Origin of the sequence: Oceanispirochaeta sp. M1 (assembly GCF_003346715.1) — a bacterium.
GTDB lineage: Bacteria > Spirochaetota > Spirochaetia > DSM-2461 > DSM-2461 > Oceanispirochaeta.
Window position 1 is genome coordinate 1 of sequence record NZ_QQPQ01000037.1, and the last position, 47816, is coordinate 47816.

Below are 47816 nucleotides of genomic sequence, written 5' to 3' on the forward strand. Positions count from 1 at the left end.
AACTATATGATTATGTAAATTGGTATAATAATAAAAGGATTCATGGGTCTCTGGGGTATTTAACACCAGTGGAATACAAAACTTTGATGTCCGAGAAAATAGTGTCCTAAAAGGGGTTGCCGATCCAGATCGAATCGATCTATGTGCTGGACCTGCTTAACACGACTCTGGATGAGAAGGCACTGGGCTGCCTCTTTCTCTTTGCCCCGCTCCTTTTGCTTTTCAACAAGTCCAGAGGAAAGAACTTCCTCACCCTTAACGCCTTTGTTCTGATCGTCTCCCGCCTTCTCCTACCCCAGGTGAGCCATTCCCTGCGCATCGTCGTTGCCGGGACGGGGGTATCGGCCTTCCTCCTCTATTTAATGGTTTTTCTGGAGAGAAACGGAACAGGGGAAGATTCTCAAGAGAATATCTCCACAGGCTCGGCGATCGCCCTGGCCCTCCTCCTCTCCATCTTCTTTCGTGCCCTGGGATCAACAAGGGATTATTCCCTCCATGGCTGGGGTCAGATCCACGGATGGATACTCGGAGGAATCTCCCTCTTTATCCTGGTTCAGAGCCGCGATGATGAGATCAACAGAAAGTCCGAACCCCGGGGGGAACTTTCCTCCATTCTGGGGATGATCGGCATCATCACATTTGTCTACTTTCTCTTTCAGAATCCCGGTATCATAAGCCGCTGGTCGGGGATCTCCTATCCCCTGGTGATGATCCTCTCATCCCTGGTGTTCACAAGCTATCTGCTGAGCGCCTCTTTCTGGAAAAAGACACTCATTCCATCGGAAAAGAAGCCCTGGCTGCTGATCACCGTGAATCTCCTTTTTCTCACGGCACTGATGAGAACGATTCTCTTAAACCGGGTCGCTTTTCCTATGACCCCCGCCTCAACGGCTGTCATAGTTACCCCTCTCTCCTGGTACGCTCATATCCCGACGGTTCTGATGATCCTCCTCTCGTCGGTTCTCTTTCTCAATGCCGATGTTTTTGCATCGAGAATTGCCGCAAAGAGTCTCTCTCCGGCTAAAGCGGCCCTCGCCTGGTGGACGGGGACATTCACCCTCCTCATTCTGATCTTTGTCCTGATCTTCACCAATATCTGGGCCTATGTTCCCCCCGTCAGCCTGATATTCCGCAACCAGTTCTACCTTCCCTTTCTCATCACCGGCCTTATGATGATTATCCCCCTGCTTCTGCAGAAAAAGGGACCTGAGTCTCCTGCTGATGATTCGGGCGAGAGAAAGCCTTTAATGGTTGTTTCCCTGATGATCTTCTTTCTCACCATTGCTGCAGTAATCTTTGTATCGGCCCGCCCCGAAGCTGTAGGCAAGGCTCCACAAGAGCTTATTGTGATGACCTATAACTGTCAGCAGGGAGTCGACAAGGATGGGAACCTGGCCCTGGATGAGCAGCTGGCTGTCATCCGCTCGATAAATCCTGATATCCTGGTCCTCCAGGAGAGCGATTCTCCCCGTATTTCCCGGGGCAATGTGGATGTTGTACGTTTCTTCCAGGATGGGCTGGACTACTACGCCTACTTCGGTCCCACCACCGTGTCGGGGACCTTCGGCACAGCGATTCTTTCACACTTTCCACTGGAAAATCAGAGATCGGTCTACACCTACAGCTCCGACGATGAAGTGGCAACCGCTGTGGCCGAGTTCTCTCTCGGTGAGAAGTCTGTGGGAATCATCTGCGTACACCCTTCGGGGAATGAGGATGTGAACAGGATCTTTACAGAAACCCTGATCGAGACGGCCTCTTCCTTTGATAATGTGATAGTTATGGGAGATTTCAACATGAGAGAGTACTCAGAAACCCTCCGGGCCATAGGCGATGTCTTAAATGACTCGTGGCGCGTTCTGAATCCCATCGGCCGGGTTTCCCTGGAGGAACTCGAAAGCCGATCTGAAGAGGAAGAGGGGGACTTTGCTCATGGCGCCCCTACTTTGAAAAGAAGAATCGATTACATCTTCCTCTCCGAATCCTTCGAGGTGCTAGATTCCGAGTACATCTCCAATGAGGCATCAATGACGGACCATCCGGCCCACTGGGCGAGAATCCGCCTGAAGTAAAGGAATCGCCCTTGATTTAAGCGGATAATGGGGTGCTTTCTTACTGAAAGCACCCTCTTGTTAATACAGTAAAATATTTACAGTGCACCACTTGTCGGCTTTAAAACTCGTAAATAACAAACAGGAGATTCTGGTGAGAGAAGAATATATCAATCAATTCCGTCATTTCTGGAGAATGTTTGAAAAAATAGTAAGTGATTTTGATGCACATACCTGGATTCATTCCGGCTTTGCTTTGACAACTCCCGCCCTGGTTGCTTTTCACATTCTTCAAAGTACTAAATATTACAGTGGTGATTCATCTCCGTTTGTATATGAGTCCGGGAGATCTATTGCAACAGATTCAGGTAAACTTGAGACTCGTGATCTGCCTTCAAAAGAAGACATCATTTATATGATGCAATCCGTAAAAAGTAACACTGAAAAATGGCTGCGGAATATAAAATTTGAAGCTGATAACAATGATTATAAATGGACTGGGTTGACCAGGCTGAGTGTGGTCCTTTTTTTAATCAGACATAGTCAATTTCATCTTGGTGAGATTAATGCATTACTCAATGAATATAAAAATGGCAAGGCAGAAGACCATTACGCCAATACAGTGTGAGATAATCATGGATAAAAAGACTCTACAGCCATATATATTAACCACTCAATCCTGAATACCAGCCACTCATTTTATAATAATTTCCAAAATCAACAACTATGGGCATAATATTTATATAAATGGCTGAGAAAGGAGTTCAAATGAATACTAACGAGAAGCGTGACACACTGGATATAAAAGTGAAGCTTTCAACTTTATGGATTGTTGTCATGTTTAATATGCTTTTTGCTGATGTCCTTGGATTTATGACTCCGGATTTCCTGGTAATACTGGAGACCGGAATGGCTGGGGAGGTTCGAATTACCCAGGGGATTTTATTGGTCTTTGCCGTAATTCTTGAGATTCCAATTATCATGATTATTCTATCCCGTGTATTAAAGTATAAATTAAATCGCCTTGCAAATATCATCGCATCTGTAATCACAATTCTGTTTGTGATAGGAGGCGGATCTCTGGATCTTCATTATATCTTTTTTGCATCTGTAGAAGTGCTGTGTATGCTGCTGATTATCTGGTACTCATGGAAATGGCCTGAGCAGGAATCTTAATTATGGAAAAAACCCGGATAATACTTTCAGGATTATGGATTTCTCTGATGATGACCTATTTTTTAGGAGATGTGATGCGAATCTTTGCCGGCGATTTTCAGCCGGGGAAGATTGGTGATATGGAGCCCTCTCAGGGGATGTGGCTGGGAATCGCAGCGGTAATGCTGATACCCATTATTATGGTTGTGTTGACTCTGTCATTGAATTATCCTGCCATTCGCTGGGTGAATATCTCCATTGCCATATTTTTTATTGTTTTTAATATCGCCGGCTTACCATATCCGGGCTGGTATGACAATTTTCTGATAATCGTGAGTTTTGTGTTTAATGCACTGACCATATGGTATGCCTGGAGATGGGCAATCTAAGAGAGCTTTACTCCTCGGTTTGGAGATAGAAGCCTCCTACTCCTGCACGGCCAGAAAATGACTGCGCAGAGTTTTGGGAGGCAGGCCCAGTATCTTTTTAAAAACCCGGGAAAAGTATAAGGGGTCCCGAAAACCGCAGCGGTATGCCGCCTCTGTGACACTGCAATCGCCCTGTAAAAGGAAATTGCAGGCCTGCAGTACCTTTTCCCTCTGAATACAATAGGTCGGGGAAAAACCCAGCTCCTTTTTAAACAGGGCGTTTACATACTCGGGAGCCAGGTTGAACTCATCTGCCAGATCCTTCCGGCTCAATGGACGTTGAATGTTTTCATTAATGAACTGAAGCATCCGCTCCATTCGGATCGAGAGGGGATCTGTACCATCCTGCCACCGGGAGGCACAGTAAAGCCAGATTTCACGGCAGACTGTACCCGCCAGTTCTTCATTATATGGGCCGTATCCTTCATACAAAGCAGTACAGCGGCGGAATAGCTCATCCATCAGAGCAAAATCAGAACTGACGTCGGTTATAGTCTGGGGGGTGGGAGAAATTGGACAGAAAAGAGCTACTCCTTTCGGCCCCGATAATGGCAGACAATGGATGCAGGAAATAGCTCCACCGGGGAGGCAGCTGTACAGGTAGTGTTCTATCCCGGGAAGGATGAGCAGAACCATCCCCTCTTCCAGATCCCGTGGATCAGCTCCCGACATTTCGTATCGAAACTTTCCCCGACGAATCAGAATCAGCTCGTAATCGGGTATCCTCCGCGGTCCCCAGACCGATTCAGCATCAAGGTTGAAATAATTGGCAAAATTCACAAGCGGGTGAATATCGGCTATCTGCATAATCTTACTATTGTCCATATACTCATTATCATTATCTATTTTTCACTGCCTGAAAAGGATTTAGAATAGATTCAGAGAAATATAAATCTAATATTTGTACATGACAACAAGGGGAACTTATGACATTTCGAAAAAATACCATGGCTATATTAAACTACGAATCATATGACCGCCTACCACTGGTACACTTTGGATTCTGGCCCGAAACACTGAAAAAATGGGCCGACCAGGGGCACCTGACTCCCAGGGAAGCCCGTTCCTGGGGAGACGGAAACAAGGCAGACCTGATCATCGGAGGGAAACTGGGATTCGATTTCAACTGGTCCATGCATCACGGAGTTCTCACTGGTCTTTTCCCTCCTTTCATTCCCAAGGTGATCAATCGTTTCGAAGATGGACGAATCCACAGCCTCAATGATGAGGGTGTAATAGTGGAAACAAAAAAAGGGGTCGTATCGATTCCCAGTGAGATCGACCATCTTCTGAAAAACCGAGGCGATTGGGAAAAACACTTTCGAAACCGTATGAAACCCCGATCCGCAGCACGGCTTTTTCTTTCCCTTGTCCCTTCGGGAAAGCGCATGGTCCCCTACTTCACGGGAGGAAGTATCCTGGCAAACAAAGCTCTGGAAAAACGTCAGTATCCCGCCAGTCTCTATGCCGGAAGTATAATCGGAACACTGCGCAATATAGTGGGAGTAGAGAACTTAAGCTATCTGACGGTCGACGATCCGGGCCTGCTGAAGGAGATGGTTGATGCCTTCGGTGCAGTGAGCTTTGGTCTGGTGAAAAAAGCTCTTGAGTCGTGTGCGAAGTATGACTTTCTCCATTTCTGGGAGGATATATGCTACAACCACGGGCCTCTCATCAATCCTACCCTGTTTACCGAACTGGCTGGACCTCACTATAAGAAAATCACTGATCTGGCACGAAAGCATGGTGTGCAATTCAGTTCAGTTGACTGCGACGGCAAAATCGACACTCTACTGCCAATCTGGCTTGAAAATGGTGTGAACATCATGTTCCCCATTGAAGTGGGAACATGGAAGGCCAGTATTGCACCATGGAGGGAAAGCTATGGCCGGGAATTGCGGGGCGTGGGCGGGATGGATAAAGTGGTCTTTTCAAAAGACAGAAAAGCCATAGATCAGGAGGTGGAACGCCTCAAGCCTCTGGTCGATCTGGGAGGTTACATTCCCTGTCCCGATCACCGCATTGCTCCCGATGCCGAGTGGGACAATGTACGCTACTACTGTGACAGGATGAACGAAGTATTCAACCGTTAGGTATAAGCCAATTAACACATTGATATCCGGTCATCCCCCTCCAACGGAGGGAAGGATTGGCTGCAATGAGCTTTCTTGTTTATTCTATAGAGGAATGATATTGTAATTACTTGTTAAAACAGATGGAAAAAAGAACGACAAAAGAACGCATATTAGAAGAAGCAGAGAAACAATTTATTGAATTGGGAATTGCCGGTACTCAGATGAAAGATATAGCACTGGCTGTAAATTTAAATCGCCGTACCCTCTATCGTTATTTTCCGACAAAAGATGAATTGGCTTTTGAAATTGAAATGATTGTCATGAAACAGATAGACGAATACCTCTCTCTCAAATTAAATGATATAAGCAATGAAACAGGTTATGAAAAAGTCGTAAGATATTTTGATAACGTGAGTTTTGACGATATTAAAGATTTATTAAAATTCACAGCAGAATTCGACCGGTATTTCCAGGACGAATATCCCACACCCCAGCTTGAAAAATCATTTGTGAGGTCATTAGACCCTCAAAAAGACCAGTTATATCAATATATCAGTGAAGGGATAGCTGATGGTTCCATACGGGATGATATAAGTGCAGATGACTTATTTCATTTTATCAGTCAGGACTTTTTCGCCTTATTCCAACGGCTCATCTTAAGAGAAAAACATCTGAAAAATGAATATTGTGATCAGGTGGACTTTCAGGAATTGTTTAAAAAAATTTTATTGAGCGGTATCAGAAAAAACTGAGCTGAAGATCATAAAAATCTATTTCATTTTTTTTATTTAACTCAAGTGGACTGATCAATAATTATGCTCCATTGATCTCAGGTCTCTGAGAGGGAGCTGGTGTCAGACTTATTCCATTCTCCATGTTAAAGTCACTGGTGAGACATGTGTCTTTTTTTAATATCCAGTCCTCATAAATCGCTTGTCAAATAGAAAATCGTCATCTATAGTAATCGAAGCCTCGCGTGTGGCTTCACCTAATCATCATAAAAGGAAATTATCCATGAAAGAACAAATAGAGAAAATGCCCCTGTGGAGAATTATAATGTATGCACTGGGGCAGTTCGGCTGGTCAATTCTCACAACCATGGCCGGTCTTGTTACATATTTTTACATCCCCCCTGAAACGGGACAGGCTAACTTTCCCGTATTGATTACCCGTGAAGCAATTTTCGGAATGACAGTAATCGGACTTAGCGGGTTCCTGGCACAGATTGCCGGACTATTTTTTGATCCCATGATAGGCGCTCTTTCCGACAGAAGTAAATCCAGGATTGGACGTAGACGATTATTCATGCTCATCAGTGCTCTTCCCGTTTCAGTAGTCGGTTATTTTATCTTCCATCCACCGACATCCGGTCCAAGCAGCCTGAATGCTCTATGGCTGGTAGGAGCTGTTGTACTCTTCAATCTTCTTATGTCAGTTTACAGGATGCCCTATGGAGCTCTGATACCGGAAATAGGACATACATCAAAGGATAGAATGTTCCTGTGTACAGTTACATCAGTCGCCTGGGCTTTCGGATTTCTCCTGGCAGGTCAGCTTATCTACCTTTTCAAGGACATGTTACAATCAGCCGGAATGTCTCCGGTCACAGCCTTCCGCACTCTAATGGCCGGTTTCAGTATTCTTGGATTTTTACTAATGATTCTACCTGTTATTTTTGTTGATGAAAAACGTTACTGTTTCGGTAAAGTATCAGAAGAGAAACCAATTGAATCTATAATAAAAGCCTTCCAGAACAAAGACTGGGTGATTTTCACTTTAAGCACGACAGTCTATTTCATGACAGATATTTTCCTGCAGCTGGGTATAGTTTATTACATAACCGTACTGATGGGACTTTCTGAATCGTGGGTTGCCATCATGGGAGCCGCCATGTTCGGAATGAGTTTCCTCTGGTATCCCTTTGTAAATATTATTGCGGAAAAAATCAGTAAAAAGAAAATGGTTATATTCTCTTTCATCCTTCAGACCATAGCCTTCGCTATGATTGCCGTCGCAGGTAAGGTTCCCGGAATTTCAACCATGGCCTGGGCTTGGATCATTATCTTTCTTGAAGGGATAATTGCATCAATTGCCGGCATTGTACCGGGAGCCATTGCTGCCGATATTATCCGTGCCGATGCCATAAGAACAGGAGTTCACAAAGAGGGTGCATATGCTGGAGCCGGAAGTTTCTTTATGAAAATTCCCATGTCTCTTCCCCCTCTGGTGATTCCGACACTTCTTCTGCTGGGAAGAAGTCCGGACAATGATCTGGGGGTTAGGCTATTGGCGGTTGTTGCCCTGGGATTAATGATAATTTCTTTAATTATCCTCTTATTTTATAATGAAAAAAGGACTGTCGAGACTCTTGCCAGTGAAAATATTGAATTCAAGAAAGCCTGATTCAGTGGAAATCTGCACCCGGGATGTACAGCCGCAGTCGCTCTTTTTTCAGAAAATGGAGACCCCTGTAAATTATGTAAACTGTGTAAAAGATCTGTAAACAATTAGTCTCTTTCCTTCCCAGGAGGTCATGATGATGTCATGGTCATATCTGAAGAACTATTTGGGAGGATCTGACATGGTGAATAAAGTACTGTTAATCGGAGCGGTTCTGCTGCTGGGATTGGTTGGAATGCTGACTGCACAGAGGGGAACGGGAGCTAAGGGTGGCGGTAGGAGCGGCCCTGATGGAGGGAAGGGACAGCAGGAGCAGAGATCATCCACCGAAATGCAGTCTCTCACAGGGATTCTGGAGAAATCCTCCCCCCTTTATGTTCTCCACAGTGATCAGGATTATTACTTGCTGGGAGTTCCGGATTTTCTGGAGGAGCTTCCATGGGAAACCGGCAGCATGGTAACTGTAGAGGGAAAGATCATCCAGGATACAACTCTACTGGGTGGTCCTTTGATGGATGTACTTCAGGAATTGGACTCCAACAATCGGCTTATAATAATGACATCCGTAATGATCGGTGATGAACTGTTTGAGGCTCCCATGGTTGGAAGGCAGGGATGAGTTTCAGAATATAATAATATTGCCCCCCGCTGCATTATTAAACAGAAGAAATATACCTTACAGTGAGCAAATAAAATTATAGTCGGTATGACCCCTGGATTGAAGGAATACTGACTAAAGAGGATCACATTCTTAAGGGTTCCGGTTTCCTGATATTAGAAAGTATCATAATTCGATTCCTTCCAATTTCAGCAGTGTTTTCTTTATCCGAAGACCTCCGGCATATCCTACAAGTTTGCCATTTTTCCCTATGACTCTGTGACAAGGGATTATAAGGGGGAGAGGATTCTTTGAATTGGCCATCCCTACGGCTCTTACCGCTTTATCATTTCCTATCTGACAGGCAATTTCAGAATAGGAGCGGTATTCACCATAGGGGATGGTGGAGAGTGTTCTCCATACTTTTTTCTGAAAATCAGTACCCTTTGGATCAAGTTTCAGATCGAAACTTTTTCTCTTATGGTCAATATATTGAATGATCTGTTCTTTTACATCTTCAAAAAAAAGATCATTTTTTATCCAGAGTGGATCAATTGTGCTATTTGTCTTGGCGTCTTTGTCTATGAAAATAAGAGAATTCAGTCCATTCTCATCTCCAACGGCAAGGAACGGGCAAATTGAGGTGTCCAGTATTGTGTAATACATCTAATGTTCTCCTTCTGAGTATTTTTTCCAAAGGCACATGGTGGCATAGGCTCTATAGGGCTTCCATGGTGATGCAGCCTCAATTATCTTTTTCAAATTAATCTTTTTCTCATCAAATCCCATCATTCTGACCACTGCCAGATCACTGGCTGGAAAACTATCAGCGAATCCCAATCCTCTCATAGCCACATAGTTTACGGTCCAGTCACCTATCCCCTTTATGGATATAAAATCCTTATAGAATTTGTCAAAAGGCTGACTCACCTGAAGTTTCAATAGTCCCCTATCTATAGAGGAGCAGACCAGTCTGATTGTCTCTTGCCTTCGTTTTGTAATTCCCAATGAAGAGAGGTCCAAATCCAGGATCTCCATATGATCGGGGAAAAAATGAGTCAACCCGGCAGGCCAGTGGTCCTCACTTTTCAGACAAGATTCCAATACAATTCTTTTAGCAAGGGTTGTAGCCCCTTTTATGGAGATCTGCTGCCCCAGAATAGCTCGGATAGTAAACTCAAAGGGATTAAAAACCATAGGCAGTCGGGGGACAACTTTATTTTCCATCCCCTGATCCAGTAGTGCGAACTGACCTAGATGTTCACTGATTTTCTCCACATTTGCATCAAGATCAAACATCTTTCTAACCTTGAAGAAAATATCTCTATAACAGCGTATATCGTTGCTATGGATCTGTATTTCCAGTGCGTGACGATCAGGTCTGTTTTTTACAGTAAAATAACCCGAACCTGTCTCAGTACGAAAGGTTCTGCTATAGCTGGAATCATTAATTAACTCTACACCGGCTATGCCTCGGTCTCTCATAAAATTTAGAGTGGGAACTATATCTATTTCCCCTTTGTATTCAATAAACAGTGAGCTCTTTTCGCATGATTTTCCAGGATTAGAAAATCTCATCTGCGAAGGAGTCTGAGAATAATACTTCTTAAATTGATCGTTAAATTGTCTGATTGACTGGAAACCGGAGGCAAAGGCTATATCTGTTATGGAACAGGAAGAATTCATAATAAGTATTTTTGAAAAGAGTAAATGTTGAAGAGTTATTACCTTTTTGGGACTGAGCCCTGTGTTTTCGATAAATAGATTTCTTAACTGCCTGTCTGATATATTTAAAGAATCTGCAAGTGAAGAAACTGTGAGTCCGTAAATTTTTCCTGATTGAATTATACATAGTGCACGGTCAATGATGAGTGAGCCGCTTTTGTTTTTTGCCGAATATTTGAAATCCAGATCCGGGCGACAGCGAAGACAGGGGCGAAAACCAGAATCCATCGCTTCACAAACCGATTCAAAATAGAGAACATTCTCCTCTTTTGCCACTGGGGATGGACAGGATGGGTGGCAGAAGATACTCGTTGTTTTTACGGCAAAAAGAAATGTCCCGTCAAAAGTACGATCCTTAGCAAGCCGAGCGTTTCTGTAAATACTACTCATAAAATACCCTCATCTGTTTATGAGTATGACAGAGGATTATGGGAGTGAACAAGCGGTTTTCGGAAATGACACTAAATCGTTTCTTCTCTAACCTAAATGAAGCCAAATACAAAACCTGTAATTGATGATATCCATATGATTCCCCCTATCTGTCCTGTAGAGGACTTTCACACCCAATTATGTACGCCCTGCCGGGCGCACATAATAATATAACCACGGTTCTGTCAGGAATATCTCAAACCGTTTACCGGAGGAATATCAATTTCTCTGTTAAATGGGGAAAGTCAAAGGAATTCACCTTTTCCAACAACTCCTTATGACCATCCGGAATAGAAGATGCCCCTTGGAGAGCACCGCAGATACCGCAGGCCATAGCACCTATCGTATCCGTATCCCCACCCACATTCGCTGAGTATTCGGCACTTTTGAGTACATCTCCCCCCGATAAAGCTACAATAGCCAGAGCCGTGGGTACTGATTCTGCTGCAGAGAATCCACAACCGACGATATTGTACAAACCATCCAATACGGCCTCTATACTGGTATATTCAGCTGTCAAAGACAGTGCTAGATCAATTCGATCAAGCACTGAAGGACCCACGGCATCAAATCCAATTTCAGCACCTCGTTTGGCTCCGGATCTGGCTGCCTCTATGACATCAATCAGCGAAGTCCCCTCAGACAGGGCACAAGAGACAGCAAAGGCGATAGCTGCCGCCCCAGCGATAGCAATGTTAGTATTATGAGTAGGTAGACAGACGAGACGTACTCGTTCAAGAAGAAGATCCTTATTTAACCAGTCAGAGATAATTCCAACAGGGATCATCTTCATTGCACCACCATTGGTAACACCACTTTTACCGGCTTCACTCATTGCCATACCATTTCTAATCTGTTCAAAAGCCAAACGTGTACTGGGTCCAAGTACATTCATATGAGTATTCTCATCAGCCCAATTCATTATCCGATTAAGAATATCATCAGGCTTTACTTCTCCCTGATTATCTATTAAGGATCGTGCAATTAACACCGTTGTCTGGGTGTCATCTGTTACTTCCCCCCTCTTTAAACCATGGGTAATCTTATTATCATCAGGTGCATCAAGGAATGTATCGACATAACCAAAGATCCGTTTTATCTTCTTTCTAGTATAAAACTCAACCGGCATCCCGAAAGCATCACCCATTGCAACACCATATAAAGCACCAAGACATTTATCATCTAACATCAACACAAAACTCCTTACATAATCTCAGTGTGTGTAATCAACAAAGTAGTCGGGAGTCCTTATAGGACTCCTACATGGAGAAAAAACCGCATGTAGATAATCCCCCCTAAAAAAAGAAACAATATAAAATTCAAGGCATGATCCCGTCCGCTATATCTGAGATCCCTCATGTGAGTCCAACTTCCGGCCAGGCCATATCCCCGATTCAACATGGCATAGGATAAATTATTGGACATCACTATAGAACTGATAAATAGAGGTACCATAATCGGCATGAAACTTTTTACTTTACCCAGAAGGCCCTTTGAACTTAGCGAGGCGCCCCGCGATAACTGGGCTTGAAATACAAGATCCTTTTTCTTCTCCATTGTGGGTATAAACCTTAAACCTATGATAATAACAAGGGAAAGTTCATAGGGAATATGGATGGAATCCAGAAAGAGTAGAAAATCATCGATGGTTATGGAAGAAGAAAGGATGGCTGTGGCAAGAATCATGGCCAGAATGCGAATGGTAAAAGTCATACCGATCATAAGGCCGCCGCGGGAACAGACCAATATTCCACCAGAACCAAAACGGAATAACTCGGTACTATTTATTGCCCGAGTAAAACCGGTTGATGAAAAAGTAAACCCCGCAAATACTATCATAAGAATAAATATAGGGATGAAAGATTTCACTAATTTCAGGGTTTTCCCATAATCGATCTTCGAAAAAGGTGATATGAGCAATAAAAATCCAAGTAACCCAAGATTAAATAAAGGATCGTTAAAAAAGAAGATTATCACCAGAATGGAAAAAAATCCCAGCATATTAGTGCGAACATCTAATTTCCCGATGAAATCCCATCTTTCCCTAGTATTCTGATCTGCATTATGTACTACTTTGCTTCGCTGTTTCATGATTTTTTCCGAAGAGATTGCTTCACTATTTTTCATATACTTCTCCGATATCCGACAATTGTTTCCGCCAGCTTCTCAGGAGACATGATACAGAGACCGTCAAGGACATCCTCCAGCCGTTCACAAAGCAAGGGAATTTGAGGGGCCGTAACACAGGCCTCCCTTAAAACTGTATTTTTTTTGAACACATCCTCTCCTGTACCATCTGCCCGAATCTCGCCCTGGGTCAATACCACAACCCGGTCGGCATACTCTGAGACAATATCCATGTCATGAGAAATCATAATAATTGTAGTACCCTTGGAATGCAGTCCCTTAATAAGGGTCATCATATTCTGAATTCCCTCCCAATCCTGCCCTGTCGTCGGTTCATCAATCACAAGGATTCGAGGCTTCATAGCTAAAATTGATGCCACCGCCACCATTTGGCGCTGGCCTTTTCCTAGTGAAAGAGGATGTTCCTGTAATGCAGGTTCAAGGCCTGTGATTTCTGCTATTTCATTTACCCGCTCAGTTATCTCCTCATCTGAAAGATCCATGTTCTGCAGCCCATACTGTATCTCCTGCTCTACCGTCACGGAGAAGATCTGATGGTCGGGATTTTGAAATACATATCCGATATCTTTGGCCAATTCATTAATGGGAGTTATCCTTGTGTTTTTACCTAGAACAAGAATATCGCCCTCCGAAGGCTGAAGCAAGCCGTTTAAATGTTTTGCCAGTGTTGTTTTACCGGCACCATTTTGTCCGATGAGAGCCACAAACTCACCCTCTCGGATGATCAGATCGACTCCCTTAAGAGCCTGGACTCCTCCTTTGTAAATATGGGTCAGTCCCTTTATCTCAAGAAGTATCTTTCCTGACGCTGAGATCTTCAGCGGCTCTTCCCTGAACAATGCACTTGCTTGATAATCCGGATCGGCTTTCATTCGTTTCGAAATGATCTGTCTCACCAATTTTTCGGCTTCATCCAGACTCAATGGAATATCATGAATATCGGCTAATCCCGCCTGAGCCAGAGAAAGTCCCAACAGGCTTACAGGTATTGGTTTTATTCCCAGAGCCCGGGATTTTTCAATATCACGTAGCAGAGCGGAAGGTACCCCCTGCCAGACAATCTTTCCCAGGCGCATCACCACGAGATGATCAGCAAAATCTATAATATCCTGGGTGGCATGTTCGACTCCGACAATGGTCATATTTTCCCTTTGCCGTAAATCCTGGATCGTCTTGTAAATTTCAGATCGTCCCAGGGGATCTAACTCGGAAGTCGGTTCATCAAGGACTATCATTTTGGGCTTCATGGCCAGAATACCGGCAATAGCGAGACGCTGTTTTTCTCCTCCAGAGAGTTGATCACTCTGTCGTTTATGAAAATGATCGAGTCTGACCATGGAAAGAGATTTATCAACTCGTTCTCGAATGTCCTCTCTGGAAAGCATCATATTCCGGGGGCCGAATTCGGTGTCCTCTTCCACTGTTCTTCCAAAAATCTGTGTTTCAGGATCCTGCATAACCACACCAATACTGCCCAGCAGATCCTGTACCCTGGTTTTTCTTACATTCTTATCAAAGACCTGTATTTTTCCTGCAATCCGCCCTTCGGTCAGTTCCGGAACAATGCCATTCATACTGAAGACCAAGGTGGTTTTTCCAGCCCCTGTAGGTCCGGTGATAATAGTAAAAGCACCCTCTGGAATCTGCAGGTCTACTCCGTCCAGGGTGGGTGAATCATTCTTCGGATAACTGTAACGCAGACCTGTTATTTCAATGGCATTACTCATGAGTATTTATTCCTCTTTCTTTTTGTAGAATATTTCTGTTCCTGCCCGGGGACAAACAGGCAAAGCCTCAGAATCTGATCTTCCCGGATGAGTCAGTTCAGTACTGCTCTAAAAAAACGATCCCTTAAGAAGATAAGAAACGTAATACGGCGGCTGATAAAACCGCCGTATTAAAAATGGGTTAGTTATTACAACAGTTTTGAACTCTTTACAGCCTTAAATGCGATGGCTGATAAAATAACATTCACGGCGGAAGCCACCAAAAGGAAGGGCACTGTTCCTATATATAAGCCCCAACCACCCAATAAAAGAAGGAGAAGACCTGAGACAAATCCATTGAGCAATACTGTTACAACAATAGCTAATATTATATTGAGTTTACTCAACAACCTGTAGAGAAAGGCCCAAACTGCCATGGTAATGGCAATAGCAAGATGAATAGGTAGGGTAAGTGGAAACCCAACAAACGCAGCTGAAAGGATATGACCGATACTTATGACAATAGCCCCTTCAATTCCACCGAAAGCCAGTGCACAAAAGAATCCTGGAACAGAATCCAAACCGACTGATCCGATAGGACTGGGGATCTTAATCATCGCACCTACTGCACTCAAGGCAATAAATATTGCCACATAAGAAACTCTTTTTACCGACCAGAAACCCCTTTTCACTTCTGTTTCTTCAGTTACATCATCAACTTTTACTGTTTCACTCATCCCTGACTCCCTTATATAAATCTTCTATGTAATTAAGGTTTGTGAACCACAAACCATTAGCTGCTATTATTTAATGCTCCTCTTCAGTGAGTTGACTGGACAGCCATTGCTCCAATTCCACCGAATCTGGCCCAGATCGCGCCCCCAGGACCGAACAGGTAATAGAGGCACAATGGGTTGCTATACTCATTGATTTTTCAATGTCAAACTTCCTGATCATATGAGCATAGATGAATGCCCCCAGAAATGAATCTCCTGCACCGGTCGTATCTTTCACGACGACATCTTCCACGGGAAAATGAACAGCTTTTACTTCGGGTCCAGCATCAACATAGGCTCCATCGCTTCCCATGGTAAGTAATATAGTTCCCTTACAGTAGGAACGAAGAGCTGCGACACATGATGCGGGATCAGAGGAACTGAATAGCTGCTCAGCTGCCTCACGGCAGGGAGCAAATAGATCAATCATTGGGAGAATCTCAAGAATTTGCTCTCTGGTCACACCAAGCTGTTTCATCATTGGCAAGCCGATCTGGAGATTCACTGCGATTTTCATACCGGCAGCTTTTGCTGCCTTTAAACCATGTATCGCGGCTTCTCCCGGTAAAAGATCGGTGTAATAGATTTCCGTGTCGGTAATATAGGCTTCATCAAGTTCATCCACCTTGAGATCTAGGAAGGCATCACCCATATTCAGAAGAATAAATTTGCTTCCCTGGGAATCCACAACAATCGTTGTATGAAGGGATGTCCCACCTGCTTTAATCCTGCATTCTTTAGTCTCAATATTTTCCTGTTCCATGGATTCCAATATTTGCCGACCAACTGAATCATCTCCCACTTTTGCTACAAATGCACATCGAGCGCCAAGTTTGGATGCCTGGGCCATAACATTTGATGCACTTCCTCCTGGTAAATAACTAATGTTTCCAATTACAGCAAATCCGTCCGGTTCCGGTAAAGTTTCAACCTCCTGCAACACATCCATCGCAACAGTACCAATGCATATAATCTGTTTCTTTTTCATGTTTCACCTCCCGATATCTACTCGTTATCCGCAATCATATTGCCAGACAGGGAAAATATTTTACTTCTTTTTTTCGTAAATTAGCCCCGTTTTTATCAGGACCCACCTTGTGCTCTCAACCAGGAATAATAATCCTTGATCTCAGACGAAGTCCCAGACGGTTGATTGTTTCGAATGATATTTACACCTTAGTTCTTATTTCTTTAATTTTTCCTCATCTTGATAATATGTTTGTAGCGATCACTTCGAATGTAGATCTCAGAATATTCAATGAGGTTGTTTTTCTGATCGTAGGCACGGCGCTCGATAAATAGGAGGGGTGCCCCCTTGCCGACATTAAGTACCTCGGCCTGTTCTTTCGATGCTGAGATGGCACTAATGCAGTCTTCGGTATCATGAATGACAATATTGTATGTCTCTTTTAAAATCCGGTAGAGTGATTGTTCATTTTCTATTAGCTTTTCATGAAAGCCCTTGATATATTCTGCTTTGATATATGAGGTATTAATACTTATGGGCTGTTCATCGGCAAACCTTACCCGCTGTATATGAAATACTTGGCCCTCAGGTTTCACCCCAAGAATAACCGCCAATTTGGGGCTGGGAGCCTCCAGCTTCGCGAACTGATCATGAATTGCCGGGATCATTCCCTGTTTACGCATCAATTCTGTAAAACTCATTAGCTCTTCGATATTGTGACTCATCCTCGTGGGAGCTACCTGAGTTCCTTTACCTCGGATGATTGTGAGCTTCCCTTCTCGAACAAGCATACTCACAGCCTTTCTGATTGTCGTTCGGCTCACATTGTATATTTCACCTAAATCTTTTTCACAAGGCAGATAATCCCCTACCTTATATTCCTGTTCCTCTATTTTTTGTTCTATAGCTTGTTTTACCAAAAAATATGCAGGTTCCATTTTCACCACCAAAATTCTAATTTAGATTTATTTTCTATATCTCATGATGTAACGACATCATGATGTCGTTACATCATATTGAATCGTTATGCTCTAATTGTCAATATTTTTTTTTAAAATTTACTGGAAGTTCTCAACATCATAAAATCACTTGTAGACTCTACATATGTATTTTCATAATAAAAAATATGTTTGAATAGAATTATTCCATTGAATAGATTTTCGATATAGTGCTCTCATAAAGCCGTACAGCTTCTAAATTTGATTTATGCTGATTATTTAAACAGCAGAGGAGTACAACTGATACGGAAGAAGTGAAGAGATTCAGATAAGGCCAGAATTACACTCATAGCCCTTCGAGAAGAAAAAATAGTTAGTGATGTCCATGGAAGAATTTTCTCCATGGTGATCAGTCCTTTTGGTCATCCAGCATTCAAAATAAAATGGAGTCTGTTCTACAATGGCTAGGCCGGCATCACCGATCTGTGCCGTTGTCTGAAGAATCTCGGTTCCATGAGTCATGACAGCAAGCTCGTGCTTGGCGCCCTTGTCCTCATAATTGACAAGGGCGTCTCTTCCACGACCATCCGGGAAAGTGTTTTATTATCAGAAAAGTATATTCCTTAATGACATCATTAAAACGCTACCGATCAGCCATTATGTAATAATCAATAAAAGTATGACGGTATTGGTTTGGGTCAAATCAATACCGTCATTTTTATTCTCTTTGACTCCCAAAAACTCTACATCAGGGGCTGAACTCTCAGGAGCAACTATGGAGGAGGCTGTTTTAGACATACTGGCTGTCTTCTGAACAACCTGACATACAATATTCTCATTCAGGATTCTGAGATAATAATATAACTGTCTCCTTTATTTCAGCTGTGCCAGTACCTGCCGGGTTATCTTTTCGATAAGCTCGGCTTCAGGGGTCCTATCATTTTTCTGAACTGGATTAGGATCACAGGGAGGGACCCCTCCAGCTTCTATTCCGAGATTTTCCCGGATTTTAATCAAATCAGAGACTTGATTACAGCTGAATTCTACGGGTTCACCTATTTGCCTGAGATATATCATAATTTTACAGTACTGTTCCGCCGACTCCATCCGGTACATGGCCTGGGTAATATCATCACCCCAGGTCAAGAGTCCATGGTTGGCAAGGAGTACGGCATTATGGGAATTCACATAGGGTTCAATTGAATCAGGAACTTCCTTAGTACCCGGAAGAGCATAATCAGCAACGTGAACAACCCCCAGAGTCAATATGGACTCTGACATTATGGGCCTGTCCAGGGGTATCCTTGCAATGGCAAATGCTGTTGAAGCAGGAGGATGTGCATGAACAACCGAATTCACTGATTTATTCAGCTGATAAACCCTGATGTGCATTTTGACTTCTGATGAGGGTTTATTCTTCCCCATTATAGTCCCGTCCATTTTCATCTTCACCAGGGAATCCAGGGGCATACCACCCTTGCTTACACCTGTTGGGGTAACAATGATTGTATCCTCTGAAATTTTAATCGAAATATTCCCATCATTGGCAGCGACAAAACCCTTGTTATACATCTTGTCACCAATTTCACAGATGGCCTTCCTGGCCTGTACTTCTGTCATATATTCCAGCATCATCTAATCCTTAAAGAGCTTTGCGAGATTCTCTTTGTAGGGGGCTCTCACGATTCCCTTCTCGGTAATAATGGCTGTTACATACTTGTTTTCTGTTATGTCGAAAGCAGGATTATAGGCCTTAACTTCTTCGGGTGCCGTTCGACGTCCAAATCCGTTTCCGATTTCATCACTCTCACGAAGCTCAATTTCCACTTCATTACCAGTGGGGGTATTCAGATCTACAGTTGAATATGGACCCAGTACATAAAAGGGAATTCCGTATTCTTTTGCCAGTATGGCCACTCCGGAAGTTCCAATCTTATTGATCACGTCACCGTTTGCCGTAATTCTATCGGTTCCCACCAGGACAGCATCAATCTTTCCTTCTCTCATCACGAGAGAAGCCATATTGTCGCAGATTACCGTAACATCCAGTCCCGCCTTGTTCAGTTCATACGCGGTGAGTCGGGAGCCCTGAAGAAGTGGTCTGGTTTCGTCTGCATAAATCTTAAAATCGTAGTCTTTATCATGACCTGCATACATGGGAGCAAGGGCCGTTCCATAACCTGAACAGGCAAGTCCTCCTGCATTGCAGTGAGTGAGAAGTCCCATACCGGGTTTTAGAAGTTCAAGCCCATATTTCCCAATGGCTATTCCCATCTCCTGGTCTTCCCGAAGGATCTCTTCACTTTCTTCAAGAAAAGCTGCTTTGATCTGGTCCACGGACTTACCCGCTTTTTCCTCTTTCTCAAACCTGTCAAACATGCGGTCCAGGGCCCAGAAGAGATTGACAGCTGTAGGTCTTGAGGTTGCAAAATACTCTCTTAATTCAATAACTTTTTTCTTAAAGGAAGGGACATCTTCCTCTTCCAACCTGTTTGCACAGACATACATTCCAAAGGCGGCAGCAACACCAATTGCCGGTGCCCCTCTGACTCTGAGCTTCTTGATTGCTTCCCAGATATCCTCTTTCTTATCCAATTCTAGAAATTTTTCTTCCACTGGAAGCAGGGTCTGGTCAAGGAGAACAAGTTTATCTTTTGCACTATTTAATAATGCGGGTACTATAGTTTTCATTTCGATCCTTCCTTATTTACAGTACTTGCTAAGCAGATCAAGGTAATCCTGACCGGTAACAGCTGTAGTTCGGTTTATTATGAGTTCTTTAGCTATGAGAAGATTAGTTGTTTTGGCTTTATATCTTGCTGTATCATCTTCAATACTGTTGAGATCTTTAACCTGGGCAAAACCTACAGTGCGTCTGGTCATCTCGCATCCACAGACACCAGCCGTGTTTACAAATACATCTTCAATATAGTGTTCTTTGAAGCCCTTCTTTTTTGCCATTGCATCGGTCACAACATCATCCCATACAGACAGGAATTTGGCCTTTGTGACATCAACTGTATCTTTGATCGTTGAGAGCATATAACGGCAGAAATTATCTTTTTTATCCCCATCGGCCATACTGTAGAAGGCCGAAAGATAGTTCATGATCAGATTTGCAATGACATTCCCAATGTCATAGGCCATGGGTCCGTAAAATGCAAACTCCGGATCTATAACTTTGGTTGAATCTTTGTTAACAAAGATGCTTCCCGTATGAAGATCTCCATGAATAAGAGCCTGGGCATTATTCATAAAGTCAAACTTTAATTTTGCCGCTTCAAGGCTCAATTTTTCATCATTGACAATGTTTGCTATATGAAACTCAACAAGAGATTCTTCAACATTATTGCGAGCCCCCGTATTAAAGGGTTCTGTAAATACAAGATCCTCAGTGATTTCACAGAGTTCCGGGTTGATAAAGCTCTTTACTGACTCTTTCTTCTCTTTATGTTCCATGACTACATCAGAAGTCAAAAGAAGGGTTTTCACCATAAAGTCAGAAATCTGATCTACAAATTTGGGATAAATCTCACGATCAATAAGCCCATATCTCATTATCACATAATCAGATAGGTCTTCCATAACCATACAGCACATTATGGGGTCATAGATATATATTTCAGGAACAAGACCATCTGTCAGTTCATACTCAATGCCCAGGATTCTGCTTTCAATCTCACCACGGCCGATATCCAGGGGCCAGTCTTCTCCTGCAGCTCTAACATAGGGTAAAGACTGTTTCACGATAAGACTTTTATTGTTTTTACTGTCATAAACTTTGAATACAAGGTTGAGGTTTCCATCACCTATCTCATTGCATTTATATTCTGCATCGCTGCTGAAAAAGTCAATTTTACTTTTTACATAATCAATAACTGAATCTACATTCAATTCAAAATACTTATCCATTATTTCTTACCCCTTCTTTTTGTAATATGTCAGACCAAGGCCGAGTATCAGAACAACACCCTTAACAATATTCTGTGAATAGTAGGGAAAGCTCATCATAACGAGTCCGTTCATAAGGATTCCCACAAGCAGTGCACCAAGGAGGGTACCAAATGCATTTGGTTTGCCGGCTCCCAGCACTGAAAATCCGATATAAGCAGCAGCTACGGCATCCATCAAATAGGGACCCGCCGAGTCAACTTCACCAGATCCAAGTCTTGCACAGAGAACAACACCCGCAAGAGCAGCAATGGCCCCTGAGAGTACATAGGCAAGGGTTCTGTATTTTGATGTGGGAATACCGCTTAGTCTGGCAGCTTCAACATTACCACCGGTCATATACAGAAAGCGTCCATATTTTGTCCAGTTCAAAAAGACATGAACCAGGATGGCAATGGCCAGCATTATGAAGACCGGAATAGGTATTTCAAAGAGCTCTTTCTGACCAATAGCCTTGAATCCCTCTGACATGAGCCCCGGTGCCACTCCCCCTTCGAGCATGGGCATATAGTTATATATTGCCGATCCCTGCTGGAATGTAATAGAAACACCTGTAATGACAAACATCATTGACAGTGTTGCGAGCATATCCGAGATTCCCAGTTTGATAATCAGAAATGAATTTACCAATCCAATCATACATCCCACTGCAATTGGAAGTAGAACCGCAAGCATGGGATGAAGTTGCCAGATAATCATTATCTTGGCCGCAATGACCGCTGCAAAAGAAGCAGTGGCCGCTGTAGAGAGGTCAAATCCGTCTACAGTCAGGGACATTGTCATGGCAAGGGCTATCAGGCAGACAATGGAAACTGATCTGAAAATATTCGTCACATTTCCGAATGTAAACCAGTGTTCAATAGATACAGAAAAATAGACGATAGCCAGTATTGTGACAATGATGGTTCCATATCTATAAAGGAAACCAAACACATCAAATTTTTTATTGCCGCCCAGTAAAACGGAGCCATTTATCAACTTATTCATCTCTTCCTCCGCCGGTAGAGTATCGTAACAACTCTTCTTCATTTGTATTTTTTGTAATCAATTCTGCAGCGATTGTTCCGTTATACATGACATAAACTCTGTCAGTGAGACCCAGGATTTCACTGAATTCACAGGTTGCATAGATAACGCCTTTATCTTTAGCCACAAGCCCGCCGATCAGCTTGTAGATTTCAGCTTTAGATCCGACATCAACACCCTTGGTGGGTTCATCAAACATGAAAATTTCAGCATCGGAAATAATCCATTTTCCTATTGCAACTTTCTGCTGATTTCCACCGGAAAGCTTGGACACCTGCACTTTTTCATTGGGAGCCTTGATGCCTACCATCTCTATGGTTTCACATGAAGATTTTTTGAGTAGACTGCGGTTCATAAAGACACCATTGCAATACTTTTTAAGTGTTGGAAGAGTGGCATTGGTCTCAATAGATTCCTGCACAATAATCCCCTCCCGTCTTCTCTCTTCAGGAACCAGGGCAAGCCCTTTTTTCACAGCAGCAGCAGGAGATTTAGGAGCAATCAAATTACCATGAATGGCCACTTCCCCTTCGTAGCGTTTTGATGCGCCAAAGAGAAGCTTCATCAGTTCGGTCTTACCCGCCCCGACTAATCCGGATACTCCTACAATTTCACCAGCATTAACATGCATATTCACATCATTGATTCCGCCGTCTCCACTGATATGACGTACTTCAAATATCTTTCCACCTACCGTTATGTCATGCTTGGGAAAGGTACTCTCAAGTTTACGTCCCAGCATCTTCTCGACAATGGTATCAATAGTTTCTGTTTTGATATCATAATCACCCACAAGCTTCCCATCTCTGAGAACGGTGATTCTTTCACATATTTTAAAAATTTCATCGAGTCTGTGAGATATAAAAATGACACTCACACCCCGTTTTTTGACTGTTTCAACGATTTCAAAAAGCTTATCTGTTTCTTCAACACTCAGTGGTGCTGTAGGTTCATCAAGAATCAGATATTCAGCCTTGTGGAAAACAGCGCGTCCAATAAGGACCATCTGTTTTTCCGAAAGAGTCAAATCGCTTACGAGCCTGTTTACATCTATATCCAGACCCAGCTTATTCATGGCTTCTTTCGCTTCACCCTGGATCTTTCTCCAGTCAATAAAAAGACTCTTTTGCTCAGTTATCAGATAATCCATCATTATATTTTCTGCCACAGTCAGATATGGAATCAGAGCTGTATCCACTTCCTGATAGACAATTACAATACCATTCTTCTTGGCATCCATTGGGTTTTGGATATCCAATTTCTGCCCGTTAATAAAGATTTCCCCTGAAGTCTTTACATAAACACCGCTTAAGATCTTCATAAGGGTACTCTTACCTGCACCGTTCGCCCCGATAAGGGCATGGACTTCTCCTTTATTCGCAGAGAAATCAACTCCATCAAGCGCTTTTACACCGGGAAAATCCATTGATATTCCCTTCATCATCAAGCCCTTTGAATCCATATTCCTATAACCACCTCATTTTATTCAACAGTAATCTGCAGAAGAAAATTCACCCCTGATCTTCTAATTTTGGAAGAGCTAAAACGGGATGCATAAAAATTTTTAGCTTATTAAAAATATGTCGAAAAACATAAACATCTAAAACAAGCGGAAGAGTTTTAACTCAACTCTTCCGCTTATATTTAACAACAGTTACAGATCAGTTCAATGATTACTGCATTGCTGCGAGATCAGCCATCCAGTCTTCCAGGAATTCCTGTGTGGAACCCCAACCGGCGTAGAACTCAGAAAGGTCTGCCATGCTGAGAGGTCTTTCTTCGATAGTAGGAAGATCAGAAGCCTCAACAAGTACAGGTGTCAGAGAGTAGTATCTGGGAAGAGCCTGTCCGCTTATGGCAAGCATGGCGAGTCTAACCTGTACAATACCAATGACTGTTGGGTCTACTGCTGATGAAGAAATCCAGATTTCAGGATGTGTCTGCATCATTGCAAGGTCCTGATCAGACATATCAACAGAGAATAGAGGAATTGTTTTTCCTGATGAAAGGATAGCGTTGTAGAAACCCTTTGCATATTCATCCCAAACCGCATAAACAGCATCAATATTATTGTCTTTGTCTGCATCAAGGATAGCTTCAAGAGCTGTCTGAGATTTGGCCATTACACCACTTGTTCCAAGGTCAATTGTTTCAAGAACATTAATACCTGTATAGGTAGGAAGAATTCCACCTTCCCAGATTCTATGACGTTTGTCAGTAGGAGGTATATTTGCAAGTCTGTTGTAAATAACATCTGCAGAACCATTGAGGTAAGTTACAAGAGACATCTGAGAAAGAAGTCCCATCATAAGGTCATACTGATCCATAGCTACAAGCATGCCGGGAGCAACATCAGAAGGTACATTGAAATCATTATCAAAAACGATTACAGGAATACCGGCTCTGAGAGCTTTATCAATAGATGCCTGAAGTGCATCACTTTTACCATGAGATGTAAGAATTGCATCAACTCCCTGAGTTACTGCATTCTCAATTCCCTCAGCCATTGCCTGAAGGTCATTGTTTGCATCAATAACATTAACTTCGATACCATATTTGGCAGCTTCGTTCTTAACGCCGTTGATATGCATAGTCATGTGAGTACCAGTACCCCATTCCTTAACAAGTGCAATTTTGATTGTCTTTTCGCCGCCGAAAGGTGCTGGAATATCTCCAAGAGCAACAGGAGCAGGAGCTGCTTCCACAGTCTTTTCAACCTCTACCTTTTCTTCGGTCTTGCCACCACAAGCCACAAGCCCTATTAAAAGAAAAACAGCCAACAATACAGTCATTATTTTTTTCATATATCCCCCTTCAAAAACATCAGAACAACATATTAAAAGTCATTCTGCTTCACTCAAATTAACATAGATTCAGAACTTGTCAATCTATTTCGTATTATTTGCATGTTTTTTGATTATACATGATTTTTTATGAAATATATGATTTCAACAAGCTGGTGATGCAAGAATTTGCACTAATTAGAAATAGTATGGAGGAGGATCTGATAATAGTGGATTTATTGCGAGATAGGGAGGGAACTTTAATCTAATTCTACGGCATATATATTTTCTAATTCCAGATAGCTCTCTTCAATATTACCTGCCACAATGATTTTATCAAACTCATCTGCTGCAGCAAATGTATATTTGGAGTTATTCCCGATTTTAGTTGAGTCTAAGAGAAGATATGACTTTTTTGATCTTTTGATGGCAACACGATTAATTTCAGCAACACCAACCTCAGAAGTCGATGCTCCCCTATCCAGTGTAAAACCTGATGCACCGATGAAACATTTATCAAAATTCATCTGCTCAATCTGTTTAATCGCATCATATCCGACAACAACCGCTATATTGTTAAGCAATTCACCACCCAGTAGTTTGCTTTCAATCTTATACTCCATAAGCTTTTCAATATGATGTACTCCATTGGTGACAACAGTGACATCCTTGCCGCTCAAAATTGTAAACATCCAGTTCTCTGTGGTACCTGGACCAACATATATAAACTGACCATCATTCACAAGGGTTGCAGCATATCCGGCAACGATTTCTTTCATATCCCGGTTAATTGTTAACTTTTCTTTAATATTCCGTTCTTTGATATTAACTTTAATCCTGGCGGCACCACCTTGAAGAAGCTCAACCTGCCCTTCCTCTTCAAAAAGCTTCAAATCACGTCTGACAGTTGCCAGAGAGACACCTGTATATTCTACTAGATCATCAAGGTAAACGAGCTCTTTGCTATGGAGTAGTTCAAGAATTTTCTTTCTTCTTATGTATGGAATCATGGTTTACCTCTACATATTTAACTACAACAGTTTATTTCATTTGTCAAACTAAATCACAATAAATCATTAATTTGAAATAATTTGAAACGCAAATATACAGATAGCCTAGAAACTAGGGAGATGCTTCCCGGGTTTCTAGATAAAACCGGAATGTACAAAATATAACACCCTGAATGTTTCAACTATGTTTATGACATGAGAGGGGTTCTGGTTTAAGAGTAGGGGCTGTAGTTATTTTGAAATTACTCAACAGTCAATTCTGCAGCAGTTTCTTAAAATAATGACTGATTCTTCCTTGTACTAATCTATTTAAAGCCACGAGCCCTATGCCTATTAGAAATACAGCAGCCACCATTCCGAGAGTAAGAAGGACAACAAGAACATTCCCACCAACAAAATCAGGATCAAAAAACGGGTAAATAAAATTCCCGGATAAAGAAGAGTAAATTAAATGGAAAATGAAATAGCATATAGGATAAATAAGCACAAAGATTTTTCTTCCCGGCTTCAATGTTCCAAGATCGACAAAAACCAGAAAATCGAGAAGAGCCAGTGCCGGCATCATGTAATGAGTGATAATTGAAGATGCCATACTTATATAATGAACCATACTCGAGATGATCTTGTTCTCCAGCATTAAATACAGCTTATCAGTGAATCCCTCATCAATCAGCATGATAAATATTGACCCGGTTATAACCATATTAGTGGTGACAACCAGAGAAAAAACAGGATGAGACTTTTTTCTGACAAGGGGTGATAGTATCCAGTATATGGCAAGAATAAGATTGCTTTGAATTGTGAAGAAATAGATAGAAGGAATCTCTTTATTCCAGGAAAAAAGTGAGCGTTCGACAATATAATATATAATCACAATTCCAAGAATAATTCGGAGGAGATTCATCAATCCGGAACTGATGAAGTTTCGACTTAGATTATCAGAATCAATCATAAAATTATTATGACAGAAAATCAGCACATCTGCCAATAGTCGGGAAGGCCTTAAAGCTATGGAGTCTAAGCTTTAAGGGTTTTATCCTGATTGTCTAATTTTAATCATTTGTTATAAATACTTTTTAACACAAGTTTGTTTATGCTATAGATTTTTATACCAAATATTCATACTTTCAATATTTCCTGATATATTGGTATTATTAATAAGTGTACCTGAATACTGATATCCGCATTTTTTAAAAGTAATATTCATTCCTGCCGATTTAGCTCTTGCTATAGTGTACAGAGTTTTATAATTTTTACTGATTAATTTTTTTTCCAAATACTTCAGCAGTATAACTGAAAAATTATTTCCCAGAAATTTCGGTAAAGTTGCAAAATCGGTCATTTCAGCATTCAAAAAATCAGGATATGTTTCAGCAGACGCAATACTAACTAAAGTATTTTTGAAGAATACTCCAGCATACTCAATATTGTCCTTCATTGTTTGTTTAAGATATTCTTCATCAAAAATAGGAAATGGATAAGAATTAAATACTGATTTATACAAATCTGCCATTTCTTTTGCATTTAATTCTGTTAAATCCCTCAAGTAAAAATTATTTGGTAACACAGGAGGTTCTTCAATAGTTTTTTTTGATTTAGTAATTTTTAAGACATCATTAATCAGAGACTTATCAATAAGATTTTGCCTCTCTTTCTCAATAAACTTCCCTAAGAATACACAGTTTTCCTTTCCTGAATAAAAATTCTTAATTTCTGCTTCTTTTATATAACCCTGATTTATTAATTCTTTTGAAACTGATTCAGGAACTTTCGCAAATACTTTGGAATAACTCTCTTTTTCACACAATTCATCAGTGCGTTTAATAACATCATGAAAATCATTTTTGCTTAATTTCATAATGTATACTCTATCGTTTAACTTTCCATGATGAATCATGGATTTTCCAATGTTCTCAATTTTATCACTCATCATTTATCTCTCGTACTTCTGATCTCTTTCAAGAGAGTTTGGTGTTAGAGTAATTTCTTCTTCATGGTCTGAAAGAAGTCTTGCAATACCTATTGAGATTACTTCTGGAGCATTATCAATGTTTAACTGAAGATTACATTCTGCACAATTTAAATCACATAAGTTATGATCGTATTTATCTGGCATTTTATATGTTGTAATAACACCTTCATAATTCCTCAAAACGATCTTGTTAGTAGACCATGATAATACATAGTTAGGATAAACAGGAATCTTACCTCCGCCCCCTGGAGCATCAATAACATAAGTTGGAACAGCGAATCCGCTTGTATGTCCTCGAAGACTCTCAATTATTTCAATCCCTTTGCCAACAAATGTTCTAAAGTGTTCTAGACCTTCCGATAAGTCGCACTGGTAAAGATAGTAAGGCCTCACTCTATTTTGTACAAGTTTATGTACAAGGTCTTTCATGATCCTGGGACAATCATTAATTTCTGCAAGTAGTACACTTTGATTTCCTAGAGGGATTCCTGCATTGGCGAGTTTACTTAATGCTTCTTTGGATGATTCTGTAATTTCTCTAGGATGATTGAAATGTGTATTGATCCAGATTACACCATGTTTTTTAAGAACCTTAATTAATCCATCAGTAATCCTGTAAGGTAAAACAACTGGCATTCTAGTTCCTATTCTAATAACTTCAACATGCGATATACTTCTTATTTCTCCAAGAATCCAGTCAATGTTTTCATCAGAAAGCATAAAAGGATCTCCACCAGATAATAGCACGTCACGTACTTCAGGGTGGTTTCTGATATAATCCACTGCTTTTGAAATCATTTCTCTTGAACTTATACTATCCGTATCACTAACTTTTCTTTTACGTGTACAATGACGGCAATACATTGAGCAAGCATGACTGACGTACACCAATACTCTATCAGGATATCTGTGTGTTAATCCTGGTACAGGGCTGTCAACATCTTCGTGAAGCGGGTCTTCCATATCACATTCAGAAACGATCAATTCTCTCACATCAGGAAATGCCTGCTTAAATACAGGATCATTTTCATAGTCGTCAACATCTACAAGTGATAAATAGTATGGTGTTACTGATAGAGGAAATTTACTGATTGTCTTTTCAATCTCCTCACGTTTTTTATCTGAAAATTTGATGTCAAGTATTTCTTCAACTCCCTCAATCGTAGTTATAGAATTTCTTAACTGCCACTTCCAATCTTTCCATTTTATTAATAATTCATCTGATACTTTTATATCATTTAACTTATCTTTTATTAGGCTCGTCATTATTACTCCTTTAAAATAAAAAAAGGCACCCTAATTCTACTAGAATTTAAAATTCTAATAGAATTAGGGTGCCTAAGTTTCGCCATTAAGACTCGCATTATAGCATAAAATATACTATAGTTCATTGCCCATTGATTACTTGAATGTAATTCAAATAAATAAAAGACCCTGAACAGACCACAGTTCTATAAAATATTTTTCATACAAGTTTTTATCATTTGAGTACCCGTTTTATAGGGCTCAGACAGCTTGAATTGACACTGCAATGCATCATCAACCTCACAAATCGAATACTGGCTTGTATTACTTCATATAATAATGTGATAACATTATAGCAATTTTATAAGTAAAAGTCAAATGATGTAATTTTTAGAGGTGGCAAAATATTATATTACAATGCATTTATCATGTGTCAACTTGAATTGCATTTAAAGTCCAATATATCATATATCCTAATCTCGCATTCATTTTAGTATCCCAATAAGAACTCTCTGAAATATACCCGGTAGATTCCATTTCCCAGTGGTTCAAAACACTCAATTTAATAATAAACCAATTAATAATTTTATGTACAAATATTAAAAGGGAGGTTACATTAAACCATTCAATAAACTCCGAAGATTAGCTTGAGAACTGGGACACAGGGAGGCTGATATGCCGATAGAATTTAACGAAAAGCGCTGGGTTGATGTAAAGGAAACCTACCGAAAATGGTGGGCCGGAGAGTTGAAGCGACCGGTATGCGGAGCTGTTGTCATCGATCGTGATCCTGGACGTCCGGTACCGTCGGCCCCTCTTTTGACACAGGCGACCTGCCACGATTTCAGCTGGTCCGTAGAGGATATTGTTGAAAGGATCGATTACGAGCTCTGCCGTCAGAGTTATCTGGGCGACGCTTTCCCATATGTTAATCTTGACTGTTTCGGACCCGGAGTGGCTGCCGCCTTTCTCGGGGCAAAAGTTGATAATACCACCGGCGGGGTGTGGTTTGAACCGTTTACTGAAAAACCTATCTCACAGCTTCATTTCAAATATGACGGTGATAATCCCTGGCTTCTCAGGGTTAAAAATCTCTGTCGTGCTGCTGTCGATCGATGGGGTAACACTGTGGTTGTGGGGATGCCCGATCTTGGAGGGACCCTCGACATACTGCAGATCTTCAGACCCGGGGAAAAGCTGCTTTTTGATTTCTACGATTTCCCGGAAGAGGTAAAACGGGCTGTTTGGGAGATCCATCAGCTGTGGCACCGCTTTTACACTGAAATCCATGAAATTCTACAGCAGAAAGGTATGGGATATTCCGACTGGAGCGGTATTTACTCGGAGAAACCGTTTTACATATTACAGTGCGATGTCAGTTATATGATCAGTCCTGAAATATTCAACGAGTTTGCTTTACCGGAACTGGAAGCATCTATAAACAGGCTGGAGCGGTCGGTTTACCACCTCGATGGACCCGGGGCCCTGAACCATATTGATAAGATACTGAGTATTGAAAATCTATCGTGTATGCAGTGGATTCCGGGGGATGGAAATCCCAGCTGGGGAAAATGGCCCGAGGTTTATCAGAAAATTGCTGCCTCAGGTAAGCTGATTCAGAGCATGGGCTCCCCTATTGATGATCTTTTTAAAATAATGGCCCAGACAGGAGTCCCCGGGAGGATTCAGCACAGTACCATCCTTTTTGAGAAGGCTGATGTAAAAGAGCCGCAGATAGTAGAGAACCGGGTGCTTATTTCCTCTTCTCTCCTCTCTGCTTTACGGCTGTTTTTCTTTTTATTTAAACCAATCATGGCTTTTCTAAGAGTTGTAAACAAAATGAAAAGACCTATAACATAGCAGGTTTTTACTCTGGATTAGTATGATTATTCCTGACCCAGCCTAAAATTAAATTTCCGCTTAAGTCTCCACATTAACTGAGTTTTTTCTTCCGTTCAGTTCCTCCAGGACACTTTCGTACCGCTCTCTGGTGATGGGGAGAATCTTTGCAAAAACTGCCGAACCGATTAAGAAAAAACAAGGTACAACTGCAAGCATTATACGTACCGCAATCAGGGCGGAATCAGGCTGAACGATCACCTGGGCTGCGACATCATCGACACTTGCCTCAATATAGCCAAAGAGTTCCAGGACAGCTCCGGAGAGAGCAATTGCTACGGCTGAAGCACACTTATAGAGAAATGTAGAGATCCCGTAGAAGGCACCTTCCCGACGCACTCCGTTCTCATACTCATCAATCTCGATAAGATCAGGGAGCATTGACCAGGTGATCACCTGTGAAGCGGAGATTCCTACCCCGATAAAGGCGCAGACTATACCCAGCGAAATGAGATTTCCCGCCGGGACGATAAGAGCAAACAGGAGGGCAATTACAAAATAAACGGCCGAAACGATGTAAGCCTTCCGTTTCCCCCAGCGCTTGGCCAGAGAAACCCAGAGGGGCGATGCCGCAACTGCCACAAGAAGAGGAATCCCCATAAAAACAAACTGCATGTCTCCACCGATATGCATCACATCTCCAAGATAGAAGGCGATGGTAGCCATGATTATATCCAGGCCTATCATATTAAACAGGAACATACCCATCATGATTCTGAACTCTTTTAGCCTGAAAAAAGAGCCCAGGGTGGCTCTAAAACCTTCATAGGTCTGCTCTCTGTGTTCTACCCGCTCTTTTGCGCTGATAGCCGTAATAAATAATATCCCGATGATAACAACTCCGAAAATTGCCCCCATAACAAAAAAACTTTTACTTTTCGGCATATCGGCGTAGACAACATCAACTAATAGAGACACTCCCGCGGCCCCTATGAGTGTACCGATAAAAGAGGATCCAATTCTAAAACCCGAGAGGACGGCCCGTTCATCATAATTCTGAGACATCTCCGGTGTAAGAGCACCATAGGGGACAGCCACCACTGTAAAAGCTGTATTAAAAAGGATGAAAATAAAGAGATAATAGAAAAATCGTACTGCTTCACTTCCTGAGGGGGTAAACCATAGAAAAGCAAAGGTTATCCCCATGGGGATGGCACCAAAGAATATATAGGGTTTTCTTCTCCCCCATTTCGATTTAGTCTGGTCCGATATTCGTCCCATCAGATAGTCTGAAATAGCATCCCACCCTCTGGCCAGCATAAAAATCAAACCAGCAAGGGAGGGAGTTATCCCACCCACATTGACCATAAACCAGAGCATATAAAACCCTACAGCCCCATACCCGAGGTTTATTGCCGTATCTCCAATACCGTAGGCAAACTTCTCCCTGAGTGGTACAACATATCCATCTTTCATCAGTTTTCCGCCTTTACCAAATGATGTGAAAAAAACAGATGGATTAATCAGTCATACCATCCTGAACGCTTTTTCACTTATCAGGCTACAATGATGATTTGATTCTTGTAAAGAATTAAAAATTTCCTTTTTCATTCAGATGCTCCCGGTGCTGATCGAAGCGATCTATATGCTTGACCAGCTCAGTGATAAGCCGTAGTGTATTTTACAGCAGTCTGTTGTAATTACGGCAATCCAGAACAATAGGGGTCAATTGTGATGAAGAAAGGCTATGTAGATGCAAATGGGTACAAGGCCCATAAAAGCCGGCAGAGACAGGCCATTCTGGCTGCTGCTGAAGAGCTTTTCATTGAGAAGGGCCTGATTGAGACCAGTATAAGTGAGATTGCCAGATCTGCCGGTGTAGACCGGAGCACTGTTTACAGATACTTTGCCAATATGGAAGAGATTGCCTGGGCCATTGAATGTAAAATTCTGAAAAGATTCTTTTCCATCCCCCAGCCCGATTTGTCTGATATGTCCCGCAATGGATATGAGCAGATACAGGAGTATGCAGTAAACTATCTGGATTTTTCCCGTGACAATGAACGTTCAATCCGGTTTAATGCCGAACTCGACCATTTTTATTCACACAACAAAACTGTTGAAAATATAAAACGCTACTATCCTGATGAATATCAGATGGAAGATCCTCTGAATGATCCTCTCTATCGCCTGATCCAAAAGGGGATGGCCGATGGTTCCATCCGAGAGGATATGGATCCCCGACTGACAGCCTTTTCAATTATGAATGCTCTCTCTGGGGCAACACAGAGAGTAGCAGGAAGAAAACATATTCTTTTAGAAGCGGAATATTATGACCCTTTCTCTTTCGTGACAACATTAGTGGATATAATATTGGCAGGTATCAAGGCTCCGATGTAATCGAGATTTTAACGGCTTTCCCGGCAGGTTCGATTGAAAAAAGTGTCAGCAATTGCTGTTTCCTTCTTTTTTGACAGACCGATGTCCCAGGGCTGTGTATAGTGCTTCATAATAAACCCTCCATCGGGCATTTTACGGGCAAACATATCAATCATTCTTTCAGTTTCGGCAGCGATGTCATCAATTGTCACTTCCGGACGCGCAGTCCACTGGTTATCCACACAGTTAAAGAAACAGAGCTCACCTTTTGATGCTTCTATCAGGTTCTCATACCCCATCAGCAGGGGCTGATCCATCTGGACCACATCGACACCCAGGTCGACCATTTCCGGAATCAGGGTGATAATATCGCCGCAGCTGTGCCAGATGAAATGAATACCCCGGTCATGGCAGTGATCAATGATCCTCTTATAAACAGGTTTATAAAACTCTCGAAACTGCTCCAGGCTCATCTGCAGGCCCGACTGCAGCCCCCAGTCCTCATATGTAATAAATCCGTCGATACCTCCGGCCGCACAGAAACTGTCAATCAAGCGGCAGGTCATGTCAGCCAGTCTATTCAGCAGGTCTATCAATAAATCAGGAGAGAGATAAGGAGCCATCATGGCGCCCTCAAATCCCATAAGAGACCGCAGCAATTCATACATGTTAATGGAATTGACACCCAATATGTACTTCTTCATACGTCGTCCCATTTGAATCATCAGTTTTGTCAGAGGATCGGATTTGTCATATCCCATATCAGGAAAAGTATAAGAGGACAGTTTTTCAGATAAATCATCAAGAGGATATCCCGTGGCATGGTCCCATCCCCGGCCGGTGACCTCCCAGGTAACGCCCCATCCATCTGTATAAGTTGCACCGATCCTTCCCGGTTTCTTAGCAGCATTGGGACCGGACATCTTCGCTGCCAGAAAAACATCTCCCCCATGTGTATTAAACATGTAGGGGATACGGGGCGGATTGTTGAATTCAATTGCCTTCTTCACAATTTCCCGGCTGTTACTGCCATGCAGGTATTTGCCCTTTTTTAAAGTTCTGACAAATATTTTCAGCTCTTCATTCATTTCAGAAGCTCCATATTAATAATTCACATTGACATTTACAACACCAAATACTACAGTGTGTTGTAAATAGACACTATTACTGAAAGATAAATATGTCAAGAAAGAATCTGACACCAGTCGGTATATGGAGATCTGTAAAATGACAAGAAGAGAAAATCTGCTCAGAACTCTCAGAAGAGAGGGGTATGAGAAAATCCCCTGTGATATGCCTTTAACCTCTACGAAAAGAAAGGAATTCAGAAAGAAGTTCCCCTTGCGGACAATTTCGTCCTACTACGATTTTTCTCACAGAATCAGTGCCTGTCTCTATCGTGCCGGTTACAAAGGAAACGGCCGGCAGCTCTTTGCCCATCTGGATCTGCCTGACCGTTTTGATGTAGATCCATTCGGTGTCGGTATGTCCTACGGATCCAAAGAAGCCTATCATATGTGTCATTTCCACAGCCCTCTGGAGGGAGAGCACACAACTCTGGAACAGATTCAGGATTACAAGCTTCCCACCCCGATACCGGGAATGGAGAAGATGCTGAAACTCTTTGTAAAATACTGTCACTCAAAGGGTCTGGCCGCCATGGGATATCTGGATCAGACCATCTGGGAAAGATCCTGGCTGATTAGAGGCATGAATGACCTGATGATGGATATGATGATGGACGATGACAGAGCAACCTGTATTCTAGACAGAATAACAAACCACTCCTGCGAATCGGGAGCCATCCTGGCCAGGACCGGTCATGATATCATTGCTCTGGGTGATGATGTAGGTATGCAGAGTACGGTTATGATGAATCCCGAACTCTGGCGAAAATGGCTAAAACCCCGGCTGACGAAGGTGATCCGGACTATTAGAGAAGAAAATGAAGAGGCTCTGGTCTTCTACCATTCATGCGGTTTCATAGAACCCTTTATACCCGATCTGATTGAAATCGGAGTGGATATCCTGAACCCGGTTCAACCGGAGTGCATGGATTTCAGGGAAATCCACCGTCAGTATGGAGATAAAATCTCTTTCTGGGGAGGAATCGGAGCCCAGACCACCTTTCCCTTCGGATCTACCGACGATGTCCGGGCCAGAGTTCGGGAACTGATTGAGATTTGCGGAGAAAAAGGGGGGATAGTTATTTCCCCTGCTCATGAACTGAGCCCGGAGGTCCCCTGGGAGAACCAGGAGGCTATGCTGGATGAAATCAGGATACTGAATAAAACTCAGCATTGAGGCCATGCCGAGTACAGTCTGCCCCGATCCACGTATTAGAGCTGTCAGACAGTGAAATTTCAACCTTTTGGATGATAGAATAATTTTAAAAAGAATATTAAGATAAAATGATTGAAGGTATATTTTTATTCTGAGGTTCTGAGTGAAAAAGATTATTCTATTGCTTTTACTAATTTATACAAACGATCTGACTGCCCGGGAATACAACTTTGCAGTTTGTAATGATGGAATACTCAATGTAAGAAGTGAAGCTACTACAGATAGTGAAATCATATACAAGCTGGATCAATATGAAACAGTTGATATTATTGCTCGAACTTCAGAGAAAACTAAAATAGGCAACTATTCAGATTACTGGTATAAAATCTCAGTGAACGATATCAAAGGATGGGCCTATGGTGCATTTCTTGATACTTACCAAAAAACCAATATTCAGACATTTCTAGATTTAATTGTGATTGATTTTCCTGATCAGTTAGAAATTCACCAGACAAGTAAATTGATTGTTACAGATAATAAGACATTCACTTTGAGACAAGGATTTGGATGTAATTACCTTGATCATAATTTTCACCTTGAAGTATTTTACAAACCCAAGTCCCATGTCTTTATAGATGATTTAATATCTGAATATAATATTAAGGAAGTAACAGACGCTAATCCCAACTATGGATTGGGCAGTATTTATTCATATCTGATGAAGCATAATATCAATTTTATATCTGAAAAGGATAATGGAATGGTTTTTAAGGCTGCTTATCAGAATTGGGCATCATATATTACTTATGATCTGGCTGTATTTAATATTGAAATTCAGAATCATCCCTATATTGAGAGTGTCCTTTTTCAGTTTATGAATGTATGGACAGATCCAGAAGATCCATTTATCAGGAAACTTACTACAGACTCCCTTTTGAAGGTCATTGAGGATGGAAATAGAAAGGCTGTGGTATATAACATGATAATAAATAGTATGAAGCAGTCTTCTTTCATTGATCCTGACATCTATCTGAGATGAATATTATACTGCCGAAAACCGGCCTTCTGTCTTTAAATGAAGTTCAAATAGGAGTCTATATTGAATAAATTATACATTTTACTATTATCTTCGATGATTCTTATATCCTGTGGTTTTAAGAATGATACTGGTAGAGATACAATAATATGGCCAAGCGAAAAATGGCATTCATCATCTCCTGAAACTCAAGGTGTCAATTCTGAAGTACTTGCAGCTATGCTGGAACATATTCAGCAGCAGGAATTTAACATCGACAGTATTCAGATTATTCGTAATGGCAATATTATCCTTGATAGCTACATACATCCTTATAGGGAATCTGATCTTCATATTATTCATTCATGTACAAAAAGTATTACTTCTCTTTTAATCGGAATAGCAATCGATCAAGGGCTGATTGAGAGCCTTGATCAGCCTGTTCTTGATTTTTTTCCTGAAAAAGCGGCCAATAATAAAGATGAAAAGTTAACCAAACTCACTATTCGGCATCTTTTGACAATGAGTACCGGACTTCATAGCCGAGATTCATATATGTATCGTTGGGAAGGCCTTAATGCTATGAAGGATTCCGAAGAAAAATGGAGCGAATACATTCTGAATCTTCCCTTTGATGTCGATCCCGGTAGCCGCTTTGATTATAGTAACATGGCCTCATATTTACTGTCCTCGATTATTACTGAAAGCTCAGGTATGATGGCGATTGATTTTGGGAATAAATACCTATTTGGCCCACTCGGGATAATTGACATCCTCTGGCCGTTATCTCCAGAAGGAAATAATATCGGTTGGGGTGAGATTAAAATCCATCCACATGATTTAGGTAGAATTGGATGGATGGTTCTGAATAAAGGTATATGGAAAGATCAAAGGATCATTTCAGAAGACTATCTGAACCAGGCAACATCAGCTCAAGTCAAAGCAGATACTCTGGCAGAATTCTATGGTTTTCAATGGTGGGTAAAAAAGCCAGGTCTTTTTATGGCACTGGGGTATGGGGGACAGTATCTAATTATTAATCCTGAAAAGAATCTTGTAGTTGTATTTACCAGTGCTCTGAAGGATAAGGATTTCTTCACTCCTATGCACCTATATAGTAGTTTTATTCTCAAAGCTATTGAGTCTGACACAGCTCTTAAAAAAAACAAGAGTTCTTTTGATAGGCTTGAATCTCTAAAGATGGAACTATTAAGTCCTGTAGAAAAAATAATCTCAAATATTCCGAAAGAATTTCAGACTTTCAATGGACATAAATATAAGCTAAATGAAAATCCATACAACCTTAAGACTATTCAATATAATTTCAAGAATAAGCAAGCTACGCTCTTTATGGACTTTGGAAACGGGATTGAAACCTACCCAGTAGGATTGGATGGTAGATATTTAATTAATGAAACTGAAGAAGTTGGGGTGAGAGGTCATTGGAGTCCAGAGCTGAAATTTGAGACCATATTTAAAGGGCAAGGTGAAGCTTGGTGGTTTGATATGAAATCAGTATTTTATGATGAAAGTCTCCATATTGTTCTTCGTTCCAGTAATGGAGATTTCACAACAATAGAAGGTAATTCAATAAAATAGAGAGACCTTATCACCTACCCCTAAATCTGCTGCCGAAAACCGGCCCTCTGTCTACTGACTGCTGAAACCTATTGTACGGAGTACTGAAATGAATAAATTATTGTTTTTTGTTTTCCCTTTGATTATCTATCTTTCCGGATGTTCTTTTTTTGAGCCTAGTGATTACAGCTTGTCAAAATTTGATTCCGCCCAATGGATAGAATATGGAACAGTAGGGGAAAATATAAGATATGAAATGATTAACGATCTGTTTAATAAACATCTTTCGATCGGTTTAAAGAAAGAGACAGTAACTGATCTTTTGGGAACTCCAGATTATATCAATGAATCTGACAATGAATACTCATATTACCTGGGCTGGCCACCAAACTCCGGGTCTTATATGAGAATAGATGGTGAAGTTCTTTCAATATCTTTTCAAAACGATGTGGTAAAAGATTATTATCATTACGAAAGTTGATTATTAAATTGAAAAAAGACTAGCGATAACCAATTTCTGTCGACATCTCCCAATATTTCATCCTTTTGGTTGATATCACAGGCTATTCCTATATGCAATAATATACATACGTTACAATATAATGAAAAATTCTATTTGAATAATTAAGGATGTTCTTAATGAAAAAATTAGCATTGGCTTTTTTTCTTATAGTGCTCAGCATACAAATATATGCAGATACAAGATTGGGGATAGAATTACAATACTGTGAGCCAATAAAAAGTTCACAGTCTCACTTTAACTTGAATTCAAATTTTGGAATATCTGGAGATTGGACTAAAAATCGGTTTGGTGTTTCATCTTCAATTTATTACAAACCACTTCCATATACTTCAATTGAAGAAATTCCAGCTGTTATGGTCACAGATTTCTATAGTATTATTGATATTCAGATATCACCAAAAATTTATTTATTTAAAACTGACCGTAAATTTAATCCATTTATTTCTGCTGCAATAGTGCATCGATTTATTCTTACGCCTAAAGATATAGACTATGAGACTGTTGATACAGTTCTTAAAACAATGTTAGGACTTGATTTCAAATTTGAACGATTTTCTCTGTTACTGCAGGGAGGAATAATACCTGTGAAATATATGAAATCAAATGAGTTTCTACTAATACCAGATGATTTTGATTCAGTTATATCTTTTGCATTTCTATATAATTTTAAATAGTTATATACGGCTTAACACGATGGCGTTAAACCGCCGCCCAATGTAAATTACGGTCAATCTTAAATAGTATTCCTGGCCGACAAGTGCATTAAGAATGAAGTGAAGTTGAGTCGTGGAATATTTTGGCTTGGGATCAGGAAAAGGGATGAAAAGCCGTATTAGGCCTATTAGACAATGAAATTTCAACCTTTTGGTTGATAGCCAATTTTATCAATTTTCCTCATACTTAGATATAGAAGATTCAAGGGGAGGATCATGTCTATAAGAAATGCGAAATCAGAAGATTTATCAAAGATATCGGAAATCCATATTTCTGGATGGAGATTCGCATATAAAGGAATCTTGGCTGATGAATACCTCTACAATCAAGATTTCTCAAATGATGCATATATTTTATACAACAGAATATTAGAATCACCTCATCCAAAATTAGAAATATTCGATGATGGAACTATCAAGGGATTCATTGTTCATAATACAAGAGATCTCAAAACTGAACATTATTATGAAATATCATCTCTTTATGTTGAGCCTGAATTTCTGAGGCAAGGGATTGGATCATCATTATTAAGAAATGCTGAAACCTATGCCCGCAGTTGTGGAGAAAATGTCATTAAAATATGGTGCATGGAAAAAAACGAGTTGGGATTAGATTTTTATTATCGTCATGGCTATATTTTCGATGGAGAAAAAATAAAGGATGGTCGATTACAGACCGCTGTTATGAGATTAAAGAAAGACTGCCAATAACCGGCCATCATCTAGCAGGAGAAATAATGGAAATACGAGAAGTTCATGGGCTGCCAGACTATCAGAAAATCCTTCCATTACTTAAAGCAGAATGGGAACAGTGGCCTGAAGGCTCAGAGCATAAGAATGACACTGAGCAAGAAATGGTGAATAAGATGACTGATAGTCATTTGGTAAATGCTGATGTAACAAAATTCTTAATTAAAGATGGTCAAATATTAGGGTTTTATCGATACACAAAGATTCCCAGGAATAGTGATGATACAAAGATCGCACATACAATGGATATTTCTATTCTTCCAGGTAATCAGAAACGAGGACTAGGGAGCTTGCTGCTTAAAGATATGATTGATGATTCTCGGTCTCGTGGTTTTGAATCCTTACAGAGTAGAACATCCAAAGTAAATACAGCTTCTATTGCATTGCATAAGAAAATTGGATTTCAATTGATATTAGAAAAGGATGATTCTTATGTTTGGGAAATATCACTATGAGTTGGATATTTGGAATTCTTATTACCGCAGCTAATATACCGAAGAGTCTTCACGGTAATTGGAAACCAGAGAAAGATTCTCTATAATTTTCAATTCTGACCTACCCACGTTGATCATGACTTTTTAATCTCATCAAAGGATATCACACAGTTCCGGCTTTTCCGTTTGCCATAATACAACGCTATATCGGCTCTCTTTATCATACCGTCTATTGTATCCCCGGAATTTACGACAGACACACCAAGAGTTAATGTCACTGATACTGATTGATTGCTGCCGTCAAATTCATATCTATGCTCTTCCACGGTCTTTCTGATGCGTTCAGCCAATGTTATAGCTTGTACCCTGTCTGTTGCCGGCAATAAAAGGAGGAATTCTTCACCTCCCCATCGAGCAACGGTATCATATGTTCTGATCGATTTACGTATGTCTTTTGTGATTGACTTCAGTAAATAATCCCCGCAATCATGCCCGTATAAGTCATTGATATTTTTAAAGAAATCAATATCAGAGCTTACCAGAGCGAACTCCGTACCGCTTTTTTGATATCGCTTATATTCTTGCTGAATTTGTTGCTCCATATACCGCCTGTTATAAAGGCCTGTCAGGCTATCGGTCATTGAGATCCGCTCAAGTTCCTGGTGACGCCTGGTTCCTGATATAGATGTGGCAATCAGGTAATAGCTAAAGAAAATCAATATTGTAGTTTATATCAAGGTGATAAAAGTAGACAGAAGATATGTTCGTTGAAAAGCATAACTGGTCAGTAACAGGAAAGATAAGATAGGAAACAATGTAAAACTTGTATTATGTTGATCTAGAATCCCAATGATATCTTTAATGGGTGATTTCATATACCGCTTTACAAACGGCAGGGCAGCCAGTTCCAGTATCAGGCCTGCCAAAACAAAAGTCTTTGGAACTGCAGGAGATAAAAAATAGTCTATATGTGTAAAGATAAGGTATATAAGTTGAGTCAGAGAAAATATCATGTAGAAGACAAAGATTTTTGCCTGAAATGTTTCTTTAAATATCAGGATACTTGGAACCAGGAATAAGGAGCCCAGTATGTAGCTAAGCAGCGAAGGATCGAGGTTGAAAGAGTAGAGCAACGAGTGCATTAAAAATGTCGTAAACCATGCAGCAATATACGCCAGAACTTGGAAGACCCGCGATCGCCTTGGTTCTAAAAAAATATATAATAATATAATATTTTCAATCAGGAATACACTTTTACTTAAAAAATACACACTCTTTATAGAGTCCAGCATCATTTCTCCATAACAATATCAGGCTTCACATTACAAAAATACTACCATTTATTCCTCATAATAATAAGTATTTTGTAGTAATTATTCCAAACAATGAAAAGCACCGGAAGGATGTTGAATACAAGTGCCAGAGTTCCATCAAGCCCGGTAAGCTATTATAAATATGAAGTGCCGGATATTTCTGAATATGGAATATCCGGCACAACTGCACAGGCCGTAAGATGGTTTAGTTCTTGATTATTCTACCTTCAAAAATCTTATTCCTCCATATTTTAATGTCTCCTGTGAACCTGTGTATTCCAGTACATATCCCAGATTGCGCCCATATCCCTGGACCTGAAGAAGGGAATCCGAGAGAATATTCAGAGCCATAGGAGTCTGTTGCCCCATTACATCGAGAGTCAGTATCATGCTTTCGGCTTCGGGATCATATGAGAGTGTGACAGCGTTGAGTGCCACACCCACCGTGACAGGCAGTTCCGGTATGTAGCGGCCCATCCGCGGTTTCCATGAATTTGGAAGAGAATACTGTGTGACTGGAAAAACGGGACCTATGAAAAAGTTGCCCCAGTAACAGAAGAGATTCTCAGGTTCTTCTCCTACCGGAGAACTGGAAATAAAGCGGATACCGCTCCCCTCCACTTCCAGGATATTGTCTGAAGAGAACAGGATGGGTGCGTGAATTCCCATTTGAGAGAAATCTGCCCATAACTGCCCTTCCCTGGATTCCATTCTGAAGAGTCCCAAGTTCCCGACATTGTAATGACCAGCTTTCCGGGTAATTTCCTTCTCGCCGGGTACAAGTGAATGCCTCTCGGGATCAGCTGTCCCCGTTGGAGTCTGATCGGCACCGATCAGCAGAGCCAGCACTTCTTCACAAAGAGAATTCAGTGCAATATCATCGATAATGTTGTCATTGGCAGAAAGGAAAATACCAATGCCCTCCTCCGGCAGTAGCTTCAAAGAGGAACGAAAAGGGGGGATTGTGCCTCCGTGCTCCACCATGAGCCGGTTGTAGAAATCTTTCAGCCAGAATGTAAGGCCTATCTCAAAATCATAATCCAGGGGAACATCTCCGTTCTGCCTGATAAACATGGAACGGAGGGTTTCGGGCCGAACAATCAGGTCTGATTCACCACGGCTGCAGGAGAGCAGCTCATCCATGAAGGCTCCCATATCCCGGGCGGAGAGGAGTATTGATCCAGCAGGAATATCTCTGATAAATTTCAGTTCTTCCGCCTCTCCTGCCGTGAATCCTCCGGAAACTCCCGGTGTATTCCGATCTGTAAGTGAGACTAGGGCATCGTCCATTCCGGCAGGTCGGAAAATCTTCTGCTCCAGATAGGCCGCATATGTCATGCCCGAGACGGTCCCGACCAGCTCTCCCAGGAGACTGAATCCCGCATTATTGTAAGCAAACACAGTCCCTGGTGCTCCGGTGAGATACTCTTGGGAGAGCAGAGCGGACATACTCATGAAATAGTCCGGATCATACTGTGTCAGTTCAAAGTCTTTCATGTAATCACTGGGGATTCCCGAATGATGAGTCAGAAGATTCCGGATTGTGACTGGGGCATCATCAGGGCGCAGCAGTTTTGGATTGAAGTCTTTCAGATAAAGACGGATATCCGCATCCAGATCGACAACACCTTCTTCAGCCAGTTTCATCACAGCCAGAGCGGTCACGATTTTGGAAACTGATCCGATCTGGAAAAGAGTGTCTTCTGTCACAGCCTCCCCTTCCGTGTTTCTGTATCCGAAGCCCCGGGCAAACAGCAGCTCTCCCTCATACACAACAGCGGCACTCAGGCCAGTGATTCCTATGCGGTCAACGGCTTCCTGAAGCAGATTCTCCGCGTCCTGCCGGGGACTCTGTTTCTGCGGGAAAATCCCGGCACAAGATATAAATAGCAACAGGGTGAGTAATAAAACGAATAATGATTTGATTTTCATATGAACTCCTCATAATTTTAATCTGAGATTAGAGAGAGGAGCGGAATAATCCTATCAGCCTTTGTATGACTATGCTGAATAAAAGAGGTTGATTTTTGTATGATACAGGCTAAAGGGGCTCTCTGAAGCGGTATTTCAGCTCCGAGCGGCCGCTGACCCCCGTTTTTTTGTACACCCGTGAGACATGGGTTTTGACTGTCGCCATGGAGATTCCCAGACTGGAGGCAATCTCTTTGTAGGAGCAGGATTCCGACAGGAGCTGCATAACCTCAGTTTCCCTGTCTGTCAGTCCGAAGCGCATCTGAACTTCCAGAGGGGTTGCGGCATCATCCTCTGCACTATCTGAAGGGATGCTGCGATTCAACATGTATCGAATAGAGAAAATCAGGGCAGCAATGGTCAGAAAGAGAAAGGAGACCGCATCCGCTGGATGGATCTGCCTTGTTCGGGGGAGCATTCTCTCTAAAACCATCCAGGGTATGATCAGAGAATATCCAATCAAACCTGTCACACGTATTCTGTGAGAAAGATTATTCCCGGTTCTGATACAAAAAAGATATGCCCAGAGATAGAGGGCGAAGACCATGATCAGGAGAGAAACAATCAGAGAGAGCATGGGGAGGGAGAAGGATGTGACAAAGAGTATAACTTCCGCCACTGTCAGTATAAAAAGAAGCACCCTTCCCGCAGGACGGAAAAACCTGACAGAAACCTTCCCGAGTGCTTCAATCAGGCGCAAGACGCTGTAGAGCAACAGAGGAACTGTCAGCAGCTGAAACGCTGCCAGAATATTTTTCAGAGAGGGTCCCATAGAATGACTCAGACTGAATGCAATCCCCACAAAGTAATTCAACGCATGAAAGAACACGACCATTAATCCAATTCGGACACCCTTGTGAGGGGACAGAAAAGAGAGATAGATGAGGACAATCAGGGAGCTGATCCCTGTGAAAAAGGCGGCAATTTGTATTATGGCGTCAATGGAAAGAGTCATAAACGGAATTATACACAAAAGAAAGTACTATACCCATACTCTTCAAAAAGAAGCCCTTCATTTTGGAGTTTCTATATCTGCTCTTAACAAAGAGTACATTTCTAAATTCACAAAATTATTATTCTCAAATTCGTATTCTCTCAATTTCCCTTCATACTGGAATTTATTTTTCTGTAACACGATTTTAGAACCTATATTTCTTTCATCAACCAGTGCTTCAATTCTATTGTTATCAAAACTATCAAATGCATATTTCAATAATAATCCTATAAAATTAGTAATGATACCTTTTCCCCAATAGCTTTTTTCTAATTTATATCCAATCTCTATTCTCTTATGAGTTTTGCTATAATTGAAGAATCCGATATCACCGATATACTCATCTGATTCTTTTTCGACTATGATCCATCTTCCGGCATTATCACTAAAAGATTCAGTCATCCATGAAATCTCTTTCAATGCTTCTTCTTCTGTTTTTATATACGAGCCGGAACTACCATAAAATTCCATCGTTTCATTATCATTGCTGATGGAGATCAATTTTGCAGCATCTTTATTTTGGGGTTTTCGCAATTTGTAATTTAAATATTCAAATCCTATTTTTGATTCTGACATTTCAATTATCATCTCCTTGATTCGAGTTTCTTCATAAAGTACCGGGAAGGGTATGGACAAAGCTTGTATTCAGGCGGAAAATCTGATGATTCCACTTCAATAAAAGAATTTCGACGGTAGAAAGAATGAGCAGCACAGGGCTCGGGAGTGGTCTCGAAGCAAATGAACGCGAAATTCATGGATTTTGCCCAATCGAAAGCTGTATCAAGAAGATTCTGAGCTATCCGCCTAGGCTTTCCACGATACTCAGGGTGCACAAACATTTTTCCGAGTTTAGCAATCCCGCCACCCAAATTCAATAATGCGCTTGTCCCCACTAAAGTATCTTCGAGATATGCGACCCAGAAATTCCCATCAGAGGCTCTGTAGAATTCATCAATATTGTTTAGTTCCGGCTGAGGAAATTCTGTTTCTGTAAAGCCGAATTCGATTCTCTGGATTCCCCGAATAAGTTCATTTACACCATCACAGTCCGAGAACACATAGTTTCGTATTTCTAAATTTTCCATGTTCACTTCCTTTGGGAATAGATCATTGAGTTTAAATAATAGAGAATATTTAATACATTTTTTGTAATTCACTTTGATCTTACATTTTTTCTGACTCAACAATACAGTAAAACGGTTCGATATCTATTTTTTCACCAAATTGAATATATTCTGTCATTCTTAATCCACATTCTTTTAAGAATAATTCCACTGCTGCTTTAGGATCATCTGACATATCTATACCAAATTGCGAAGTCTCTCCCATTTTTTCTATTATGCTCAAAAAAGATTTAGCTGCTTTTGAATATTCACCTGAACTAAAGACCTGGGAGTAAAAGTCTTGAGCAATGATACTTCCGTCTACACACAAATCAGCCATTGCCCTAAGATTTTCTTTGACAGTATCAGCATCTAAATACAAAGAAACACTTTGCCAGAGAAACAAGGTCTTTTTTGTTTTGTCAAAACCAGCTTTCAATAGATTATCGACCCAGGATTCATTTGCATAATCAACCGGGATATAGCTGATCCAGTCGTGCTCAATTCCTGCTTTGTTCAAAGTCTCAATTTTAACATTTACTGTATTCACCTGGTCTAGTTCAAAAACCTTTACCTTTTTTCCTTTTGTAAATTTTAAAGTCATTAGATCAAAGCCAGCTCCGGGAAGGACGATCTGCTCCATTTCATCAACATATTTTTCCATTACCTTGTCAAACATTAGCACCCTGATACCAGCAGTGGAATCTGCGGTCTCTTCTCCCGGTTCAACTAATATCCCAAGCCTGGTCGTGAAACCAAATAAGCGCTGGGAAATGATAAGTGGTCCCATAATTGACCACATGCCAAATTGTGATTCACATGGAAATTTCCTTGTAAATGCGACAGAAATGGGGTCCGGCCTGGTATTAAAATAGTGCATCAACCACCTGTATTGAAGTGCTTTAATTGCCGAGAAAGAGACACCCAGTTTCTTGCTTATTTTCATTTCTTTGTAAATTGCAACTACCGGAATATGTCAACATAGTTGAAGTGTGCTCTTTGAAATAATGATAAAATTTAACTGGCGAATTTCCTTTCTTTTTCTGCTTTTATTTTAATCCTTGTATCTGCAGATGGATTTAGGTAAACAACGTGGGTTTCAGGTAATTGTTTTACGTGATTACTCCATCTTAAAGGATTCTTTTTTTGTGCTTTAATCATGGCCTTATTACGCTTTATAATAATTGATTTATAGTTCCCATTTCTTACCTGGAAAGGTGTAATAAAATTTAACCCGGAATGACTGTGTGCTGTATTGTAATTATGGACAAATCCGGCAAACCATTCCCGTGATTCAGCGATTGATTTGAATTTTCCCGGATAAGATACATGATATTTCAGGGTCTTGAACCATGACTCAATAAATGGGTTATCATCACTGACTCTGGGTCTGGAATAACTATTGCTAATACCAAGATCATAGAACAGTGTCATCAGAGAAATCCCTTTCATCGGATTTCCATTATCTGAATGGACAAAAACATCGGGATAACCATTCTCCTCAAAAGCGGATTGAAATAATTCCTGGGCAAGAACAT

48 protein-coding genes are annotated in these 47816 nt (G+C 41.1%); 18 read left to right on the forward strand and 30 right to left on the reverse strand.

Annotation, left to right across the window (positions count from 1 at the left end):
* From DV872_RS20310 to DV872_RS20330, 5 genes are all read left to right on the forward strand, one after another.
* The coding region (locus DV872_RS20310) for an IS3 family transposase (RefSeq protein WP_147283199.1) at window positions 1-110 on the forward strand (110 nt) is incomplete at its 5' end.
* A gap of 6 nt (window positions 111-116) precedes the next feature.
* Window positions 117-2072 carry an endonuclease/exonuclease/phosphatase family protein gene (locus DV872_RS20315; RefSeq protein WP_147283222.1) on the forward strand — a complete coding sequence of 652 codons (1956 nt, stop codon included), beginning with the start codon at window positions 117-119 and terminating at the stop codon, window positions 2070-2072.
* A 133-nt stretch (window positions 2073-2205) separates the two neighbouring features.
* On the forward strand, window positions 2206-2679 hold the full coding sequence (locus tag DV872_RS20320; RefSeq protein WP_114631802.1) for a DinB family protein: 474 nt from the start codon (window positions 2206-2208) through the stop codon (window positions 2677-2679).
* A 140-nt stretch (window positions 2680-2819) separates the two neighbouring features.
* Window positions 2820-3227, forward strand: a complete 408-nt coding sequence (locus tag DV872_RS20325; protein WP_114631803.1) for a DUF6326 family protein — start codon at window positions 2820-2822, stop codon at window positions 3225-3227.
* A gap of 2 nt (window positions 3228-3229) precedes the next feature.
* Window positions 3230-3595 (forward strand): DUF6326 family protein, encoded by a 366-nt coding sequence (locus tag DV872_RS20330; protein ID WP_114631804.1) that lies wholly within the window; start codon window positions 3230-3232, stop codon window positions 3593-3595.
* 36 nt (window positions 3596-3631) lie between these two features.
* On the opposite strand, the gene DV872_RS20335 is transcribed toward DV872_RS20330, so the two are convergent.
* Complete coding sequence (locus tag DV872_RS20335; protein WP_114631805.1) at window positions 3632-4459, reverse strand: AraC family transcriptional regulator; 828 nt, start codon at window positions 4457-4459, stop codon at window positions 3632-3634.
* Between the two features lie 101 nt (window positions 4460-4560).
* Here DV872_RS20335 and DV872_RS20340 point away from each other — a divergent pair, with 101 nt between their 5' ends.
* From DV872_RS20340 to DV872_RS20355, 4 genes are all read left to right on the forward strand, one after another.
* The gene (locus tag DV872_RS20340; RefSeq protein WP_114631806.1) at window positions 4561-5727 is read left to right on the forward strand and encodes a uroporphyrinogen decarboxylase family protein; all 1167 of its coding nucleotides are present in this window, start codon (window positions 4561-4563) and stop codon (window positions 5725-5727) included.
* 122 nt (window positions 5728-5849) lie between these two features.
* The gene (locus tag DV872_RS20345; RefSeq protein WP_114631807.1) at window positions 5850-6461 is read left to right on the forward strand and encodes a TetR/AcrR family transcriptional regulator; all 612 of its coding nucleotides are present in this window, start codon (window positions 5850-5852) and stop codon (window positions 6459-6461) included.
* A 262-nt stretch (window positions 6462-6723) separates the two neighbouring features.
* Window positions 6724-8112 carry an MFS transporter gene (locus DV872_RS20350; protein ID WP_114631808.1) on the forward strand — a complete coding sequence of 463 codons (1389 nt, stop codon included), beginning with the start codon at window positions 6724-6726 and terminating at the stop codon, window positions 8110-8112.
* 178 nt (window positions 8113-8290) lie between these two features.
* Window positions 8291-8728: a hypothetical protein gene (locus DV872_RS20355; RefSeq protein ID WP_147283224.1), complete on the forward strand. Its 438-nt coding sequence runs from the start codon at window positions 8291-8293 to the stop codon at window positions 8726-8728.
* Window positions 8729-8893: 165 nt separating this feature from the next.
* Here DV872_RS20355 and DV872_RS20360 read toward each other — a convergent pair whose 3' ends face one another.
* The 20 genes from DV872_RS20360 to ablA all read right to left on the reverse strand — a co-directional run bounded on the left by DV872_RS20360 (window position 8894) and on the right by ablA (window position 29404).
* Entirely contained in the window at window positions 8894-9373 is a 480-nt protein-coding gene (locus DV872_RS20360) for a methylated-DNA--[protein]-cysteine S-methyltransferase (RefSeq protein ID WP_114631810.1), read from the reverse strand.
* Window positions 9374-10822 (reverse strand): DNA-3-methyladenine glycosylase 2 family protein, encoded by a 1449-nt coding sequence (locus DV872_RS20365; RefSeq protein ID WP_114631811.1) that lies wholly within the window; start codon window positions 10820-10822, stop codon window positions 9374-9376. It abuts the gene before it with no gap.
* Between the two features lie 244 nt (window positions 10823-11066).
* Window positions 11067-12050, reverse strand: a complete 984-nt coding sequence (locus DV872_RS20370) for an ADP-ribosylglycohydrolase family protein (RefSeq protein WP_114631812.1) — start codon at window positions 12048-12050, stop codon at window positions 11067-11069.
* Window positions 12051-12109: 59 nt separating this feature from the next.
* Complete coding sequence (locus DV872_RS20375) at window positions 12110-12988, reverse strand: energy-coupling factor transporter transmembrane protein EcfT (protein ID WP_114631813.1); 879 nt, start codon at window positions 12986-12988, stop codon at window positions 12110-12112.
* Window positions 12985-14736 carry an ABC transporter ATP-binding protein gene (locus DV872_RS20380; protein ID WP_114631814.1) on the reverse strand — a complete coding sequence of 584 codons (1752 nt, stop codon included), beginning with the start codon at window positions 14734-14736 and terminating at the stop codon, window positions 12985-12987. The genes DV872_RS20375 and DV872_RS20380 overlap by 4 nt, the downstream gene beginning before the upstream one ends.
* A 188-nt stretch (window positions 14737-14924) precedes the next feature.
* A complete protein-coding gene (locus DV872_RS20385) occupies window positions 14925-15452 on the reverse strand; it encodes an ECF transporter S component (RefSeq protein ID WP_114631815.1) in 528 nt (175 codons plus the stop codon).
* A 70-nt stretch (window positions 15453-15522) separates the two neighbouring features.
* Window positions 15523-16479, reverse strand: a complete 957-nt coding sequence (locus DV872_RS20390; protein ID WP_114631816.1) for a carbohydrate kinase family protein — start codon at window positions 16477-16479, stop codon at window positions 15523-15525.
* A 203-nt stretch (window positions 16480-16682) separates the two neighbouring features.
* Entirely contained in the window at window positions 16683-17396 is a 714-nt protein-coding gene (locus DV872_RS20395) for a GntR family transcriptional regulator (RefSeq protein ID WP_114631817.1), read from the reverse strand.
* Between the two features lie 324 nt (window positions 17397-17720).
* On the reverse strand, window positions 17721-17918 hold the full coding sequence (locus tag DV872_RS20400) for a hypothetical protein (RefSeq protein WP_114631818.1): 198 nt from the start codon (window positions 17916-17918) through the stop codon (window positions 17721-17723).
* A 135-nt stretch (window positions 17919-18053) separates the two neighbouring features.
* The gene (locus DV872_RS26665) at window positions 18054-18194 is read right to left on the reverse strand and encodes a hypothetical protein (RefSeq protein WP_158547082.1); all 141 of its coding nucleotides are present in this window, start codon (window positions 18192-18194) and stop codon (window positions 18054-18056) included.
* Between the two features lie 75 nt (window positions 18195-18269).
* Window positions 18270-19028: a class II aldolase/adducin family protein gene (locus tag DV872_RS20405; RefSeq protein WP_114631819.1), complete on the reverse strand. Its 759-nt coding sequence runs from the start codon at window positions 19026-19028 to the stop codon at window positions 18270-18272.
* A 3-nt stretch (window positions 19029-19031) separates the two neighbouring features.
* Window positions 19032-20087, reverse strand: coding sequence for an S-methyl-5-thioribose-1-phosphate isomerase (gene mtnA, locus DV872_RS20410; RefSeq protein WP_114631820.1), 1056 nt, complete (start codon window positions 20085-20087; stop codon window positions 19032-19034).
* A gap of 12 nt (window positions 20088-20099) precedes the next feature.
* The gene (gene mtnK, locus DV872_RS20415) at window positions 20100-21308 is read right to left on the reverse strand and encodes an S-methyl-5-thioribose kinase (RefSeq protein WP_114631821.1); all 1209 of its coding nucleotides are present in this window, start codon (window positions 21306-21308) and stop codon (window positions 20100-20102) included.
* A gap of 6 nt (window positions 21309-21314) precedes the next feature.
* A complete protein-coding gene (locus tag DV872_RS20420; RefSeq protein ID WP_114631822.1) occupies window positions 21315-22334 on the reverse strand; it encodes an ABC transporter permease in 1020 nt (339 codons plus the stop codon).
* Entirely contained in the window at window positions 22327-23835 is a 1509-nt protein-coding gene (locus DV872_RS20425) for a sugar ABC transporter ATP-binding protein (RefSeq protein WP_114631823.1), read from the reverse strand. Before DV872_RS20425 ends, DV872_RS20420 begins: the two co-directional genes overlap by 8 nt.
* Before the next feature lie 211 nt (window positions 23836-24046).
* The gene (locus DV872_RS20430) at window positions 24047-25177 is read right to left on the reverse strand and encodes a sugar ABC transporter substrate-binding protein (RefSeq protein ID WP_114631824.1); all 1131 of its coding nucleotides are present in this window, start codon (window positions 25175-25177) and stop codon (window positions 24047-24049) included.
* Window positions 25178-25416: 239 nt separating this feature from the next.
* A complete protein-coding gene (locus DV872_RS20435; protein WP_114631825.1) occupies window positions 25417-26166 on the reverse strand; it encodes a DeoR/GlpR family DNA-binding transcription regulator in 750 nt (249 codons plus the stop codon).
* Window positions 26167-26419: 253 nt separating this feature from the next.
* Complete coding sequence (locus DV872_RS20440) at window positions 26420-27118, reverse strand: Pr6Pr family membrane protein (RefSeq protein ID WP_147283225.1); 699 nt, start codon at window positions 27116-27118, stop codon at window positions 26420-26422.
* A 144-nt stretch (window positions 27119-27262) separates the two neighbouring features.
* Window positions 27263-28096, reverse strand: a complete 834-nt coding sequence (ablB, locus tag DV872_RS20445) for a putative beta-lysine N-acetyltransferase (protein WP_158547083.1) — start codon at window positions 28094-28096, stop codon at window positions 27263-27265.
* A gap of 3 nt (window positions 28097-28099) precedes the next feature.
* Window positions 28100-29404, reverse strand: coding sequence for a lysine 2,3-aminomutase (gene ablA / locus DV872_RS20450; RefSeq protein WP_114631828.1), 1305 nt, complete (start codon window positions 29402-29404; stop codon window positions 28100-28102).
* A 654-nt stretch (window positions 29405-30058) separates the two neighbouring features.
* On the opposite strand from ablA, the gene DV872_RS20455 reads away from it, so the two are divergent.
* Window positions 30059-31243: a hypothetical protein gene (locus tag DV872_RS20455; protein ID WP_114631829.1), complete on the forward strand. Its 1185-nt coding sequence runs from the start codon at window positions 30059-30061 to the stop codon at window positions 31241-31243.
* Between the two features lie 60 nt (window positions 31244-31303).
* Here DV872_RS20455 and DV872_RS20460 read toward each other — a convergent pair whose 3' ends face one another.
* On the reverse strand, window positions 31304-32698 hold the full coding sequence (locus DV872_RS20460; RefSeq protein WP_114631830.1) for an MFS transporter: 1395 nt from the start codon (window positions 32696-32698) through the stop codon (window positions 31304-31306).
* Window positions 32699-32956: 258 nt separating this feature from the next.
* Between DV872_RS20460 and DV872_RS20465 the strand changes: the two genes are divergently transcribed.
* Window positions 32957-33622, forward strand: coding sequence for a TetR/AcrR family transcriptional regulator (locus tag DV872_RS20465; protein ID WP_114631831.1), 666 nt, complete (start codon window positions 32957-32959; stop codon window positions 33620-33622).
* An 8-nt stretch (window positions 33623-33630) separates the two neighbouring features.
* Here the strand turns inward: DV872_RS20465 and DV872_RS20470 are convergent, their stop codons facing one another.
* The gene (locus DV872_RS20470; protein ID WP_114631832.1) at window positions 33631-34689 is read right to left on the reverse strand and encodes a uroporphyrinogen decarboxylase family protein; all 1059 of its coding nucleotides are present in this window, start codon (window positions 34687-34689) and stop codon (window positions 33631-33633) included.
* 139 nt (window positions 34690-34828) lie between these two features.
* On the opposite strand from DV872_RS20470, the gene DV872_RS20475 reads away from it, so the two are divergent.
* The 7 genes from DV872_RS20475 to DV872_RS20505 all read left to right on the forward strand — a co-directional run bounded on the left by DV872_RS20475 (window position 34829) and on the right by DV872_RS20505 (window position 40918).
* The gene (locus DV872_RS20475) at window positions 34829-35905 is read left to right on the forward strand and encodes a uroporphyrinogen decarboxylase family protein (protein ID WP_158547084.1); all 1077 of its coding nucleotides are present in this window, start codon (window positions 34829-34831) and stop codon (window positions 35903-35905) included.
* A gap of 142 nt (window positions 35906-36047) precedes the next feature.
* Window positions 36048-36923 carry an SH3 domain-containing protein gene (locus DV872_RS20480; RefSeq protein WP_114631834.1) on the forward strand — a complete coding sequence of 292 codons (876 nt, stop codon included), beginning with the start codon at window positions 36048-36050 and terminating at the stop codon, window positions 36921-36923.
* 60 nt (window positions 36924-36983) lie between these two features.
* Entirely contained in the window at window positions 36984-38498 is a 1515-nt protein-coding gene (locus DV872_RS20485) for a serine hydrolase (RefSeq protein WP_147283226.1), read from the forward strand.
* An 88-nt stretch (window positions 38499-38586) separates the two neighbouring features.
* Window positions 38587-38958, forward strand: a complete 372-nt coding sequence (locus DV872_RS20490; RefSeq protein WP_114631836.1) for a hypothetical protein — start codon at window positions 38587-38589, stop codon at window positions 38956-38958.
* Window positions 38959-39116: 158 nt separating this feature from the next.
* Window positions 39117-39674 (forward strand): hypothetical protein, encoded by a 558-nt coding sequence (locus tag DV872_RS20495; RefSeq protein ID WP_114631837.1) that lies wholly within the window; start codon window positions 39117-39119, stop codon window positions 39672-39674.
* Window positions 39675-39929: 255 nt separating this feature from the next.
* Complete coding sequence (locus DV872_RS20500; RefSeq protein ID WP_114631838.1) at window positions 39930-40424, forward strand: GNAT family N-acetyltransferase; 495 nt, start codon at window positions 39930-39932, stop codon at window positions 40422-40424.
* 26 nt (window positions 40425-40450) lie between these two features.
* Window positions 40451-40918, forward strand: a complete 468-nt coding sequence (locus tag DV872_RS20505) for a GNAT family N-acetyltransferase (protein WP_158547085.1) — start codon at window positions 40451-40453, stop codon at window positions 40916-40918.
* Between the two features lie 113 nt (window positions 40919-41031).
* Here the strand turns inward: DV872_RS20505 and DV872_RS20510 are convergent, their stop codons facing one another.
* The 7 genes from DV872_RS20510 to DV872_RS20545 form a co-directional block, all read right to left on the reverse strand.
* A complete protein-coding gene (locus DV872_RS20510; RefSeq protein WP_147283227.1) occupies window positions 41032-41616 on the reverse strand; it encodes a GGDEF domain-containing protein in 585 nt (194 codons plus the stop codon).
* Window positions 41617-42426: 810 nt separating this feature from the next.
* Window positions 42427-44142 (reverse strand): serine hydrolase, encoded by a 1716-nt coding sequence (locus DV872_RS20520; protein ID WP_114631842.1) that lies wholly within the window; start codon window positions 44140-44142, stop codon window positions 42427-42429.
* 109 nt (window positions 44143-44251) lie between these two features.
* Complete coding sequence (locus tag DV872_RS27190; protein ID WP_114631843.1) at window positions 44252-45136, reverse strand: LuxR family transcriptional regulator; 885 nt, start codon at window positions 45134-45136, stop codon at window positions 44252-44254.
* 57 nt (window positions 45137-45193) lie between these two features.
* Window positions 45194-45751: a GNAT family N-acetyltransferase gene (locus DV872_RS20530; RefSeq protein ID WP_158547086.1), complete on the reverse strand. Its 558-nt coding sequence runs from the start codon at window positions 45749-45751 to the stop codon at window positions 45194-45196.
* 8 nt (window positions 45752-45759) lie between these two features.
* Window positions 45760-46260, reverse strand: a complete 501-nt coding sequence (locus DV872_RS20535) for a GNAT family N-acetyltransferase (RefSeq protein ID WP_114631845.1) — start codon at window positions 46258-46260, stop codon at window positions 45760-45762.
* A 79-nt stretch (window positions 46261-46339) separates the two neighbouring features.
* Complete coding sequence (locus tag DV872_RS20540) at window positions 46340-47224, reverse strand: SAM-dependent methyltransferase (RefSeq protein WP_114631846.1); 885 nt, start codon at window positions 47222-47224, stop codon at window positions 46340-46342.
* A 71-nt stretch (window positions 47225-47295) separates the two neighbouring features.
* The coding region (locus tag DV872_RS20545) for an integrase core domain-containing protein (protein ID WP_147283228.1) at window positions 47296-47816 on the reverse strand (521 nt) is incomplete at its 5' end.

Bases quoted from the DNA above. Each gene is read 5' to 3' on its own strand.
- DV872_RS20360 (WP_114631810.1), bottom strand. From the start codon at position 9,373: ATGTATTACACAATACTGGACACCTCAATTTGCCCGTTCCTTGCCGTT.
- DV872_RS20330 (WP_114631804.1), top strand. From the start codon at position 3,230: ATGGAAAAAACCCGGATAATACTTTCAGGATTATGGATTTCTCTGATG.
- DV872_RS20380 (WP_114631814.1), bottom strand. From the start codon at position 14,736: ATGAGTAATGCCATTGAAATAACAGGTCTGCGTTACAGTTATCCGAAG.
- DV872_RS20440 (WP_147283225.1), bottom strand. From the start codon at position 27,118: ATGATTGATTCTGATAATCTAAGTCGAAACTTCATCAGTTCCGGATTG.
- DV872_RS27190 (WP_114631843.1), bottom strand. From the start codon at position 45,136: ATGACTCTTTCCATTGACGCCATAATACAAATTGCCGCCTTTTTCACA.
- DV872_RS20535 (WP_114631845.1), bottom strand. From the start codon at position 46,260: ATGGAAAATTTAGAAATACGAAACTATGTGTTCTCGGACTGTGATGGT.
- ablB (WP_158547083.1), bottom strand. From the start codon at position 28,096: ATGAGTGATAAAATTGAGAACATTGGAAAATCCATGATTCATCATGGA.
- DV872_RS20390 (WP_114631816.1), bottom strand. From the start codon at position 16,479: ATGAAAAAGAAACAGATTATATGCATTGGTACTGTTGCGATGGATGTG.
- DV872_RS20325 (WP_114631803.1), top strand. From the start codon at position 2,820: ATGAATACTAACGAGAAGCGTGACACACTGGATATAAAAGTGAAGCTT.
- DV872_RS20355 (WP_147283224.1), top strand. From the start codon at position 8,291: ATGGTGAATAAAGTACTGTTAATCGGAGCGGTTCTGCTGCTGGGATTG.
- DV872_RS20375 (WP_114631813.1), bottom strand. From the start codon at position 12,988: ATGAAAAATAGTGAAGCAATCTCTTCGGAAAAAATCATGAAACAGCGA.
- DV872_RS20340 (WP_114631806.1), top strand. From the start codon at position 4,561: ATGACATTTCGAAAAAATACCATGGCTATATTAAACTACGAATCATAT.
- DV872_RS20345 (WP_114631807.1), top strand. From the start codon at position 5,850: ATGGAAAAAAGAACGACAAAAGAACGCATATTAGAAGAAGCAGAGAAA.
- DV872_RS20475 (WP_158547084.1), top strand. From the start codon at position 34,829: ATGACAAGAAGAGAAAATCTGCTCAGAACTCTCAGAAGAGAGGGGTAT.
- DV872_RS20385 (WP_114631815.1), bottom strand. From the start codon at position 15,452: ATGAGTGAAACAGTAAAAGTTGATGATGTAACTGAAGAAACAGAAGTG.
- DV872_RS20395 (WP_114631817.1), bottom strand. From the start codon at position 17,396: ATGGAACCTGCATATTTTTTGGTAAAACAAGCTATAGAACAAAAAATA.
- DV872_RS20350 (WP_114631808.1), top strand. From the start codon at position 6,724: ATGAAAGAACAAATAGAGAAAATGCCCCTGTGGAGAATTATAATGTAT.
- DV872_RS20455 (WP_114631829.1), top strand. From the start codon at position 30,059: ATGCCGATAGAATTTAACGAAAAGCGCTGGGTTGATGTAAAGGAAACC.
- DV872_RS20460 (WP_114631830.1), bottom strand. From the start codon at position 32,698: ATGAAAGATGGATATGTTGTACCACTCAGGGAGAAGTTTGCCTACGGT.
- DV872_RS20505 (WP_158547085.1), top strand. From the start codon at position 40,451: ATGGAAATACGAGAAGTTCATGGGCTGCCAGACTATCAGAAAATCCTT.
- DV872_RS20435 (WP_114631825.1), bottom strand. From the start codon at position 26,166: ATGATTCCATACATAAGAAGAAAGAAAATTCTTGAACTACTCCATAGC.
- DV872_RS20500 (WP_114631838.1), top strand. From the start codon at position 39,930: ATGTCTATAAGAAATGCGAAATCAGAAGATTTATCAAAGATATCGGAA.
- DV872_RS20495 (WP_114631837.1), top strand. From the start codon at position 39,117: ATGAAAAAATTAGCATTGGCTTTTTTTCTTATAGTGCTCAGCATACAA.
- mtnK (WP_114631821.1), bottom strand. From the start codon at position 21,308: ATGGATAAGTATTTTGAATTGAATGTAGATTCAGTTATTGATTATGTA.
- ablA (WP_114631828.1), bottom strand. From the start codon at position 29,404: ATGACGAGCCTAATAAAAGATAAGTTAAATGATATAAAAGTATCAGAT.
- DV872_RS20365 (WP_114631811.1), bottom strand. From the start codon at position 10,822: ATGAGTAGTATTTACAGAAACGCTCGGCTTGCTAAGGATCGTACTTTT.
- DV872_RS20335 (WP_114631805.1), bottom strand. From the start codon at position 4,459: ATGGACAATAGTAAGATTATGCAGATAGCCGATATTCACCCGCTTGTG.
- DV872_RS20520 (WP_114631842.1), bottom strand. From the start codon at position 44,142: ATGAAAATCAAATCATTATTCGTTTTATTACTCACCCTGTTGCTATTT.
- DV872_RS20370 (WP_114631812.1), bottom strand. From the start codon at position 12,050: ATGTTAGATGATAAATGTCTTGGTGCTTTATATGGTGTTGCAATGGGT.
- mtnA (WP_114631820.1), bottom strand. From the start codon at position 20,087: ATGAAAACTATAGTACCCGCATTATTAAATAGTGCAAAAGATAAACTT.
- DV872_RS20530 (WP_158547086.1), bottom strand. From the start codon at position 45,751: ATGTCAGAATCAAAAATAGGATTTGAATATTTAAATTACAAATTGCGA.
- DV872_RS20490 (WP_114631836.1), top strand. From the start codon at position 38,587: ATGAATAAATTATTGTTTTTTGTTTTCCCTTTGATTATCTATCTTTCC.
- DV872_RS26665 (WP_158547082.1), bottom strand. From the start codon at position 18,194: ATGTCTAAAACAGCCTCCTCCATAGTTGCTCCTGAGAGTTCAGCCCCT.
- DV872_RS20470 (WP_114631832.1), bottom strand. From the start codon at position 34,689: ATGAATGAAGAGCTGAAAATATTTGTCAGAACTTTAAAAAAGGGCAAA.
- DV872_RS20425 (WP_114631823.1), bottom strand. From the start codon at position 23,835: ATGGATTCAAAGGGCTTGATGATGAAGGGAATATCAATGGATTTTCCC.
- DV872_RS20430 (WP_114631824.1), bottom strand. From the start codon at position 25,177: ATGAAAAAAATAATGACTGTATTGTTGGCTGTTTTTCTTTTAATAGGG.
- DV872_RS20465 (WP_114631831.1), top strand. From the start codon at position 32,957: ATGAAGAAAGGCTATGTAGATGCAAATGGGTACAAGGCCCATAAAAGC.
- DV872_RS20400 (WP_114631818.1), bottom strand. From the start codon at position 17,918: ATGACTCATGGAACCGAGATTCTTCAGACAACGGCACAGATCGGTGAT.
- DV872_RS20420 (WP_114631822.1), bottom strand. From the start codon at position 22,334: ATGAATAAGTTGATAAATGGCTCCGTTTTACTGGGCGGCAATAAAAAA.
- DV872_RS20405 (WP_114631819.1), bottom strand. From the start codon at position 19,028: ATGCTGGAATATATGACAGAAGTACAGGCCAGGAAGGCCATCTGTGAA.
- DV872_RS20540 (WP_114631846.1), bottom strand. From the start codon at position 47,224: ATGAAAATAAGCAAGAAACTGGGTGTCTCTTTCTCGGCAATTAAAGCA.